The organism is Sulfitobacter sp. M85, assembly GCF_029285915.1.
Lineage (GTDB): Bacteria > Pseudomonadota > Alphaproteobacteria > Rhodobacterales > Rhodobacteraceae > Sulfitobacter > Sulfitobacter faviae.
In genome coordinates, this window is sequence record NZ_JABECQ010000005.1 from 337885 (window position 1) to 395555 (window position 57671).

The following is a 57671-nucleotide window of genomic DNA, read 5'->3' on the forward strand; positions in this document are numbered from 1 at the left end:
CCATCCTCCTCCCGGATGTGTCTGTTATTGGCGGCGACATCTACCTCCTCCCAGATGTCGTCGCCCCTTTCCCCCCCTCCCCATATATGACAGTTTTATGACCCTGCGCCCTTTTGCCGCGCGGGCAAAACCGTTTTTTATCAATTAGTTGCGCCACTCAGAACCTATGCGCTTTCTGCATAGCGGCATTGACTTTATGCCCGTTGTGCAAATGCAGAAAGGGCGTAAATAGCAGGCAACGAGATGATCCACAGATGAAAAAAGAGGCGCCGAAATGGCTTACATGAACACAACCACCGCAAACACAACTTCCGTCTTCGCCCGTATCGGCGGCGCATTCGAAGCACTGGCAACCCGCTACAAACAGCACCGTCTGTACCGTGAAACTTTCGACGGTCTGAGCGCGTTGAGCAACCGCGAACTGGCCGACCTTGGTCTGAGCCGTTCCGAACTGCGCCGCGTCGCATGGGAATCTTCCCGCGGCTAAGCAGAGATAGAGATCGGACGTCAGAACCCCTCCCTGTTCTGTCGTCTGAAAGCCGGGGTGCGCGTCACTTTCCTCCTCCCTGAAAGAGGCGGACCCCGCAAGGAGACCCGAAGCCGACCCTCCCTCGACGCTTCGGGCCGACATAGAAACGGCGGCACCTTCCTCCCAAGGTGTCGTCGTTTTTGTTTGTAAAGCCCTGTTTAGGCAGGCTTTTGACAGCCCACCGCAAGATTTGATTTAGAACGGTACGTCTTTCCCGCCGGTCAAGAACCGCGAGACGACCTTCTTCGTCCCGGCTTTTTCGAAAGCGACTTCCATCTTGTCGCCTTCGATGCCGATCACTTCGCCATAGCCGAATTTATCGTGAAAAACGCGCTCACCCATCTCAAAGGCGGCGACAGCTTGCATGTCGATCGTCACATTGCGGCTTTCGCGCGGCTGGCTGGTGCCCCGCGCCCCGCTGCGTGATTGCAGGCGTTTCCAGCCCGGTGAATTATAGACATTCGCGCTTGCGGCACGGTCATGTAGGTCCGATTGCGGCATAGCCGCGCCAAAACCACCGCCGTAAAGCCCCGGCGGGGTCAGCACATCCACATGTTCTTCGGGCAGCTCATCAATGAAACGCGACGGCATCGCATTCTGCCATTGGCCAAAGACCCGGCGATTGGCGGCGAAAGAGATGGTGCAAATCCGCTCCGCCCGGGTGATGCCGACATAGGCCAGCCGCCGCTCCTCTTCGAGCCCCTTCATCCCGCTTTCATCCATCGAACGCTGCGAGGGGAACAGCCCATCTTCCCAGCCTGGCAGGAAAACCATGGGGAATTCCAAACCCTTGGCCGCGTGCAACGTCATGATCGAGACCTTCTCGCCATCGCCCTCCTGCTCATTATCCATGATCAGGCTGACATGTTCGAGGAAGCCTTGCAGGTTCTCGAAGCCTTCCAAGGCTTTGACGAGTTCCTTAAGGTTTTCCAGCCGCCCCGGCGCTTCGGGCGTTTTGTCATTCTGCCACATGCCGGTATAGCCGCTTTCGTCGAGAATCATCTCGGCCAATTCGACATGAGACACTTCAGGCGGGCCATAATCCACCCGCAGCGGCGCGGCACCATCATCGAGCACCGAGTCGTCTTCGCTGATCTCGATCCGCGGGCCTTGCAGCATGGATGACCAACGGTCGATCCCGTCGATCAAAAGCCGTAGTTGCGCCGCCCCTTTGCCGCTGATCCCGCCATGGGCGAGAAGGATTCGTGCGCCTTCGACAAGGTTCACCCCATGATCCCGCGCCGTGCGCTGGATTTTCTGCTGCGCCTTTTCGCCCAAACCCCGCTTGGGCGTGTTCACAATCCGCTCGAAAGCCAGATCATCATCGGGGCTGGTGACCACGCGGAAATAGGCCATGGCGTCGCGGATTTCCAAACGCTCATAGAATCGCGGGCCGCCAATCACCTTATAAGGCAGGCCAATGGTCAAAAACCGGTCCTCAAAAGCGCGCATCTGGTGGCTCGCCCGGACGAGAATCGCCATATCGTCAAGCGAGAAGGGGTCGAGCCCCCTCGTGCCGCGCTGCGCGGATTCGATCTCATCCCCGATCCAACGGGCCTCTTCCTCGCCATCCCAATGGCCGATCAGGCGGACCTTTTCGCCCTCGGTCTCTTCGGTCCAAAGAGTCTTGCCCAAGCGCCCCTCATTGCCCGCGATCACGCCCGAGGCGGCGGCGAGGATATGCGGGGTGGAGCGGTAATTCTGCTCAAGCTTGACCACATGGGCGCCGGGGAAATCCGTTTCAAACCGCAGGATGTTGCCCACTTCGGCCCCGCGCCAGCCATAGATCGACTGGTCGTCGTCGCCCACGCAGCAGATATTCTTGTGCCCCTGCGCCAAAAGCCGCAGCCACAGATATTGGGCCACGTTGGTATCCTGATATTCGTCGACGAGGATGTATTTGAACCAACGCTGATACTGCGCCAACACATCCGGGTGCGCCTGGAAAATCGTCACCATATGGAGCAGCAAATCGCCGAAATCGGTCGCGTTCAATTCGATCAGACGGCGTTGATATTTCGCGTAAATTTCCGGCCCGCGGTGATTGTATGCCCCGGCATCCGCGCTCGGGATTTTGTCCGGGGTCAGCGCGCGGTTTTTCCAGCCGTCAATGATCCCCGCCAGCATCCGCGCGGGCCAGCGCTTGTCGTCGATCCCTTCGGCGGCGACCAATTGTTTGAGCAGGCGCAACTGGTCATCCGTATCGAGAATCGTGAAATTACTTTTCAGCCCCACCAATTCCGCATGCCGCCGCAGCAGCTTGACGCAGATCGCGTGAAAGGTGCCGAGCCATGGCATCCCCTCGACCTGCTTGCCCAGCATCTGGCCCACGCGGGTCTTCATCTCGCGCGCGGCCTTATTGGTGAAGGTGACCGCCAGAACCTCATGCGGGCGCGCGCGCCCGGTGTTAAGCAGATGCACGATTCGCGCCGTCAACGCCCGCGTTTTGCCGGTGCCCGCCCCGGCGAGCATCAGCACGGGGCCATCCAACGTCTCGACCGCGGCCCGTTGGGCGGGGTTCAACCCCTCCAGATAAGGCTGCGGACGCGCGGCCATGGCGCGGGCGGACAGGGAGGCGCCCTCAAAGGCGTCCATTTCGTCAAAATCACTCATGCCCGCAATCTAGCGCGTCCGGGGTACGAGATAAAGAGACGTTCCTCAAATGTTCTTTCGAAAGATATTCAAGTCCCGATTTGGCGCCGCTGCGGGCAAAACCGGGTGAATTTAAAATGCGGGGGAAATCTTTACCCGTTGATAATGCTTTGGCGGCAATGTGCTGACACAACGATAAACGAGAGGAACCGCTCATGTTCAGAAACGATGATACTTCGGTACTGCGCCGAGAGATTGACCGGTTCAAACTGCCGATGTTCATTGCGGAATTGAACGCCGACAGCGGGCATTTCGAACTTTTGGCTCTCAACACCGCCCATGAGGCGCATAGCGGCATGGTGATGAGCGAGGTCATAAACCGCCCCCTGCACAGTTTCATGCCCCATGAAGAGGCCGAGGCGGTCAATGAACGCTATGCGCGCTGCGTCTCGAACGCGGGGCAAATCCGCTATCGCGAGATGCTGCATATGCCACGCGGGCCGCTCATTTGGGACACCACGTTGCATTATGTGCAATCCTACCGCGGTCTTGACCGGGTGGTGGGCAGCGCCATCGTTGTGGAGCGGGTCCAACGGGACAACCGCGATACCCTCGCTTTCGAGGATGTGCGCTATTTCGCGGCGACATCTTCGTTCAAACTCGAACAAATCTCGACGGTGCTGGATGCTGCCGAAAAGGGACTGATCGATCCGGCGAAGCTTACCGGATCGGCGGGGATGCTGGCCGGGCTCTGCCGCGCCATCGACAGCACCATGCAAGAGCTACGCTCGATCGCGCAGGAACGTCTGGATGCTGAGGCCAATCCGACCGTGCATCTGATCGACATGGAGGACGCCAGCGCCAGTGAAGGCGACGAAATCGAAGCAGCCATCGCAGCGCTTGTCGATATGGCCGACAACCTACCGACCCCTCCGGTGCGAAAGGTAAGCGAGGCCGCACCGCTGGCCCGGTCCGTTTTTCGGCAGTAGCGCCTCGGCGCCCCACCCGGACGGCAGCACCCTCACCCCGGCTCCGACGCAGCCGCACCATCTGGACAAACCGCAACCCTTTGGCGCAAATGCCGCCATGGACCTACATGCAACCTACCCCGCCCTTTCGGACCTTCGCAGCCGCGCGCAGTCGCGCCTGCCGAAATTCGTTTGGGAATACCTTGATTCCGCCACCGGGACGGAGGCCACCAAACACCGCAACCGCGCGGCGCTGGACCGTGTCGGACTGATGCCTTCGGTGTTGCACGGCGAATTCACCCCTGATCTCAGCGTTGATCTGATGGGGCAAAAGCTCCCCCTGCCCTTCGGCATGTCCCCCTTGGGCATGTCCGGCCTGATCTGGCCCGATGCCGAAGCCCATCTTGCCCGCGCGGCGGATCGCGCAGGCATCCCCTTCGGCCTGTCCACCGTAGCCGCGACCTGCCCGGAAGATGTCGCGCCCCATCTGGGCGCGCATGGTTGGTTCCAACTCTACCCGCCGCGCGACCCGGAAATTCGAACCGATATGCTGGCACGGGCCAAGGCTGCGGGTTTCACGACTTTGGTCCTGACCGTCGACGTGCCGGTCGCCTCGCGCCGTGAGCGGCAGACCCGTTCTGGCCTGACCAGCCCGCCCAAACTGACCCCACGGCTGCTGGCGCAGGTCGCGATGCGCCCCGCTTGGGCCATGGGCATGGCCCGTCGGGGTCTGCCGCATATGAAAATGCTCGACAAATACACCGAAGGCACGGCCACCGCGAACCTGCCGCCGACCGCGCATGTGGGCTATCTGCTGCGCACCGCGCCCGATTGGGACTATTTGCATTGGCTGCGCGATCACTGGGAAGGGCCGCTGGTGATCAAAGGCGTGCTGCGCCCCGAAGACGCCACGAAGATGGAAAAGGCCGGGGCCGATGCGATCTGGGTCTCGAACCACGCAGGCCGTCAGTTCGACGCGGCCCCCGCCAGCGCCGAGGCGCTGCCCGCCATTCGTGCCGCCACGAAACTGCCGGTGATCTTTGACAGCGGCGTGGAATCGGGCCTTGATATCCTGCGTGCCTTCGCGCTCGGCGCGGATTTTGTCATGCTGGGCCGGGCCTTCCACTTTGCCCTCGCCGCCCTTGGGCCGCGCGGGGTCGATCACCTGATCGATGTGCTTGCCCGCGACCTGACCGCCAATATGGGACAGCTGGGCGCACAAAACCTGCGCGACCTCCCCGCCCCCTTTGATCTATCGCCGCTCTGATCGGAAAGCTTGCAGAAATGTGACAAAGACGGCCACAGCCCTCTTGCGCTGCACCGCAGCATCCCTAAGCTGCCTTTAAAACCAGCAGGGGAGACCAGCCAGTGACCGATTTTAAAAAGATCCTGATCGCGAACCGTGGTGAGATCGCGATCCGCATCATGCGCGCCGCCAATGAGATGGGCAAGAAAACGGTCGCGGTCTACGCCGAGGAGGACAAGCTGGGCCTGCACCGTTTCAAAGCGGACGAGGCCTATCGCATCGGTGAGGGCCTCGGCCCCGTTGCGGCCTATCTCAGCATCGACGAGATGATCCGCGTGGCCAAAGCGGCGGGTGCCGATGCCATCCATCCGGGCTATGGCCTGCTGTCGGAAAACCCGGAATTCGTCGATGCCTGCGAGAAGAACGGCATCACCTTCATCGGCCCGCGGGCCGAGACGATGCGCGCCTTGGGGGACAAAGCCTCTGCCCGTCGCGTCGCGATGGCGGCGGGCGTACCGGTCATCCCCGCCACCGAAGTGCTGGGCGAAGACATGGACGCGATCCGCGCCGAGGCGGCCGAGGTCGGCTACCCGCTGATGCTCAAAGCCTCTTGGGGCGGCGGCGGGCGCGGGATGCGGCCGATCATGTCCGAAAAGGAATTGGAAGAAAAAGTCCGCGAAGGGCGCCGCGAGGCCGAAGCCGCTTTCGGCAATGGCGAGGGCTATCTGGAGAAGATGATCTTGCGCGCCCGCCATGTCGAAGTGCAGATCCTCGGTGACAAACAGAGCGACATTTACCACCTTTACGAACGCGACTGCTCGGTCCAGCGCCGCAACCAAAAGGTCGTCGAACGCGCTCCCGCCCCCTATCTGAGCGAGGAGCAACGCGCCGAAATCTGCGAATTGGGCCGCAAAATCTGCGCCCATGTGAACTATGAATGCGCGGGCACCGTCGAATTCCTGATGGATATGGAAACCGGCAATTTCTACTTCATCGAGGTGAACCCCCGCGTACAGGTCGAACATACCGTCACCGAAGAGGTCACCGGCATCGACATCGTTCGCGCCCAGATCCTCATCGCCGAGGGCAAACCGCTGGCCGAGGCGACGGGCAAGGCGCGGCAAGAGGACATCACCCTCACCGGTCACGCCCTGCAAACCCGCGTCACCACCGAAGACCCGCAGAACAATTTCATCCCCGACTATGGCCGCATCACCGCCTACCGCTCGGCCACCGGCATGGGCATCCGCCTTGACGGCGGCACGGCTTATGCGGGCGGGGTGATCACGCGCTACTACGACAGCCTGCTGACCAAGGTCACCGCCAAGGCGCCCACGCCCGAGATGGCGATTGCGCGGATGGACCGGGCCTTGCGTGAATTCCGCGTGCGCGGGGTCAGCACCAACATCGCCTTTGTCGAGAACCTGCTGAAACACCCGACGTTTCTTAGCAACGAATACACCACCAAATTCATCGACGAGACGCCCGAACTGTTCCAGTTCGAGCAACGCCGCGACCGTGCGACCAAGGTGCTGACCTATATCGCCGACATCACCGTGAACGGCCATCCAGAGACCAAGGGCCATGCCCTGCCCGCCGCCCATGTACGCGATCCCAAGCCGCCCGCGCTGCGTGGCGAGCCGCAGATGGGCACGCGTAACCTCTTGGAACAAAAGGGCCCCCAGGCCGTGGCCGAGTGGATGGGCCAACAGCGGCAACTGCTCATCACCGACACCACCATGCGCGATGCGCATCAGTCGCTCTTGGCCACGCGGATGCGCAGCCTTGATATGATCAAGGTGGCCCCCGCCTATGCCGCCAATCTGCCGCAGCTCTTCTCGGTCGAATGCTGGGGCGGGGCGACTTTCGATGTGGCCTATCGCTTCTTGCAGGAATGCCCGTGGCAACGCCTGCGCGACCTGCGCGCGGCCCTGCCCAATGTGATGACCCAGATGCTGCTGCGCGCCTCCAACGGGGTGGGCTATACCAATTACCCCGACAATGTGGTGCAGAAATTCGTGGCCACGGCGGCCAATACCGGCGTCGACGTGTTCCGCGTGTTCGACAGTCTCAACTGGGTTGAGAACATGCGCGTGGCGATGGATGCGGTCGTCGAATCCGGCAAGATTTGCGAGGGCACGATCTGCTACACGGGCGACATCTTTGACCCGGACCGCGCGAAATACGACCTTCAGTATTACGTCAACATGGGCAAGGATCTGAAGGCCGCCGGCGCTCATGTGCTGGGGCTGAAAGACATGGCAGGCCTGTTGAAACCCGCCCAAGCCCGCGCGCTGGTCAAGGCGTTGAAATCCGAGGTTGGTCTGCCGATCCATTTCCACACCCATGACACGGCGGGCAGTGCCACGGCCACCATCCTCGCGGCCTCTGAGGCGGGCGTCGATGCGGTCGACTGCGCGATGGATGCGCTTTCGGGCAACACCTCTCAGGCGACGCTCGGCACCGTGGTCTCGGCCCTGCAACATACCGACCGCGACACCGGGATCGACATGAAAGCCGTGCGCGAAATCTCTGATTATTGGGAAGAAGTCCGTGGCCACTATGCCGCCTTCGAGACCGGCATGCAGGCGCCCTCCTCCGAGGTTTACCTGCATGAAATGCCCGGCGGCCAGTTCACCAACCTCAAAGCGCAGGCCGCCTCTATGGGGCTGGAGGACCGCTGGCCCGAGGTGGCGCGCACCTATGCGGACGTGAACCAGATGTTCGGCGATATCGTGAAGGTCACGCCCTCGTCCAAAGTCGTGGGCGACATGGCGTTGATGATGGTCTCCCAAGGGCTGACCCGGGCGCAGGTCGAAGACCCGAATGTCGATGTCTCCTTCCCCGACAGCGTGATCGACATGATGCGCGGCAACCTCGGCCAGCCGCCGAATGGCTTCCCGGCGGGCATCGTCAAGAAGGTGCTGAAAGGCGAGACGCCGAACACCGAACGCCCCGGCAAACATCTGGCACCTGTCGATTTGGAGGCCGTGCGCAAGGAGCTTTCCGAGCAGTTGGACGGCATGCAGATCGACGACGAAGACCTCTGCGGCTATCTGATGTATCCCAAGGTGTTCCTCGACTACATGGGCCGCCACCGCGTCTACGGCCCGGTGCGCACCCTGCCCACGCATACCTTCTTCTACGGCATGGAACCGGGGGCGGAGATCTCGGCCGAGATCGATCCCGGCAAAACCTTGGAAATCCGTCTTCAGGCCGAATCCGAGGCCGGTGAGGATGGCGAGGTGAAGGTCTTCTTTGAACTCAACGGCCAGCCGCGGGTGATCCGTGTGGCGAACCGGCTGGTCAAGGATGCCACGGTGCAGCGCCCCAAGGCCGAGGCGGCCAATCCCGATCACATCGGCGCGCCGATGCCGGGGGTCGTGGCCTCCGTTGGGGTGAAGGCGGGCCAGCAGGTCAAAGCGGGCGACCTGATCTTGACCATCGAAGCGATGAAGATGGAGACGGGCCTTCACGCGGAACGCGATGCGGTGGTAAAGGCCGTGCATGTGCAGGCCGGTGGCCAGATCGATGCGAAGGACCTGCTCGTAGAGTTAGAGTGAATCACCCCCGGGCGCGGCCCCTTGCCGCGCCCCCACAAGGAGCGAGCCGATGCATCTCTCTGCGATAACCCTGATCGTCCCCGACTATGACGCCGGCATCGCCTTTTACTGCCGCGTCATGGGGTTCGAACTGACCGAGGACGTCGACCAAGGCCGCAAACGCTGGGTCCGCGTCACCCCGCCGGGCGCTGAGACGGGGTTTGTTCTGGCCCGCGCGGACGGAGAGGCGCAGCGCGCCGCCATCGGCAATCAGGGTGCGGGCCGTGTTTGGCTGTTCTTGAAGGTCGAGGATTTCGCGACAGAATTTGACCGCCTGACCGCTGCGGGCGTGACCTTCGAAGAAGAACCGCGTCATGAGCCCTATGGCAAAGTGGCCGTTTTTCGCGATCCTTTCGGAAACCGCTGGGATTTGCTGGGCGATTGACCCCTCCCGCGGCTCCGCGCCGCATTGCCATTGCCCAGCCGACCGCTATCTTGGCTCTTGACTGAGCCTGAGCGATCCCATGCCCTACGAATGGACAACCCCGCCCCGTGCCAACCCGCAGCAGATGCGCCTTTGGCCGCATCAATCCCTGCCCGCGCGCGGCTTTGCGGCCTTTATGTTGGCCAGCTTTACGCTGGCGATGATTCCGCTTTTCGCCATGCTCGGCACCGCCCTGCTCTGGGGGCTGCTGCCCTTCGTGCTTCTGGCCTTGGGGGCGGTCTATTGGGCTTTGCAACACAATCACCGCGCCCGCCAGATCGAAGAGGTGCTGACCCTCGACGACACCAGGGCGCGGCTGGTGCACACCACCGCCAAGGGCGAGGTCAAGGATTGGGACTGTAACCGCTATTGGACCCAAGTGAAGAAATACGACGATGACGGCCCCGTGCCGCATTACGTCACCCTACGCGGCGAAGGCCGCGAGGTTGAGATCGGTGCCTTTCTCAGCGAAGAAGAGCGGATCGCGCTTTACGACGATCTGGCACGGCATCTGCGGAACTGAAAAGGGCCAAACCCAGCGCCCCAGCATCCTACCGGATGTACTGAACTGACGTGGGCTCCGAAGCATCTTGTATTTTAGTTGAAAAACGCTCTCACAGAAATCTGCAAGGACGTTCGGTTCCTAAAATGCGGGCTAAGCAACCGTTCGTACGAAAACCTCACAATTACCGATCCGATGGACGGGAGAAGCCAGTAGCATTTACAAGCCTACTTGCCCTTTCCGCCCCCGGCAGGTCCATTTGAGCGGCCACCACCAGATGGATTGCCTGTTTGACTGGGCCATCCTCCACCGTTCCCTTGTCCTTTGCCCATCATTTTCTCCTATGGATTGACTTCGAAGATTGTCACATTTTATCTATCTCTTGCCAATGTTTATCTCCAGTTTCCTGCAACGATGAAGAGATTCTTGGCGAACGATTTGTCATTTGATAGTCAAATTTTTCTACCATTTGGAAATTACCAGCATGTCTAAAAAGGGCCAGACCTTGCGGCCCAGCCCTCTGTTTTTTTTCAACTTAAGCGCGGCTCAGCTCAGGCGGTCTTTGATAACCGGGCCCACTGCGCCGAAATCCATTTGGCCGGTATAACGCTCTTTCAGCAGCCCCATAACCTTGCCCATGTCGCGGATCGAGGTCGCACCGACATCGGCCACGGCCTTATCCACGGCGGCGGCGGTTTCGGTGACGCTGAGCTGCCTTGGCAGGAATTCTTCGATCACCTCGACCTCCTCGCGCTCGCGCTCCGCAAGGTCCAGCCGCCCGCCCTCTTCATAGGCGCGCGCCGATTCCTGACGCTGTTTGGCCATTTTGCTGAGGATGCCCAGCACCTCGGCATCCGACACGCCCTCATCCTTGCCATTGGCCCGGGCGGCGATGTCCTTGTCCTTGATCGCGGCGTTGATAAGCCGCAGCGTCGAAAGCCGGTCCGCCGCCTTGTCTTTCATGGCCTGTTTCAAAGCATCCGAGATGCGCATCCGCAATGACATGGTGGTTTCCTGTGTTTCGCTAAATCCAAGGGTCGCAGCTTAGCGGCTCTCTCGCTGCGGAGCAATGGGGGGCGACCATAGGTAAACCCCTGTTCTGAAACGATATCTCATTTCCCTCCGCCTATTGACCCCGCGCCCGCGCGGGATTAGGTTGCCACCCGTTTACCCGCCCCTTTCTGCCCGGAGACTGCCCCATGTCCGCGCCCGCTCGCCCACGCCCAACCGCCTGCCTTGCCCTTGCGGATGGATCGATTTTCTACGGCATGGGGTTTGGCGCGACCGGCCAGACCGTAGCGGAGTTGTGCTTCAACACCGCGATGACCGGCTACCAAGAGATCATGACCGACCCGTCCTATGCGGGCCAGATCGTGACCTTCACCTTCCCGCATATCGGCAATGTGGGCACCAATCCCGAAGATGATGAGACGGGCGATCCGGTCGCTGCGGGCATGGTCGTCAAATGGATGCCCACCACGCCCAGCAGCTGGCGCAACATTCAGCCGCTGTCGGATTGGCTGGCGTCGCGCGGGCGCATCGCCATCGGCGGTGTCGACACCCGCCGCCTGACCCGCGCAATCCGCCAGCAAGGTGCGCCGCACGCCGCCCTCGCCCACGACCCGGATGGTAACTTCGACATCGAAGCGCTGGTCGCCGCCGCGCGCGATTTTGCCGGGCTCGAAGGGATGGATCTGGCCAAGGACGTGACCTGCGCCCAGACCTATCGCTGGAACGAGATGCGGTGGGCATGGCCCGACGGCTACGCGCCGCAAACAGAAGCCAAGCACAAGGTCGTCGCCGTGGACTATGGCGCGAAACGCAACATCCTGCGCTGCCTCGCCTCTGCGGGCTGCGATGTCACCGTGCTGCCCGCCACCGCGACCTATGACGACATCATGGCCCATGAGCCCGATGGCGTCTTCCTCTCCAACGGTCCCGGCGATCCGGCGGCGACGGGCGCCTATGCCGTGCCGATGATCCGCGAGGTTTTGGACAAGACCGATCTGCCGGTCTTTGGCATTTGCCTTGGCCACCAGATGCTTGCGCTAGCGCTTGGGGCGACCACCGTTAAGATGAGCCACGGCCATCACGGCGCCAACCACCCGGTCAAGGATTACGACACCGGCAAGGTCGAGATCACCTCGATGAACCACGGTTTCGCTGTCGACGGGCAATCTCTGCCCGAGGGCGTGCGCGAGACGCATGTCTCGCTCTTTGACGGGTCGAACTGTGGCATCCGCGTCGATGGCCGCCCGATTTGGTCGGTCCAGCACCACCCCGAAGCCAGCCCCGGCCCGCAAGACAGCTACTACCTGTTCGAACGGTTTAGCGAAGCGATGGCCGAGCGCAGCGCGTAAAACTTTCTACATGCACTGATTGCACAGGCGACTTTTAACTCTCGATTAACGGTCGCCTGCCAGTCTCATTCCGGAACCTCGACGGGGCACGGAATGAGCAACCTTCGCCTGAAACTCTCAGCGCCGCGGATGGCCACCGCGCCCGCCCGCCGGATGCGGTTGGGCCAACATCTGATCGCCGCAGGGGTCATTGGCCCGCGCGATCTGCTGCACGGGCTTGACCTACAGCGCCGCATCGACGCCCCTCTGGGCGAAGTTCTGGCCACCGAAGGCTTGGTCGCCTCCGATGACATCGTCAAAGCGCTTGCCCGGCAGTATGGCGCCCAACCTGTCGACTTGACCCGCAGCCCCTGCGATCAACGTCTTGCGGCTCGGATACCCGCGCGTCTCTGTCTGCAATTCGGTGCCGTGCCATGGCTGGAACTGGGGGACCGGCTTTTCGTGGCCAGCGGTCGCCCCGCGGATTTTCCTCACCTTTGCAACGCCTTGGGGGAGCGGGGGAAAACTTTGGTGCTGGTCGTCGCCGACCCCCGGCAGGTGCAGACCCAGATCGGCAGGCTCTATGCCGCGGAACTGGCGGAACATGCCGTCACCCGCGTGGCGGATGCAGAAAGCTGTCGAAACTGGGGCGTGCGCAGCTGGAAACGGCGGTTTGCGCTGCGGGGTATTCTGCTGTCGCTCTTTGCGCTATTGGTGCTTTTCCCCTCCGCCCTCCTTACGATCGCTCTCCTCTGTGGCGCGCTCACTCTGCTGCTAACCAGCGGACTCAAAGCCGCGGCCCTTTGGGCCTCTCTCACCCGGCCCAAGCCCCCACGGTCGCCGCCGAATGCCGCAGAGATTAAGGGATTTCGCCTGCCCCGTGTCTCGGTCCTCGTGCCCTTGCTGCATGAGGAAGAGATCGCGCAGGCGCTGATCGCGCGGCTTTCGCGGCTCACCTACCCGAAATCGCTGCTGGAGGTGGTTCTGGTCCTCGAAGCGAGTGACAAGCTCACCCGAGCGACCATCGCACGCACACCCTTGCCGCCATGGATCAGCGTGATCGAAGTGCCCGATACCGGCGCGCTTAAAACCAAACCCCGCGCGCTGAATTACGCGCTCGATTTCTGCCGCGGCAGCATTATCGGCGTTTGGGATGCGGAGGATGCGCCGGAGCCGGACCAGATCGAACAGATTGTCACCCGCTTTCACAACGCGCCCGAAAATACCGCTTGTTTGCAGGGGGTTCTGGATTTCTACAACAGCCGCGGCAATTGGATGGCCCGCTGTTTTGCGATCGAGTATGCGACTTGGTGGCGGGTGATCCTACCGGGCGTGGCCCGGCTGGGGCTGGTCGTCCCGCTGGGCGGCACCACGCTGTTTTTCCGGCGCTACATCCTCGAACGGCTCGGCGCTTGGGACGCCCATAACGTGACCGAGGATGCCGATCTGGGCCTCCGGCTGGCACGGCGCGGCTATGTGACCGAACTGATGCGCACCATCACCTATGAAGAGGCCAATTGCCGGCCTTGGCCTTGGGTGCGGCAACGATCCCGTTGGCTGAAGGGATATCTCATCACTTGGGCGGTCCATATGCAAAGACCACGCGCCCTGCTGAAAGACCTCGGCCCCCTGCGGTTCATTGGCGTGCAGGCGATCTTCCTCTCCACGGTTTCGCAATTCGCCCTCGCGCCCCTTCTCTGGTCGCTGTGGCTGAGTTTTTTCGGGCTGTATCACCCGGTCACGGACTGGCTTGCGCCACCCGTCCTGACGGCGATCTTCGCGCTGTTCATCCTATCGGAATTGCTGAACTTCTGCGTCGCCACCATCGCGGTCTCAAACCGGGGTCAACGCCATCTGCTACCGTGGGTCATCACCTGCCCGCTCTACTTCGCATTAGGCGCCTTGGCCGCCGCCAAAGCGCTGTTTGAGCTCTATCGCAGCCCACATTTTTGGGACAAAACCGCCCATGGGCATACTCTGCCGCGCTATGTAAAACCCCGCAAAAGGCTCAAAAATCATCCTCGCGCCGGGCCGCTTCCTGCTTCAACCGGGTCATGAAGGCGACGGAGATATGCGTGCGCAGCGCCTCATCCGCGCCATCCTCATCGCGGGCTTCGATCATCTCCACGATGCGGTTATGTTCGGCCTGCGCAATCTCCCCCCGCCCTTCCACCGCGAGAGATGAAGTCGCCATCAAGGCCATAGAGCGGTGCACGAGGTCGAGCTGCTGCACCAAATAGCGGTTGTGCGACGCCAGATGGATCTGCTTGTGAAACCGTTTATTCGCCCGTGCCAGCGCATTGGGATTGCCCGCCAGCGCGTTGTCGGCATCCACCATCTCGCGCAGCACGCGCACCTCCTCGGCGGTGGCATGGCGAGCGGCCAGACGCGCGGCCAGCCCCTCCAGCTCGCCCCGGACGACGTAAAGCTCGGCCATCTGGTTGTGATCCAGCGAGGCCACGATCAGGCTACGCCCGTCCCGCATGAGCAGAGACTGCGTCTCAAGCCGTTGTAATGCCTCGCGGATCGGCGTGCGCGAGACGCCGAAACGCTCGGCCAATTCGCTCTCCACCAAGCGGTCACCGGGGCGATAGGTGCCAATGTCGATGGCCTCCAGAATCATCGAATAGGCGTCGGTCGGGCCGGTCTTGGGGTCGGGCATCAGCTATCAGTCCTTGAAAGTTGCGCCACCTTACTCACCGCGACCATTTGCGCAACCCGGCAGGGCTTGCGCGGCTGCGCGTCTCGGCCTACCTCTGCGCCATGCCGCGCGATGCTTTTTCTCATGTCACCACTTGGGTCTTCGACCTTGACCAGACACTCTATCCGCCCGAGGCGCGACTTTTCGACCTGATCGAAGCGCGTATGGTCGATTGGGTGATGCGCGCGATCAAGGTCGACCGCGCCGAGGCCAACCACCTGCGCCAGCATTATTGGCAGACATACGGCACCACGCTGGCCGGCTTGATGCGCGAACACGGCGTCGACCCCGGCCCCTACCTGACCGAGGTGCATGACATCCCGATGGACCGGCTCACCCCCGATCCCCTGCTCGCTCAGGCCATTCGCGTGTTGCCGGGGCGGCGGATCGTCTACACCAACGGCTGCGCGCCCTACGCCGAACGGGTGCTTGAGGCCCGCGGCCTTTCGGGGCTTTTCGACGCGGTCTATGGTGTCGAACACGCTGATTTCCTGCCCAAACCCGAAGCCGCCGCCTATGACAAGGTCTTTGGCATCGACGGGTTCCAGACCGCCTCCGCCGCCATGTTCGAGGATGATCCACGCAACCTCGCCGCGCCCCACGCTCTGGGGATGCGCACGGTGCATGTGGCCCCGGAACGTGGCGAAGGCGATCACATCCACTACCATACGCAAGATCTTTGCGAATTCTTAACACGGGTGGCGGGCTGATGACCTTCGATTGCGATATCCTGATTTCCGGCGGCGGCATCGCCGGGTTGACCGCGGCGGCGGCCTTTGGCGCGGCGGGCTTCAATGTGATCTGCGTCGACCCCACCCCGCCCGTCACCGATGGCGCCGCCAAGGGGGCCGACATGCGCTCCACCGCGCTGCTGCAACCGGCGCGGCGCCTGTTGGAGGACGCGGGTCTTTGGGACTGTCTTGCCCCCCATGCCGCCGCCCTGCAAATCATGCGGATCGTCGATGCGGGCGGCGAAGACCCGACGCCGCGGGTGACCCGCGAGTTCGACGCCGCCGATATCTCTGACGCACCCTTCGGCTGGAACTTTCCCAATTGGCTGCTGCGGCGCGAAATCCTGACCCGGCTTAACGAATTGCCGAACGTGGATTTCCGCCCCGGCACCGGCACCACCACGCTTTTCACCCGCCAAAGTGAAGCGCGCGTGGGGCTGAGCGATGGCAGCCGGATCAGAACCCGGCTCGTCATCGCCGCCGACGGGCGCAACAGCCCCATGCGCGAAGCCGCCGGGATCGAGGTCACCACCCGGCGCTACGGGCAAAAGGCACTGGCCTTCTGCGTGACCCATCCGATCCCCCATGAAAACGTCTCGACCGAGGTGCACCGCTCCGGCGGTCCTTTCACCCTCGTGCCCCTGCCCGACCGCGACGGCATGCCCTGTTCTGCCGTGGTCTGGATGGACGATGGCCCCGCAACCCAGGCCCGCGCCACGCGCGACCCCGCCGCTTTTGAGGCCGAGGCGACCGCCCGGTCGGCCAATCTCTTCGGCCCGCTCACCCTCGCCAGCCCCCGTGCCCTCTGGCCCATCATCAGCCGAGAGGCCAAACGTCTTTCTGCCGAACGGCTGGCCCTCGTGGCGGAAGCCGCCCATGTGCTGCCCCCCATCGGGGCACAGGGGTTGAACATGTCGCTGACCGATATGGCGACCCTGCTGGAACTCGCCCGCGCCGCACCAGAACGCCTCGGCGATGCCGAGATGCTGGAGGCCTATCACAAGGCCCGCCACGCCGATATCGCGCTCAGGGTCCGGGGCATCGACCTGTTGAACCGCGCCAGCCAAGCCAGCAGCCCGCTTGCGCGAGACGCGCGGGCGGCAGGGCTCAACGCGCTCTACGCCCTGCCCCCGGTGCGAAAAATGCTGATGCAAATGGGGCTGGGCCTGCGCCGCTGAACTGCGGCGCAGAGGGTCTTACAGAACCTCATCCAACACCGCCGTCAGCCGCGCCACGGTCGCGTCGACATCATAAAGCTTATCCAATCCGAACAGCCCCAGACGGAAGGTGCGGAAATCATCCGGCTCCCCCACCTGCAACGGCACCCCGGCGGCGATCTGCATGCCATGGGCGGCGAAAGCCTTGCCGTTTTGCACATCGGGATCAGCAGTATAGCACACGACCACCCCCGGCGCGGCGACCCCCTCTCCGGCGACTGAGGTTACACCGCGGTCGGCCAAGACCTGACGCACCGCTTCGCCCAACCGCCACTGCGCCTCTTTCAGTCGGTCAAACCCATAGTCCCGCGTCTCTTGCACCGTATCGCGGAACACGCGCAGTGCGTCCGTCGGCATGGTGGCGTGATAGGCATGGCCGCCCGCCTCATAAGCCTTCATGATGTCGCGCCATTTGCGCAGATCGATGGCAAAACTGTCCGACGTGGTCTCATTCAGCCGCGCCTCGGCCCGCGCCGACATCATCACCAAACCGGCCGAGGGAGAGGCACTCCACCCCTTCTGCGGGGCCGAGATCAGCACATCTACCCCAAGCGCCTTCATATCCACCCAGACACAGCCCGAGGCGATGCAATCCAGCACCATCAGCGCGCCCACCTCATGGGCCGCCGTGGCCATTTCCTTGATATAGTCATCCGGCAGGATCATGCCCGAGCTTGTCTCCACATGCGGGGCGAACACCACCTGCGGCTTCTGCGTGCGGATCGCGGCGGTGACCTCGTCGATCGGGGCGGGCGCAAAGGGCGCGGGGCTGGCATTGCCCTGCATCCGCGCCTTCATCACCTCGGCGCTATTGGTCAGATCGGCACTCTCGATGATCTGGCTCCAGCGGTAAGAGAACCAGCCGTTGCGCACCACCAGCACATCCTGCCCCCGCGCGAACTGCCGCGCCACGGCCTCCATCGCGTAGGTGCCGCCACCGGGCACCAGCAACACGGCATCGGCGTTATAGACCTCACCCAGCCAGGTCGAGAGGTCGCGCATGACCTGCTGAAACTCCGCCGACATGTGGTTGAGCGATCGGTCGGTAAAGACCACGCTGAATTCATCAAGCCCCGAAGGGTCTACCGTGTCGAGCAATGCCATCGTTCTTCCTCCATCATTCGAAGCAAAGGCATATGGCCCGCCACGGCAAAAGGCAAATGCGGCTAAAGCGGCCCCGGCAGGCGCTCTTCGCTCAACAGCACGTTGGCCTCCACCTCCCCCGCGCCGGGCAGGGTCATGATCCGACGCCTGAGCACACGCTCGAAATCCGGCAGGTCTCGCGCCACGACCCGCAGACGATAGTCGAACAACCCCAAAACATGTTCCACCGTCTGCACCTCGGGAATGGCCGAAACCGCCCGCTCGAAATCCTCCAAACTGACCCGCCCGCGCGTGGCCAGCTTGATGCCCAGAAACACCGTGACGCCAAAACCCAAAGCCTCGGCATTCAAGCGCAACCGCCGCCCGGCAATCGCGCCGCCCTCCTCCAGCCGTTTGATCCGCCGCCATGTCGCAGGCTGCGACAGGCCCAAACGGCGCCCCAAGGCACTGGCACTTTGATTGGCGTCCCGCGCCAGCGCCCGCAACAAAGCGCGGTCAATGTCATCAAGCTCGATCACAGCGGCAGCCCCTCCTGCGTCTTGATCCGCGCCACATGCATCAGCGCCTCAATCTCAGCGATATGCGGCAGGGTCAGGATGCGACTGCGGTAAATCTGCTGATAATGCCCCATGTCCCGCGCAATGATCGACAGCCGCAGATCGACACGCCCCAAAAAGGTCTGCAACTCGATCACCTCAGGCACCTGCCGCGCCTCTGCCGTGAAAACATCAAAAGCATTCGCCTGCGTCTTGTCCAAGGTCACCCGCAAGGACACCTCCAAAGCATAGCCAAGCGCCGCCCAATCAATCACCACCCCGCTGCCCTGCACGATCCCCTGATCTTGCAGCCGCGCAATCCGCCGCGCCGCCTTGCCGGAGGTGATATTGCACCGCTCCGCCAATTCCCCGGGGCTGAGACTCGGCTCTGCCTGCCAATAGCGCAGAATACGGCGATCCAGATCATCAAGCATGATTTTTCCGTTTTAGAGCGATACCACGAATAACTATCTTCATCCTTTCACAAATACCTCTGCGATGACAATGGCTACTGGGCGCAACTTCGCTATGGTGAGACCCAGAACGAGACAAACCAAAGGACAAGATCATGCGCGTTTACTACGACCGCGACTGCGACGTGAACCTCATCAAGGACAAGAAGGTGGCGATCCTCGGCTACGGCTCCCAAGGCCACGCCCACGCGCTGAACCTGCGCGACTCGGGTGCCAAGAACCTCGTCGTCGCCCTGCGCGAAGGCTCCGCCTCCGCTGCCAAAGCCGAGGGCGAAGGCCTCAAGGTCATGGGCATCGCCGAAGCCGCCGCTTGGGCCGACCTGATCATGTTCACCATGCCCGATGAACTTCAGGCCGAAACTTACAAGAAATACGTGCATGACAACATCCGCGAAGGTGCCGCCATCGCCTTCGCCCACGGTCTGAACGTGCACTTCGGCCTGATCGAGCCGAAAGAAGGCGTCGACGTGATCATGATGGCCCCCAAAGGCCCCGGCCACACTGTGCGCGGCGAATACACCAAAGGCGGCGGCGTGCCCTGCCTTGTGGCCGTGGACAAAGACGCCTCCGGCAAGGCGCTTGAAATCGGCCTTAGCTATTGCTCCGCCATCGGCGGCGGCCGCTCCGGCATCATCGAGACCAACTTCCGTGAAGAATGCGAAACCGACCTCTTCGGCGAACAGGCCGTGCTCTGCGGTGGTCTGGTCGAACTGATCCGCATGGGCTTCGAGACACTGGTCGAGGCGGGCTACGCCCCCGAGATGGCCTATTTCGAATGCCTGCACGAGGTGAAGCTGATCGTGGACCTGATCTACGAAGGCGGCATCGCCAACATGAACTACTCGATTTCGAACACCGCGGAATACGGCGAATATGTCTCCGGGCCTCGCATCCTGCCCTACGACGAGACCAAGAAGCGCATGAAAGACGTGCTGACCGACATCCAGAACGGCAAATTCGTGCGTGACTTCATGCAGGAAAACGCTGTGGGCCAGCCTTCGTTTAAAGCGACCCGTCGCATCAACGACGAGCACCGCATAGAACAGGTCGGCGAAAAGCTGCGCGAGATGATGCCGTGGATTTCCGCAGGCAAGATGGTGGACAAGGCCAAGAACTGAGCCAAATCTCCCCAAAGATAAGACGACATCGACCCCGGCCTCGCGCCGGGGTCTTTGCCTTTACGCCGGAGCCCCGATGAACACCACGCCTCAAATCACGCTGACAAGCTGGCTGCTGATCGCCCTTTTGGGGTTTGTCTGGGGGGGCACCTTCCTTTTTACCGAAGTGGCGCTCACCGGGATCACGCCCTTCTGGCTCGCCGCCTCGCGGATCGGGTTGGCGGCGGTGGTGATGCTGGCGCTCTGGGCCCTGCGGGGGTTCGCGCTCTTCACCGCGCGCCCCTCTGCCTCCGACATCCTCGTGCTGGTGACGATCGGCATCATCAGCTCGGCCCTGCCCTTTTCGCTGCTCGCATGGGGGCAGCAATATGTGACCTCGGGCTTTGCTGGGGTGACCATGGCTTCTGTCGCACTGATCGTCCTACCCATGGCCCATTTCCTGCTGCCGGGAGAGCGCATGACCCCGCGCAAGGTCGGCGGCTTTGTCATCGGTTTTGTCGGCGTCGTCGTGTTGATCGGCGGGCAGGCGTTTGAAAGCACCGGCGCTGCGATGGAGACGGCAGGGCGTATGGCCTGCGTCGCCGCGGCCTCTTGTTATGCGGTAAGCTCAATCCTCATGCGGCGGCTGCCTTCGGTTGATCCGATCGGGCTCGGGACGGTGCTGATGCTGATCGGTGCCGTGGTCATGCTGCCCGCCGCCTTCCTCAGCGAGGGCCCGCCGCCCCTGCCCGCGCCCAAGATACTGGCCGTGCTGGCCTTTCTCGGCCTCATCCCCACCGCAGGCGCGGCGTTTTTGCGGGTCTATGTGGTGCGCACCGCGGGGCCGGTCTTCATGTCACTGGTGAACTACCAAGTGCCGGTCTGGTCCGTCCTGCTGGGCGCGCTGGTCCTGTCAGAGCCGCTGCCAATGTCGTTGCTCTACGCGATGGCGCTGATCCTTGCGGGGGTCGGGCTCAGCCAATACGGCGCGCTGAAACGGTTGTTCCGGGGAAGCTGAGGTAGGCTCGCGGCCGACGAACGCGCCCGCGAACCCGTCGGATCAGTAGCGTCCCAAGGCCATTTTGGTCTTTGCAGTCACCTTTCCGGCACCGTTGACGGCCTTCACCACGGCCTCATAGCTGTTGCCCTTTCCCCCTGAACAGGGTGGCAGATAACCGGCAGATCGGTAGTCGCCCGTCCCCCTTGCCGCTTTGATGACCTGCACGCCACGCGGCATTTTCGCGGTCAGCCCCGGAACCGCGGGCAATTTGGCGCTACTGCCCTTTACGTTATAGCCGATTGTCCCATGCCCACCGCCGGAGGACAGAGGGCCATAACTACGGTCATTGAACTCGACCACGACCATCGCGGTCCCGGTGGGAAGACCGGTGACCTGAAAGGGCGGTGTCATCCCCTTACCGCCGAACAGGGTGCATTGCTGGCCGGCGGGGACAGTCTTGCCATTCCACGGCGCAAGAACCTGCGCCTTCATATCGGCAAATGCAGGGACGGCGAGAAACAGGGTGGCGCAGAAAGTCAGCGAAAAGCGCATTGGGGAAATCCTATAAAGTTAAACCATCAAACTATGCACGCCGACCAGATACCCATCAACCTTAAATTGTAGAGACCACCCTACCCACCGCTTCGACCACGCTATTGACCGCACGCTCCATCAGTGCCGCGTCCTCATGTTCGGCCATGACGCGCACCAAGGGTTCCGTGCCCGATTTGCGGATCAACAGCCGCCCACCCTGCGCCAAATCGCCTTCGGCCTGCGCGATGGCGGCTTTGACCTGCGCGTTTTCCAGCGGGGTCTGCCCGGCGGAGAAGCGCACGTTTTTCAGCAGCTGCGGGACCGGGTCGAATTGGTAGAGCAGTTCCGAGGCAGGTTTGCCCGAGCGGACCATCTCGGCCAGAAACTGCATCCCAGCCATCAGCCCGTCGCCCGTGGTCGCATAGTCGGTCATCACGATATGGCCCGACTGCTCCCCCCCGAGGTTGAAGCCCCCTTCGCGCATCCGCTCCACCACATAGCGGTCGCCGACGCCGGTCCGCTCCAGCCGCACACCACGGTCGTTCAGGAAACGCTCCAGCCCCAGATTGCTCATCACCGTAGCGACGAGCGCCTTGCCCGCAAGACGCTCCTCTTCGGCCCAACGCGCGGCCATCAGCGCCATGAACTGATCGCCGTCGCCGATGCGGCCATTCTGATCGATCAGGATCACCCGGTCAGCGTCGCCGTCAAGGCAGATGCCCACATCGGCACCATTGGCCACCACGGCCTCCGCCGCCGATTGCGGCTGGGTGGAACCGCAGCCGTCGTTGATGTTGAACCCGTTCGGGTCCACGCCGACGGGGATCACATTCGCCCCCAATTCCCACAGCGCCATCGGCGCCACATGGTAGGCCGCGCCATGGGCGCAGTCGATCACCACCTTCAACCCATCAAGACGCATCTGCCGCGGGAAAGAGGATTTGACCCGTTCGATATAGCGAAAGCGGCTGTCATCGATCCGCTTGGCCCGGCCAATCTGATCCGGCGCCGATGGCTCGACCCCCTCGGCGACCAGCGCTTCGATTTCCTGCTCAACCTGATCGGAGAGTTTGAACCCATCCGGGCCGAAGAACTTAATGCCGTTGTCGCTGGCCGGGTTGTGACTGGCCGAGATCATCACCCCCAGATCGGCCCGCATGGAACGCGTCAAAAGCCCCACCGCGGGTGTCGGCACCGGCCCCAGCAGCAACACGTTCATGCCGGTGCTGGTGAGGCCCGCAGTCAGCGCGTTTTCGAACATATAGCCTGACAGGCGCGTGTCTTTGCCGATGACCACACGGTGCACGCCGCTTTTCTCACGCCGGAAATAGCGCCCGACGGCGGCACCGATACGCAGCGCCATGTCGGCGGTCATGGGGTGAATATTGGCGGTGCCCCGCACGCCGTCTGTACCAAAAAGCTTTGTCATATCTATTTTCCTGCCAGTGCCGAACGATAAAGTAAAATGGATTGAATGGTTTGCGCCACATCGTGAACGCGTAAGACTTGGGCCCCGTGGTTCAGTGCCGCCAGGGCCACCGCGATGGAGCCGGGCGCGCGATCTTCCCCCGCCGCGCCGCCGCCGATCGTGCCGATGAAACGTTTACGCGACGCACCGAGCAAGATCGGCACCCCGAGGCTGTGGAACAGGCTCAGCCGCGCAAGCAGCGCGAGGTTGTGCTCCAGCGTCTTGCCAAAGCCGATGCCCGGATCGGCGATGATATTTGCGCGCGGGATGCCCTGCGCCTCAAGCGCCGCGATCCGCTCGGCCAGATAGTCATAGACGTCGAGCAGCACGTCATCATAGCGCGGGTCGCGCTGCATTGTGGCCGGGTCGCCTTGGGCGTGCATGACACAGACCGGCAGCCCCCGCGCCGCGCAGAAGGGCGCAAGCGCCGGGTCGAAGGTCAGCCCTGCCACGTCATTGACCAGATCCGCCCCCGCCGCCACGGCGGCTTCGGCCACAGCAGCCTTGCGGGTGTCGATGCTGATCGCCCCCTCCCCGGCGGCCCGCAGCCCTTCGATCACCGGTCGAACACGCGCAATTTCTTCGCCCTCCGGCACGGTCTCCGCTCCGGGGCGTGTGGATTCCCCGCCGATGTCGAGCATATCGACCCCCGCCGCCCGCATCGCCGCCCCCGCCGCAACCGCGACCTTCGGGTCGGCATGGCGGCCCCCATCTGAGAAACTGTCAGGCGTGGCATTGAGGATGCCCATCACGCGGGGGCGGTCGAAACTCAAACCCGCGATGGCTGGGCGCGGCGCGGTGAGGGCATCGCGCGCGGCGTAGGGGAGCGCATCTGCCGGAATCACGCGCGGCGCCTGCCCCCGCGACAGGACTTCAACATGGGTGAACCAGCCCCAACCGCCCGCGAGGGTCAGCGCAGCTTCGGGCCGCGCGGGGCCGATTTGAACCAAGGGGCGGTGGTAGTCGGTCATCAAACGATCTCCGCGCTGTCGACGTCAAGCAGGCGCATAGGCAGCGCCGTGCCCTCGGGCTGGTCTGCGCCGATCAGCACCAATTCGCAGCCCGATGAACTCTCGGCGAACCAAGCGGCCAAGGCGGGTGCTGCGCTTGGCGGGGCCGTGGGGCCGTCCACCGCGTCGAGCACGATCCGCGCAGGCGCCCAGATGCTGATCTGGCCGTTCTTCATCGCCCAGTCCAACTCCGTCCGGCTGCCGACCACCGCGCCCCGCGGATCGCGGGTTGAAAGCAACCAAGCGTTCTGTTCGATGGCTAAGAGGTCAATGTGGCGCTGCGCTTTCTCATCCTCGGCCTGTGGCAAAGGGGTGTCGGGGGGACCGACACAGAGGATTACCGGCTCCGCAGCGGCTTTCAATTGGTCCAGCCATCCCGGCAAACGCGCTGAAGCAATCGCCGCGTTGGAGAGATAAACCACGCGCGGCTGCGGAGCCTCTTGGCCCGCGTCCTGCGAAGCGGCCTCTTCCCGCGCGCGGACGATCTCGACCCCAAGGGCACCGGGGCCCCGGTCGAGTTTTTCAATCCGCACGAAAACCCGCATCGCTTGCGGCTCGATCAGGATACGGTCGGCCACCCGTTCGGCCAGCGTTTCCAAAAGGTTGAGCCGTTCGGCGGCAAGCTCGGCGGCGATGGCTTCGGTCACGCGGTCGTAGGATAGGATACGGTCGACATCGTCGTCCACCACACCCGTCAGGGGGGCCACCTCGACCACCACGTTAAAGCAGACCCGCTGGGTCACGTCCCGCTCGGCCTGAAAGGCACCGATCTCAACCTCGACGATATGATCGCGCAGGGAGATACGATCACGCGGCTCAGGGCCGGCCATCGTCTCTGCCCGCTCGGAAGGGTGGGCAAAGGCAAGTCGAATTTCGTCGTCGGACATCGGCAGCGCCTATCGGATCAGGGTAATGGCCCCACCGGGGGCGCTTCGATGCACATTTAGCAGGCCCACCGGCGGCAGGCCAGCACCCGAAGGCACATCCCGCCCCTCAGTTCGAGGCGGTCTTCCATGTGTGGCGATAGAAGAGGTGCTGCCCGATCCGCGCGGTCTTGGTATAGACCCGCGCCCAATTGGGGTTCACGGCAGTGGTGTGATAGTGGGTCGCGCCATTGGTCAGCTTCGGCGCGCTGCCGTCGATGATCGCACGCGCGACTTTCGAGACACGGGCAAAAGCGCGCGGCTCATTGATGACCTCTTTGTGGCCGTCGCAGGTGTAGGTGAACTGGCACTGATACTTGCGCCCGGTCCCTTGGTTGATCACGCCGCAAAGCGTGCCGGGGAAACGGGCGGATTTCACCCGGTTCATGATCACTTCGGCCACGGCGAACTGGCCCTTGACCGTCTCACCGCGCGCCTCGAAATACAGCGCTTCGGCAAGGCACTGCAATTCGGCGTTGCCTTCGGCCTTGGGCTGGCTGTCGATCCAAGCCGTGGAGAATTTCACATCTGTCGCGCTGGCCGACACGGGCTGTGCGACCATCTCCTGAAGCCGCGCCGCACCGGCGGACTTCAGACCTTGAATTTCAATCTGCGCAAGATCGCTCGCACTTTCAGAGCTGGCCTGAACCGCCAGCGGGCTGCTGCACAGCGCCATGGAAAGAACAAAAGAGATCGACCGGATAAAACGCATTATGCGCCTCGCATCATTGTTAGGGCTGCGGGGCGGATAGCCAAAAGGTTCCCGGCGGTAAACCCAACCAGACGTTATGTGCAGAAACTCGCCGAATTATGGTATAAATTGGGCTGGAGCCCGCCGCCCCTACCCGATCTTGTGGGCAATGGCGAGTTGGGCGGCGGCCAGACGTGCAACTGGCACGCGAAATGGCGAACAGGAAACATAATCGAACCCCGATTCGCGGCAAAAGGCGATGGATTCGGGGTTGCCGCCATGCTCCCCACAAATGGAAAGGGTGATTCCGGGCTGCGCCTTGCGCCCTCTTTCCGCCCCGAGTTGCAGCAATTCGCCGACCCCATCGGTATCGAGCACATGGAACGGATCCTCCGGGTAAACCCCCTGTTGCACGTAGTTCGACATGAAGCGCCCCGCGTCGTCGCGCGAGAGACCGTAGGTCATCTGCGTCAGGTCGTTGGTTCCGAAGCTGAGAAAGGCACAATGCGGCGCGATATCATCGGCGCGCAGACAGGCGCGCGGGGTCTCCACCATGACGCCAAGGCGGTAGGTAAAGCTCGCGTCACGCTCGCTGCGCACGGCGGCGGCCACGGCATCAACACTGGCTTTCACCAGTTCCACCTCGCGCCGGGCGCTGACCAGCGGGATCATGATCTCGGGCACCACCGGCTCGCCATCGCGGCTGGCCTCGATCGTGGCCTCGAAAATGGCGCGGGCCTGCATCTCGTAGATCTCGGGCACCGTGACCCCTAAGCGCACGCCGCGCAGGCCCAGCATCGGGTTATACTCCGTCATCGCCGCCACACGCCGCGTCACGTCGGACATCTGAAGGCCAAGCGCCTCGGCCAATTCGCGCTGCCCGGCTTTGTCGGAGGGCAGGAACTCATGCAGCGGCGGGTCGAACAGGCGGATGCAGACCGGCTGACCCTGCATGATGCGGAAAAGCTGGGTAAAATCCTCGCGCTGCATGGGCAGCAGACGTTCCAGCACGGCGCGGCGGTCTTCGCCGCTTTCGGCAAAGATCATCTCGCGCATCACGGTGAGGCGGCCCGGCTCGAAAAACATATGCTCGGTCCGGCACAACCCGATGCCATGGGCGTTGAAGTTGCGCGCGGTCTGGGCATCGGTCGGCGTGTCGGCATTGGCGCGAATGCCAATGTCGGCCACGTCCTCGGCCCAGCCCATCAGCCGGTTAAAGGTATCGTCGAGCGCGGCCTCCTGCATCTTGGCCGCCCCCGCCAGCACCTGCCCGGTGGAGCCATCGACGGTAACTTGATCGCCTTCGACAAAGACCCGCCCGTCGGGGGCGATGATCTGCCGTTGGGTCACCACAAAGCGCATGTTCGAGGCACCAACCACGCAAGGCAGCCCCATGCCGCGCCCGATCACCGCCGCATGGCTGGTGATGCCGCCGCGTTCAGTCAGCACGGCGGCGGCGGCATGCATGCCGCGAATATCCTCGGGCGAGGTCTCACGCCGGACGAGGATGCAAGGCTCCCCGCGCGCGGCACTGGCCTGCGCGTCGCTGGCGGAAAAGACGATCCGCCCGGTCGCCGCGCCGGGGCTGGCGGCGATGCCACGCCCGATCACGTCACGCTTGGCGCTTGGGTCGACTTGGCGGTGCAGCAGTTCCGACAGCGTGCGCGGCTGCACCCGCATGAGTGCTTCCTCGCGGCTGATGATCCCCTCATCGGCCAGCGCCACGGCGATGCGCACCGCCGCACGGGAGGAACGCGCGACCTTCACACCGTCCAAGATATGCAGCTTGCCCTGATCGATCACAAACTCGACCTGCATCTCGGCCCGCAGCCTCTTGCGCATCAGCGCCGCGTGATCCTTCAACTCGGCAAAGGCTTCGGGCACCAATTCTTCGAGCGATGGCCCGCGCGGATCGCGGGTGAGATACATCGCCGCCGCATCGCCTTCGAGCGCATCGCGGCCTTGGCTCTGGCTCAGATAGCGCCCGGTGATCTGCGGCAGGCCGGTGTCGCTGTCGACCAGTTGCAACACGCCCGAGCCGCATTGCCCCTGCCCCACGCCAAAGGCCATCTCTTGCACCACCAGACCCAGCCCCGCATCCGCAGGCGCGCCTTTCGCCTGTCGCAACAGCCGCGCCGAGGTGCCATTCCACGCCCGCGCCATTGACCGCAACACCGCCGCCAGTTGCGTTGCCGGGTCTTGGGGAAAACGCTCTTCGGTCTCGGCCTCATAGGCGCGCAGGGATTCCATCAGCGCCGCGCGGCCATCGCCATTCACATCGTCGAACATATCCGGATCAAGACGCGCGACATTGACCGCATAGGACTGCACGAAACGCGAATAAAGCGCCGCCGCTGGCCCTTCGCCGATGGTGCCAGCATAGCTTTCAAACAGCGCGTCGTTGATCCCGATGTTCAGTACCGCCCCCGGCCCGCCCCAATCGGGGTCTTGGCTGGAGGGCCGCACGCAAAGCAGCGCACCCTTCGGGAACTGATCGACCACCGCCTGCACGTCGGGCATCTGGCCCCGCGCGATCTGCTGCACCGCGTCAAAGGACAGCGCAATGGTGCGCGGCACCGGCAGGTCGAGCCGCACGAGACGTTGCAGGCATTTGGCCCGCCCGCCATGGGTGGTATTGGCAATCGGCGCGGTGGGGGTCACCAGCGTGGTATGGGGGTCGTTCTGCACTGCGGCACCTTAATCGTTCCGGTGCAGCATAGGGGTTGAGGCAGAAGGGGCAAGGGATCTCGCCCCCTCTGGGGTCAGCCGTCCAGTTTGGTCAAGTCCGCCACGGCGCTACAGATCGTGCGAATGCGGCTCAGCAGATTAAGCCGGTTGCGCCGCACGGTGGGGTTCTCGGCGTTGACCTGTACCGCCTCAAAGAAGGCATCGATCGGCCCGCGCAATTCGGCCATGGCCGCCATCGCAGTCGAGAAATCCTGCGCCGCCATTGCCGGGGTTATCTTGGCCTCTGCCTTGTCGAGTGCAGAGAAGAGGTCTTTCTCGGCCTCCGTCTCGGCAAACTTCGGATCGGCGCCAAAGGAGTATTCCACGCCATCGGCCTCTTCGGCTTGGCTGAGGATATTGTTGGCGCGTTTGAAGCCTTGGATCAGGTTTTCGCCATCGTCGGTTTTGAGCGTCTCTGACAGGGCGCGGGCGCGTTTGACCAGCAGGGTGAGATCGTCGCTGCCGTCCATGGCGATGCAGGCGTCGATGACGTCGTGACGGATGCCTTGGTCGCGGAGATAGACTTTGAGGCGGTCGTGGATGAAGCCCAGAATGTCGGCAGTGTCAGCCCGGCCCGCGTCACGGTCGCCGACGATCTCGGCGCTTTGGCCCAGTACGTCGTTCAGTGTCAGCGACACATCATTCTCAACCAAAATCCGGATCACACCCAAAGCCGCACGGCGCAGCGCGAAGGGGTCCTTGCTTCCGGTCGGTTTCTCATCAATCGCCCAGAAGCCGGTGAGCTTGTCGATCTTCTCGGCCAGCGCTACGGCAATCGACACCGGCGCGGTCGGCACGTCATCGGACGGCCCCAGCGGCGCATAGTGATCCTTCGCGGCGTCCGCGACGGCATCCGACATCCCCGCCTTGCGCGCGTAGTAGCTGCCCATCAGGCCCTGCAACTCGGGGAATTCATAGACCATCTCGGAACTGAGATCGGCCTTGGCGACGCGGGCGGCCTTCTCGGCCTCGTCAGCGTCAGCACCGACCAGCGGCGCCAACTCGCGCGAGAGCGTCGCTATGCGGTCGATCAACTCGGCCTGAGTGCCGAGCTTGTTATGGAAGGTCACGTTTTCCAGCGCCTTGACCCAAGTCTCCATGCCCGCGCCGGTGGTGACCGTGCGCAGGTCGTTGTCCCAGAAGAACTTGGCGTCCGAGAGCCGCGCGCCCAGCACTTTCTCGTTCCCGGCGAGGATCGTGGCGCCCTCGTCGGCGGTCGTGCGGTTGGCGACGGTGATGAACCGCTCGATCTGCCCCGACTTCGGGTTGCGGACCGAGAAGAACTTCTGATGCTCTTTCATGGAGGTTTGCAGCACTTCCGGCGGCAGGCCGAGGAAATCCTCGCCGATGCGGCCCATCAGCACGACGGGGTATTCCACGAGGCCCGCGACTTCGGCCAGAAGCCTTGCGTCCTCAACCACTTCCAGCCCGGCGGCGAAGGCCATGTTGGTGGCGTCATGCCAGATCGTATCAGCCCGCGCGGCGGGGTCGAGCACAACGAAGGCACGGCTGAGCTTGTCCTGATAATCCTCGAAGCCCGAGACTTCGATCTCATCGGGGGCGAGGAAGCGATGCCCCCGCGTGGTGTTCCCGGCGGTGATGCCGTCGATGGTGAGCGGCACCGTCTCGGCCCCGGCCTCATCGCTGATGACGCAGAGGATGGAATGCAGCGGGCGGACCCATTTGAGGCTACCCGTGCCCCACCGCATCGACTTGGGCCAAGGGAAGTTGCGGATGGTCTGCTCCAGCACCTCGGCCACGATCTCGGCGGCGGGGCGGCCCGGTTTCTCGATCTTGGCAAAGAGCACCTTGCCCTTGGGTGTGTCACGCTCCTCTAGCTGGTCGCGCGTCAGACCCGCGCCGCGCAGGAAACCTTCGATGGCTTTCTCGGGCGCGTCGGCCTTGGGGCCCTTGCGCTCTTCCACTTGTCGGGGGCTGGCGGCGAGCATGTCGCCAAGCGCCAGCGTCAGGCGGCGCGGCGTGGTGAAGACGGCGGCGGAGCCATAGGTCAGACCGGCCTCGACCAAACCGTTGGTCACCAGCTTTTGCAGGTCTTCGCCCGCGCGTTTCTGCATCCGCGCGGGAATTTCTTCGGAAAAAAGTTCAATCAGCAGATCTGGCACGGGCGGCCCCCAATTCTTGCCGCGACGGCGGCGTCTCATCGGGGGCTTGGATAACGAGTGCTAGGCGGAGGGTCTAGCCCCCCGCCCCGCGTTTAATCCAACAAGGTGCGGATATCCGGGTCGGAGAATTTCGGCACCACGCGGTAGCCCGCTTCGACGAAGTTATAGACCGCGAAACCGATCAGCCCCAGCCCGGCCCCGCCCAAAAGGAAGCGCCCAAAGGCCATGCCGCGCAGGTCTTGCAGCGCCTCGCCCAGACCGCCCGCCTGTTCGGGGTTGGCCGTGACCGCCGCATAGCCCAGCGAAAAGGCGACGAGCGCCAGAATGCCGCCATAGATGACAAGGCCAATCTTCACGATAGGGTCGATGCTTTCGGTGAAATGGGTGCGGGCCAGATGGCCCTTATACTTCCCGCTCAGCCCTTTGTAGGCGTAGTAAATCCCTGCGCCCAGTAGGATCAACGCCCCCGCGGCCACGATATAGCGCCCGGCGGGCATGGCCATCAGCTTTTGCGTCCAGTCCTGCGCGGAACTGCCGCCGGAGTTCTTGCCGCTCATCGCCAGAGCGAGAACCGAGACGCCGATACCGCCGTGGATCAGCCCGGTCGTGATCTGCCCCAGCCGCGCGACCAGCCCCTTGGCGTCGGTGCCGTGGTCTTCGACATCCTTCACACCTGCGGCGACCCGCCAGACCAGATAGGCAAGCAGCCCGATGCCGATGGCAAAGAGAGCGGGGATGCCATAGGGCTCATCCCGCAGTGCCGCGAGGGCGTCTTTCGTACCCGAGGCTTGGGTGCGTTTCAGAGCGGCCAAAAGCGCCAGCCCCCCGATGATCGTATAGATCACCCCGCGCGCGCCATAGCCCGCGCGCATCACCCATTTCAGCCCCTCATGTGTTTTCTCTGACATTTTCGCCCCCGTTCTATGTGGGGACAAGCGTTCGGCAGCGGCAAAAGGTTCCGCCGAAAGGGGCCGCGCGCGGGGATAAGATCAGTCGGCGGGGCGTTCCGGGCAGGCCTCGCCCACAACGGTGCCGTCATAGGACTTCTCACCGCAGTCGTTCAACTCATGCCAGATATAGCCGCGCCCGTCGTCGGTCAGTGCCACGATCCGATCGACGCCGTAATGCACGTTCTTACCGCCGAGGAAGGTCAGCGCGCTGCCCGCCTCGATCTCGGCCGCGATGGCGGGGGCGTCGAAACAATCGAACCAGCCCGGCGCGTTGCGCGGATCGGTATGGTCGGTCATCTCATAGGTCTCGGTCGCCATGGCGAGGCTGATGTCATGCTCGAAACAGGCGCGAAACCGGATCGGGGAACTGTCGGCGTCGATGGCCTGTAGGTTCTCCGCCGCGATCTCCTCCGGCTCCTCCGTCGTCAGAGAGACGAGTTCGACCTTGGCCTCGGGCACATCGTGGTAAAAGCCGTAGATCTGAAGGTAATAGAGCGCCGCACCAGCGATCGCTGCTGAAAGAAGGATCACGATGCCAACAATCTTCCCGCTCATGCCGCGCTGTCCGCCTCGGGCGTCCAGCCGCCCGCACGGGTCTGCACGAAGGCATCGGCACATTGTTTGGCCAGCGCCCGGACGCGCCCGATATAGGCTTGCCGTTCGGTGACCGAGATCACGCCGCGCGCGTCAAGCAGGTTAAAGATATGGCTCGCCTTGATGCATTGGTCATAGGCTGGATGCGCCATGACGATGCGCTTGCCGGTCTTGGGGTCTTCGGCGGGCTGTTCGAGGATGAATTTGCAATGCGCCTCGGCCTCGTTGAACTGATCGAGCAGCACCTCGGTGTTGGCCGTGTCGAAGTTCCAGCGCGCGAATTCCTCTTCGGTCTGTTTGAACACATCGCCATAGGTCAGCGGGATCGGCGCGTCGGGGCTGTTGAAGGGCATGTCCATGACGTGATCGACACCCAGCACATACATCGCCAGACGCTCCAGCCCGTAGGTCAGCTCGCCCGAGACGGGGTGGCAGTCATGGCCGCCGACCTGCTGGAAATAGGTGAACTGCGAGACTTCCATGCCGTCGCACCAGACTTCCCAACCCAGCCCCCAAGCGCCCAGCGTCGGGCTTTCCCAATCGTCCTCGACAAAGCGGATGTCATGCAGCGCCATGTCGATGCCGATGGCTTCGAGCGAGCCGAGGTATAGGTCTTGCAGATTGGGGGGGCTGGGTTTGATCAGCACCTGATACTGGTAATAGTGCTGCAGCCGGTTCGGGTTCTCACCATAGCGCCCATCCGTGGGGCGGCGCGAGGGCTGAACATAGGCCGCGGCCCAAGGCTGGGTACCCAAGCTGCGCAGCGTGGTGGCCGGGTGAAAGGTGCCCGCGCCCACTTCCATGTCGTAGGGTTGCAGCACCGCGCAGCCCTGCCGCGCCCAATAGCTCTGCAAAGCAAGGATGATCTCTTGGAAAGAGCGTGGTTTCTGCGCTGCGTCAGACATGGTGATTGCCCCTTAATGATGCGCGCCTTTCCTACGGCTGCAAACCATGGGGGTCAATCACAGCTTTATCAGAATTTCGCCCCCTTTGGCATGGCATTCGCGCCGCTTTCCGGCGTAATCTGGCTCGGATTTGGTTTTGCGAGAGTTGAGTGACGATGAAGCGAATTCTACCTGCCCCCGTGGCGATCTTCTTGGCCCTGAGCCTGACCTGGGCGGGCCTTGCGCGGGCGCAATCGGCAGAGGATGTCGTTTGGGTTCAGATCGAGGCGCAGCCGTCCTTGGCCGAAGCCACGGACCGGGCGCGCGCCTATGAGACCCTGTTGGATGACGTGAATGGCTTTGCCTTGGGCGGTGGCTGGTACGGCATCGCCGTGGGCCCCTACCGGCGCGAGGATGCGGAACTGGTGCTGCGCAGCTATGTGCGCGACGGTCTGGTGCCGCGCGACAGCTTCATCCAGCAATCCAGCCGGTTCCAGCAACAGTTCTGGCCCGTGGGTGACAACGTTCTGGAAACCGGCGTGATCGACGCGCCCGTGGGCGTGGATGGCGTTGCGCCAGAGGAAGCCGCCGCAGGCAGCAGCACCCCCGATGTCACGACAACCCCGCTTGATCCCGCAGGGACGGAGGGTGAAACCGAAGCCGCAGAGGCCGAGACCGCCCCGGCCCCCACCCCGCCCGAACCAGATGAGACCCCTGCAGAGGCGCGCCGCTCGGAACGCGCCCTTTCGGCGCAGGAGCGCAAGGATCTGCAAATCGCCCTGCAATGGGCGGGCTTTTACGATGCCGCGATTGACGGTGCCTTTGGCCGGGGCACCCGCGCCTCCATGCGCGCATGGCAGGGGGCCAACAGCTATGAGCAGACCGGCGTGCTGACCACCCGCCAGCGGGCGGCTCTGATGGCGCAGTATAACGCCGTGCTGGACGGGCTGGGCCTGCAAATGGTGCGCGACGAGAAGGCCGGGATCGAGATTATGATGCCCACCGCCGAGGTCGACTTCGCGCGCTACGAGCCGCCCTTTGCCCATTACGACAGCAGTGGCAACATCGGCGCGCGGGTGCTGCTGATCAGCCAGCCGGGCAATCAAGATACGCTCCACGGCCTCTACGACATCATGCAAACGCTTGAGATCGTCCCCTTGGATGGCCCGCGCGAGCGCAAGCGCAATTCCTTCGAGTTAATCGGCGAGAACGGCAGCATCATCAGCCAGACGCAGGTCTCGCTTGAGAACGGTCAGATCAAGGGCTTCACGCTGATCTGGCCCGCCGGGGACGAAGACCGCCGCCGCCGCGTGGTGGCCGAGATGTCCAAAAGCCTCACGCGTCTGCCCGGCGTGCTCGACGCCGGCGCAGGCAACAGCGACGCGCAGGCGATTGATTTGGTCGCCGGTCTGCAAATCCGCCAGCCCAAGATCGCCCGCAGCGGCTTTTTCATCGATGGCAATGGCGCGGTCGTCACCACCAGCGAAGTCGTGGCCTCTTGCGGGCGGGTGACGCTGGACGCCGATACCGACGCCACAGTGGTCGCCACCGATGAGGCGCGCGGCCTTGCACTGCTCAAACCCGAAAGCCGCCTCGCCCCGCTGGCCGTGGCCCAGTTCAGCAACGCGGCCCCGCGCCTGCAATCGGAAATATCCGTCGCGGGCTACTCCTACGAGGGCGTGCTGAGTGCCGCGACCCTGACCTTTGGCGCGCTGTCCGACCTCAAGGGGCTGAACGGCGATGAAAACCTCAAGCGCCTCTCGGTCAACGCCCAGCCCGGCGATGCCGGGGGTCCGGTCTTTGACGAGAATGGCCATGTCGTGGGCATGTTGCTGCCCCAACCGGATGCCGACCGCAAACTGCCCGAAGACGTGAGCTTTGCGCTCGATGGCGATGTGATCCTAAATGCAGCGCAGGAGGCCGGGCTAGGCAGCAAACAGGCGCAGGGGGCCACAGGCCCGATCGCGCCGCGCGACCTGACCCTGCGCGCGCAGGGGATGACCGTCTTGGTCAGCTGCTGGGAATAACGCGGCGGGCTCAGCCCCAAACGACAAAGACAAAGGGCGGTGCCATCGGCGCCGCCCTTTCGCGTTTCAAGCGCGCCAGAACTTGGCGGTGAACATGACGTAGACCGCCATCAGCTCCAGCCGTCCGATCCACATGGCGATGATCAATATCCACTTCGCCGTGTCATTAAGGCTGCTGAAATTCCCCGCCGGGCCGATGATCTCTCCCAAGCCCGGGCCGATGTTCGCCAGCGCCGCCGCCGCCCCCGAAACCGAGGTGACGAAATCCAACCCCGTGAGGCTCAGCGCGACCGAGATCAGGCCGAGCGAAACGACGAAGAACATGAAGAAGGACATCACCGAGCTTAGCACGTCCGCCCCAACCGGGCGGCCATCGTAGCGCGGGGTAAAGACGCCATGGGGCGAGCGGATCCGCCGCAACTGCGCGCGGATCGAGGCAAAGAGCAATTGATAGCGGAAGATCTTGATCGAACAGGTAGTCGACCCCGCGCAGCCGCCGATCAAGCCGATGAAAAAGAACAACGCCACGGCAAAGCTGCCCCATTGCATATAGTCAGCCGAGGCATAACCGGTGCCCGAGATGATGGAAGTGATGTTAAAGATCGCCTCCCGCAAGACCCGCTCGGATTCGTAGGTCGTGCCGCTGCGCAGAACGAAAAAGACGATCACCACCAGAAAGGTCATCGTCATGAAAAAGCCGCGCACCTGCGGATCGCGGTGCAGCGCCACGGGGTTGCCGTTGATAAGCTGCACATAGCGCACGAAGGGCAGCGCCGCGAGGATCATGAAAATCGCGGCGACATATTCGGCGGGGCCGGAAAAGGTGCTGAAGGAGGCGTCGTAGTTGGAAAAACCACCCGTTGAGACCGTGGTCAGCGCATGTACGGTCGCGTCAAAGGTGGTCATCCCAAGGGCCAGATAGCTCAGCATGCAGGCCAGCGTGAGCCAGAGGTAGATCACCGAAATCTGCGTTGCGATCTGCCCCGCGCGGGGCAGGATTTTCCCGAAAGTGTCGAAGGATTCGGATTTGAAGATCTGCATACCACCGACCCGCAACTCAGGCAGGAAGACCATGGCGACAACAACGATACCGATGCCGCCCAGCCATTGCAGAATGCCGCGCCAGATCAGCAGACCTTTGGGCAGGTCTTCCAACCCGGTCAGCACCGTGGCCCCGGTGGTCGTCAGCCCCGACATCGCCTCGAACATCGCGTCGGTCACGCTGGCCTCGGTCGCGCCCAGCACGAAAGGCAAGGCCCCGAAGAGCGGCAGCATCAGCCAGACGCCGGTGGTCAGCATGAATGTCTGTTGAATGGTGAGCCCTTCACGGACTCCATTGGCGCTGGCGAGGGCGATCATACCGCCACCCAGCGTCGTGATCAGCGCGCTTTCGACAAAGACCCACCACTGGCCCCGGCCTTCGGCCAGATCGACCAAGATCGGGATGATCATGGCAAGGCCGAGCACGGCCACCAAAAGGCCCACGACATATCCGACAGGTCGTATATCCAACATGCGCGCAGCGTTGGCTTGGCCGCTCGTCGCTGTCAAGCCGAGACGGGACCGGGGCGCGATTTGGCCCCGGTCCGTGGCGTCTTAGATGTAGTAGAGGTCTTTGAAAACGTGGTGAACGATGTCGTCACGCTTGATGCCCATGGCGGCCAGTTCTTCGTCGCTTTTCGCTTGCAGGCCTTGGACCTGCTCAAAACGGCGTTGGGCGGTGGAGCCCATCATGATGCCATGGCCGATCCCCGCGAAAAAGCGGCGCAGACCGGCGCCGGCGCGCCGCAGCCCTTCGAGGGGAGAGACGGAGTGGGCGGGGTGAGCAGTGCTCTGGTAGGTCATCTGATTGCCTTTGCAATTTCCAGTATTTCGATGACCGTTAGATAGGCAATGCTGCGCCGCAGCAGAACCGACGTTTTCGCATAGCCGCTGGTCGGGACTTGCAGGGCTGACAGGGCGACATTCACCATTTCCGCGCTAAGACAGGCGGAATGCCCCGCAAAGGGGCGCGGCGCGGGCTGCGAACAACCAATGCGCGATTGCCGCGCCGTCCGGGGTCAGCCGACGTGGAAGAGCGTGTTGAAAAGCTTGGGGTCGATGCTCTGCGCGGCAAAGGTCTCACCTTGGGTCAGCACGCTGATCGCATCGTGGCTGTGCAGGCTTTCTTGATGGCTGGCGACGATGCGGAAATCGCCCACCCGACCATCGGCCAAAAGCTGTTCGCAAAACAGCCGCGCGGCATCCTCGACAAAGATCGGATTGGCGGCGTTAAGCTCTGCAAACGCCTGTTCGTCTTCGCGTTTGACCATAACCTGCGTCTCGGTCGGCACGGCGCGGCGGCAAATCTCGATCAGGTCTTCGAACCACAGGCAATCGCCCTCGTCCCGCGTCTCGACCGATATCCGCGCGACGGAGCGCTGCGAATGCGGCGTCGCCAGTTGCCCGCGGGTCTGGCGCGCGTGTTCGCTCAGTTCCAGCGAACAGGGGCAGGTGCTGGAATAGACATAGTCGAGATGCACGATCTTCTTGCGCTCGCCGTTCTGTTCGACCAACTCCAGCGCGATGTCGTAATACTGATAGCCCGTGAGGCCCGAGCGCAGGCTGCCGATTTTCATTGGGAAGGAAAAGCGCATCTGAATTCGCGCATCCAAGCTTTCCAGATCGGCTTTGTAATCGTCCAGCGCCGCTTCGATCACCTCAAAGCTAAAGGTCGCCTCTGCATGGCGGTAGAAACTGCGCATGATGCGGGACATGTTGATGCCCTTCTTCTCCGCATCGAGCGAGACGGTGCCGGTCACGGAAGTCTCAAGCCGCAGATCCCCGCCCTCGCGGCTGCGATAGCGGATCGGCAGCCGAAAGTTCGAGATGCCGACATGCTGGATCAACTGTTGCGCGCCGCGGATCAGGCTGGAGGGGCCGTTTTGCAGATCCGGCAGGCTGGCGCGGTAGTTGTCGCCCGCCGTGAAATCTTCGGGATAGGCGCGGCTAAGGGCGGGATATTCGGCGGGCGCGAGCATCCGGGCCATGGCCGGGTCCAGCGCCGCAATCTCAGCCGGGGTGGCCGTTTCGGCCCAAGCGCGCAGCGTGGCGAGCGCGGATTGCGCCGCCTCGCGGTCCGGTGTCTCGGACATCTCAGTCACGATGTTCATTGCGCGGCCCTCCGGTCTGTCGCTCTCAATGTATGATGCGCGAGGCCAAAATGCCACCGCGCCCGCGACACATCAGGTCAGGCTTGCGCCGCCGCGTCCAAGGCTTGCAGCAGATCGGCCTTGAGATCACCGCTATATTCCAGCCCCACGCTGATCCGCACCAGCCCCGGCGTGATGCCCAAAAGGTCTTTGGTGTCCTGCGGCAGACGCTGGTGGGTGGTGGTGGCCGGATGGGTGACGATGGTCTTGGCGTCGCCAAGGTTGTTTGAGATCACCCCCACCTGCAACGCATTCAGGAAAGCGAAAGCCGCCGCCTTGCCGCCCTTGAGGTCGATTGACAGCACCGTGCCCCCTGCCCCCATCTGGCGCATCGCCAGTGCGTTCTGCGCATGGCCCGCAAGGCCCGGGTAAAGCACCCGCGCCAATGCCGCGTGACCTTCCAGCGCCTCGGCCAATTCCTGTGCGCTGGCCGCCTGCGCCCGCACCCGCAGGTCAATGGTCTCCAACCCCTTAAGCATGATCCAAGCCGTGAAGGGGCTCATCGAGCCGCCGGTATGTTTCATGTAAGGCTCAAGCGTGCCACGGATGAACTCGCGGCTGCCCAGCACCACACCGCCAAGCGCACGACCCTGCCCGTCGATATGTTTGGTCGCGGAATAGACCACCACATCGGCGCCCTGCGAAATCGCGCGCGAAAAGACCGGCGTGGCAAAGACATTGTCGACCACCACAAGCGCGCCTTTGGCATGGGCCAGCTTGGCGACGGCTTCGATGTCGATCACCTCAAGCGTGGGGTTGGCCACGGATTCGAAGAAGACCGCTCGGGTGTCCTCACGGATCGCGGCCTCCCAAGCAGAGAGGTCGCTGCCGTCGACGAAAGTGACCTCTACCCCGTAGCGGCCAAGGATCTCTTCCAGCACATAGATACAAGACCCGAATAGCGCCCGGGCCGAGACGACATGATCGCCCGCCTTTAGCATCGAGATCAGCGCGCCCGAGACCGCCGCCATGCCGCTGGCGGTGGCAAAGGCATCTTCGGCCCCTTCCAAAGTGGCGATGCGGTCCTCGAACATGGCGACCGTGGGGTTGCCATAGCGGGCATAGATGAACTCATCCGGGCCGATCTCTTCGAAACGCGCCTCGGCCTGTTCGGCGCTGTCATAGACGAAACCTTGGGTCAGGTAGATCGCTTCGCTCACCTCGCCATATTGGCTGCGGCGGGTGCCTGCGTGGATCGCTTGGGTGCGCGCGTGACGGTCGTTGCTCATCAATCTCATCCTTCCGGCCCGGACTCGCGGGCATAAAAAAACCCCAGACGCGGCCAAGCGAAAGGGGTCTTTCATCCTGACCTTTTAGCGGCATGTTTAACGTGGCCCACAATCCGGTAACAAATCGCCACGCGGGGTGGATTACGCCGCGCGACGCTACAGGTCAACAGTTTCGCGTAGGGCCTTCGTTAAATTTGAGCGGATCAGCCTTGGTCTTTCTTCTCGCCGTAGGCTTCGAACAGCTTGCCCTGCGCCATGAAGAACACGAAAATCGCCGCCGTGAGACCGAAGGTTTTGAAGTAGACCCAAGTATCGGTCGAGAAGAACCGCCAGATCACCTCATTCGCCAGCGCCAGCCCAAAGAAGAAATACATCAGCCGTTTGGTCAGCAGCATCCAGCCCTCATCGCGCAGGGGCATCATCTCTTCCATGACGTATTTCAGATAGGACTGCCCGCGCAGCAGGCCGACGGCCAAAAGGCCGCCGAAGAGCACATAGATCAGCGTCGGCTTCATCTTGAAGAAGCGGTCGTCGTTCAGCCAGACCGACAGCCCGCCAAAGATCACCACCAGCACCACGGTGGCGACCTGCATCCGGCTGAGCTTGCCCGTCAGCGCCCAAAGCGCGCCGGTCGAGAGTACCAGCAGCGGCACGAACATCGCGGTGACGACGATAAAGCCGTCATACTCCGTCCCGCCGAAAGTGTAGGTGTTATCCTTGAGCCACAGATAGGCCACTAGGAAGGCCAAGACCGGCCCGTATTCCAAGCCTGCCCGCAGCATTGGGTTGATCTCTCTTGGTTCTGACATGCCTGTTCCTTTAGCCGCCCATTTCAACAATCACCGCCCCGGCTGCGATCAGCGCCATCAGCGCGATGCGGCGCGGGCCGACGGTTTCTTTCAGCACCAGCACCCCGATCAGCGCGGCAAAGACGGTCGAGGTCTCGCGCAGCACCGCCGCCTCGCCCACCTTGTCGAGCCGCGTGGCCAGCATGACCGACCCGAAACTTGCAAAAGCGATGATCCCGCCGATAAAGCCGCGCAGCATCAGCGGCGCCACCTCGGGCGGGTTCTCCATCGCGTGCCAGCGCCGCCATGCGATCACCGGCATCACCAACCCGTCGATCATGAAAAACCATGCGAGGAAGGTGAAAGGATCCGCCGTGGCGCGGATGCCGTATGCGTCATATGTGGTGTAAAGCGCCACGAACAAGCCCGTCAGCACCGCCAGCCCGAGCGCTGCGTGCAGCGTGTCGCGCGCGGCGACCAGATTGCGCAGGTTATAAAGAGCAAGGCCGAAGATGCCGCTTAGCAGCACCGCCACGCCAAGCCATTGCACCGCGTTGAACCGCTCACCAAAAATCAAATATGCGCCGACCACGGCAAAGAGCGGCCCCGTGCCGCGCACCACCGGGTAGACCACCGTATAGGCGCCCTTGGTATAGGCCCATGCCTGCAACAGCTTGTAGATCACATGGATCACGAAAGCGCCGAGGAAGATCACCCACATATGCGGTTCGGGCCATGGCACGACGAAAAGCGCAAAGGGGGCCGCCATCACGCCATAAGAGACATCGATCGCCCCGCGCGTGAGCCAAGGATCATGCCGCCCCTTTTGCAGCGCGCCGAAAACCGCGTGCAGGAAGGCTGCGGAAAGCGCCAGCCACAGGGCCGCGGTATGGCCCGCGGGGGTGCCTTCGATCGACAGGATCCAATCGGTCATCGCGGAACCACCACCGCAGCGAGAGGTTTATACCTCAAAGCCTTTATCACCAACGGAATTTCCATGTTTGAAAGCCTGATCGCGGATCTCACCAACAGTTTTTCGAAAGTGCCGGTTACCGTGGCCGCGGCGCGGCTGCTCATGGCGGCCTTTCTGGCGGGTATCGTCGGGTATGAACGCGAGCGGCGCGACAAACCTGCGGGTCTGCGGACGCACATCATGGTGGCCATCGCCGCCTGTCTCTTCATCATCATCGGGCAAGAGCTTGGCAGTCTGGAGTTTGGCGATGGCGACCAAATGCGCTTCGATCCCTTGCGCCTCATTGAGGCGGTGACCGCAGGTGTCGCCTTCCTCGCGGCGGGGATCATTTTCACCTCGAACGGCGAGGTGCGCAACATCACCACCGGCGCGTCGATGTGGCTGGCCGGGGCCATCGGCCTGTCCTGCGGCGCGGGGCAAATCCTGCTGGCCTGTTTGACCGCAGGGGTCGTGGTGCTGGTTCTCACCGTTCTGCGCTGGATCGAACGAAAGCTTGGCACCCATGACTGAACGGGGCCGCCGCCTCCGGCGACCGGGGTTTCGTCAGCCATCCGTGCCCACCAAGGCGGCGGCGAATTCTTCCGGATCGAAGGGAGACAGATCGTCAATCTGCTCACCCACACCCACGGCATGAATGGGCAGGCCAAATCGATCCGCCAGCGCCACCAGCACCCCGCCTTTGGCGGTGCCGTCGAGCTTGGTCATCACCAGACCGCTGACATCGGAAATCTCTTGAAAGACTTTCACCTGATTGACCGCGTTCTGCCCTGTCGTCGCATCCAGCACCAATAGGGTGTTATGCGGCGCACTCTCATCCTTCTTGCGGATGACGCGCACGATCTTGGCCAATTCCTCCATCAGGTCGCCCCGGTTTTGTAAACGGCCCGCGGTGTCGATCAACAGCAGGTCGGCCCCCTCTTCCTGCGCGCGGCCCATGGCGTCAAAGGCAAGGCTCGCCGGGTCGCTGCCCTCGGGCGCGGTCAGCACGGGCACGTCGGCGCGTTCGCCCCAGACCTGCAACTGCTCGACCGCCGCGGCGCGGAAGGTATCCCCCGCGGCGATCACGACCTTCTTGCCCGCCGCACGGAATTGCGAGGCCAATTTGCCGATGGTCGTCGTCTTGCCCGAGCCGTTCACGCCGACCACCAGCACCACCTGCGGGGTCTTGGCATAGAGCGGCAGGGGCCGAGCCACAGGCTCCATGATGCGGCTGACTTCGCTGGCGAGCAGCTGTTTGATCTCTGCCACCGAGAGTTTTTTTCCAAAGCGCCCTTCGGCCATGTTGGCGGTGACCCGCAGCGCCGTGTCGACGCCCATGTCGGCGCTGATCAGCAGCTCTTCGAGCTGTTCGAGCATCTCGTCATCCAGCGTCCGGCGCACCACGGGCTGTGCGGCACCGCGCCCCATGAGACGGCCCAAAAGGCCCGGTTTGGCGGCGGCGGCCTCGGCTGGGGTTTCGTCCAGCGCCGGGGCGACGGGGGTCATCGCTTGGCGCAGGTCGGTCGCCGCGGGAACTTCCTCCGGGGTCGGGGTGGGCTCAGGATCAGCGGCGGGGGGGGCCTGCGCGGGCGTGGGGTCCGGCTGGGCCTCAGACGGTTCGGGCTGCGGTTCAGGCGCAGGCTGCGGTTCGGGCTCTGGGAGGGTCTCAGGCTCGGGTTCCGGGGCGGGTTCAGGCGCGGGGGTCGGCTCTTCCGCCTCCCGCTCTGCCGCCAACATTGGGCCGCTGTCCTCCTGCCCGTCGGGCATCACGTCAGAGGCCGCGCCGGGCTGGTCCATCACCGCATCCACGGGGGCCGCTTCGGCCTCCGCCTCTCCGCCATCGCTGACGATTGCCTCCAACCCCTCGTCAAGTTTGGACGAGGATTTGAACAAGCGGTCCTTGAGCTTCGTGAAGAAGGCCATCGGCGTCTCCCATGCAGTTTCGTCTTGATCTATAGGCTTGCCCGCGCAGATGGAAGGGCGCCCAGGCAGATCAAGCCCGCCGGGAGGGGGCGGGGTCAGATTTCATCGGGGAAATGCTGCATCACCAGCCGGATCGGGTTCGGCGCCGCCTGCCCCAGCCCGCAGATCGAGGCATCGACCATGGCGGTCGACAACTTTTCCAGTAGAGCTTGGTCCCAGCGGTCCACCTGCATCAGCTTCACCGCCTTTTCACAGCCGACCCGGCAGGGCGTGCATTGGCCACAGCTTTCATCCTCGAAAAACCGCAGCATGTTGAGGGCGGCGGCCCGTGCGCTGTCGTGTTCCGACAGGACAACCACCGCCGCCGAGCCGATGAAAGACCCATGTGGCTGCAACGTGTCAAAGTCCAACGGCAGCTCCGCCATCGACGCGGGCAACAGCCCCGAGGACGGGCCACCCGGTTGATAGGCTTTGAACAGATGGCCCTCTGCCATGCCCCCCGCCGCGGCGATGATATCGGTGATGGTCGAGCCTGCGGGCAGCAGATACATCCCCGGGCGCGCCACACGGCCCGAAACGGAATAGCTGCGCAGCCCTTTGCGGCCATTCTTTTCGACCCCGTTCAACACCTGCGGCCCCTCGCGGCAGATGCGGGCGATCCAATGCAGGGTCTCGACATTATGCACCAAGGTCGGGCGGCCAAAGACACCGACCTGCGCCACATAGGGCGGGCGGTGGCGCGGCAATCCGCGCTTGCCTTCGATGCTTTCGATCATGGCGCTTTCCTCGCCGCAGATATAGGCCCCCGCCCCGCGGCGCAGATCGACATAGCCGGGCGCGATGAGGCCCGCGCCTTCCAGAGCGGCAATCTCACGGCGCAGGATCTCCAGCACCGCCGGGTATTCGTCGCGCATGTAGAGAAAGACCTTCTCCGCCTCCACCGCCCAAGCGGCGATCAACATGCCTTCGAGGAAGAGATGCGGCCTGCGTTCGAAATACCAGCGGTCCTTGAAGGTGCCCGGCTCGCCCTCATCGCCATTCACCGCCAGATAGCGCGGGCCGGGATTGCCGCGCACGAAGCCCCATTTCTTGCCCGAGGGGAAACCCGCCCCGCCAAGACCGCGCAGCCCAGCCTGCAACAATTGCTCTTGCACCGCCTCCCAATCGCCCCCCTGACGCAGGTTCAACAGCGCGTCGTAACCCCCTGATGCCGCGTAGGTTTCGTAAATCTCATAGTCAGGCAGGCGGGCATGGGTATCTCCGGCGCCAATGGCCGCCAGCACTTTCTCGGGCGTCGCGTGGTCGATATGGTTATGCCCCAGTTCCAGCACCGGCGCAGTGTCGCAGCGCCCCATGCAGGGCGCGCGCAGGACGCGCACTTCGGTCGGGTCTAGCCCCTCCTCCAACGCGGTTTTCAAGGCCTGCGCCCCGGCCAGCTCGCAAGACAGAGAATCGCAAACACGAATGGTCAGTGCGGGCGGCGGTGTCTCGCCCTCTTTCACCACGTCGAAATGCGCGTAGAAACTGGCGACCTCATAGACCTCGGCCATCGACAGGCGCATCTCTTCGGCCAAGGCGCGCAGATGCGCGGCCGACAGGTGGCCAAAGCGGTCTTGGATCAGATGCAGAAACTCGATGAGCAGATCGCGGGCGCGCGGGCGGTCGCCCAACAGCGCGCGGACCTCATCCCACGCCGTATCCTGCAACTGCCGCCCCTTGGGGTGATGCCGCCCCTTGCCCTTGCCGGATTTCCAAACGCCCTTTCGCGGCTCCCCCGCCGCAGCCTTGCCGTGATCGTCCAGCGCCATGTCTCTCCCCCCGCCTTGCTTTCCGCCTTGGTAACAAATCCAAAGGCCGAGGCGCGATCAAAAAGCGACAATCGCGCGGGTGTTTGCGTTGTGCGCGGCCCCTGCGGCGGGCAAAATGACGCGGACCGTGCCGATTAGCGCGGCTTTGCAGGGGAAAACGCATGCTGTGGTATGTGATCGCAAGTTTGACACCGGCGGTACTGATCGCCGCCGCCGCCCTCTGGGGCGGCGTCTGGCCCGTGCTGGCGCTTTTGTCGATCACGGTGCATGTGGCCTTTATGGACCGGTTGGGCCGCGCGCTGCGCCTTTCCGATAGCTCAGGCCGCGCCCTGACGCTGACCTTGGCCGCCGCGCATTTCCTGCTGCTGCCGCTCGGGGTCTGGGCTATTGGCGCAGCCCCGCATCTTGAGGGGCTGGACCGCGCCCTGATCTTTGCCGCCCTTGGCCTGTTTCTGGGCCAGATCAGCAATTCCAACGCCCATGAGTTGATCCACGCCAGCCGCCGCCTGCCCCGGCGGATCGGCACGGCGATCTATATCTCGCTGCTGCACGGGCATCACGTCTCGGCCCATCTGCGGGTGCATCATCCCGCCGCCGCCACCCCGGCTGATCCCAACTCCGCGCCCAAGGGCATGGGGTTCTGGCGGTTTCTGCTGAGCGCAAGCTTGGGGGAGTTTCGCGCCGGGTGGCAGGCCGACAATGCGCAGCGGGCGCGCAAGACGGGGGCGCAGGGGCTGCACCCTTACGCACTCTACCTCATTGGCGCGGCGCTGGCGCTGCTCACGGCGCTGCTGCTGGGCGGGGTCGCCGGGCTGCTCGCCTATATCGGGCTGGCAGCCTATGCACAGATGCAACTGCTGCTGTCGGACTATGTGCAGCACTATGGGCTACGGCGGGAGCAGCGCCCCGATGGCCGGTTTGAGCCGATGGGCCCGCAGCACAGTTGGAACGCGCCGAAATGGTACTCCGCCGCGATGATGCTGAACGCCCCGCGCCATTCGGACCACCACATGCGCCCCGCCCGCGCCTTCCCGGCACTGGAAGTAACGCATGAGATGCCGAAACTGCCCTATTCCCTGCCCGTGATGGCGGTGATCGCCCTCGTTCCCCCGCTGTGGCGGCGGGTGATGGACCGACGCGTGGCGCGGTGGCATCAGCGCTGACCCCACTGGCGCGGGGCGCGGGCTTCTGGCAGGCTCGTGGAATGAGACATGCCCTCGCCCTGATCTGCGCCTTCCTTCCGCTGCCTGCCTTGGCCGAGATGTCGGCGGCGGAGTTCGAAGCCTATACGGAAGGAAAAACGCTCTATTTCGGCCAGTCCGGCGCGCCCTATGGGGCGGAAATCTATCACGAGAACCGGCGCGTCCAGTGGTCCTTTCTCGATGGCCATTGCAAAGAGGGGCGCTGGTATGAGGCCGATGGGCTGATCTGCTTTGTCTATGAAGACGACCCCGCCCCGCAATGCTGGAGCTTTACCGAAAGCCCGACCGGGCTGGTCGCGCGGTTCGAGAATGACCCGGCCGAGACCGCGCTTTATGAGGCGCGGGAGATGACTGAGCCGCTGCTGTGCCTTGGGCCGCAGGTCGGGGTCTAGGCCAGTTCAGCCCGCGCCTTTGACGGGCAGCCGACCGTCGGCGAATTCGATCTCCAGATGCGCCGCCTTCTTGGCAGCCTCCGCACTGGTCACCACATCACCATCGCCCCGCACCACGGCGAAACCACGGGCCAGCGTTTCGCGGTAGCCGAGCGTGCCGAGCGTGCGGCCCATCGCGTCGATCTGGCGGCGGCGGCGGTCCTGATCGGCGCGGCCTGCGCGCGCCAGCCGGGCCAGCACCTCTTTCAACCGTTGGTCTTGACGCGACAGGTCACGGCGCAAAACCTCAGGGCGGAAGGTTTGGGTGCGGTCCAAAAGCCGCTCCCGGCGGCGGAGGATCTGACGGTGCAGCACCTCGGGGTGGAACCGGTTAATCCGCGCGGCCAGCCGTTCGCGTTGCCCGGCCAGATTGCGTTGCCACGCCGGGTCTAGCCGCGCCGAGAGCTGCGCCAGACGTTGGCGATCCGCCTCCAACTGGCGACGCAGGGTGCCGGGGCGCAGAGCGCCAGACATATCAGCCAGCTTGACGCGGCGGCCTTGGACGCCCGCAATCAGCGCGGGGGCCAGTTTCTCCCCCCCGCGATCAAGACGCTGGCGCGGCCCCTCCAGCAGCGTGTCGGCCCGGGGCAGGGCCCGCGCCAGATCCCGCATCCGCTGGCCCCGGCGGGTCAACCCTTGGCTCAGCGCCTGCCGCATCCTCGCGCCCTGCCCCTCCAGCCATGCCGCCAGCTCATGCCGCACCGGCACCGCCAATTCCGCCGCCGCTGTCGGCGTGGGCGCGCGTTTATCCGAGACGAAGTCGATCAGCGTCGTGTCGGTCTCATGCCCCACGGCAGAGATCAGCGGAATGTCCGAAGCCGCCGCCGCGCGGGCGACGCTTTCCTCGTTAAAGCCCCAGAGGTCTTCGACCGAGCCACCGCCACGGGCCACGATGATCAACTCGGGCCGGGGCAATGCGCCACCGGGGGTGAGCCGGTTGAACCCTTGGATGGCGCGCACCACCTCGGGCGCGCATTTCGCGCCCTGAACGGCGACCGGCCAGACCAGCACCTTGCGCGGGAAACGATCCCGCAGCCGGTGCAAGATGTCACGGATCACCGCCCCCGAGGGCGAGGTCACAACGCCGATGATCTCGGGCAAATAGGGCAGCGGGCGTTTGCGTTCGGGGGCGAACAGCCCCTCCGCCGCCAGCGCCGCCTTTCGTTTCTCCAACAGCGCCATCAGCGCGCCCATGCCCGCCGGTTTAATGTCCTCAATGACGATCTGATATTTCGACTGACCGCCAAAGGTGGTGATGCGCCCGGTGGCAATGACCTCCATCCCCTCTTCAGGCTGGGTTTCAAGCCGTGCGGTCACGCCTTTCCAGATCACGCCCGAGATGACTGAGCGGTCATCCTTGAGGTCGAGATAGACATGGCCCGAACGCGGGCGGCTGACGCGGCCCACTTCACCGCGAATCCGCACATGGCCGAACTCCCCCTCGATCACCCGTTTGATCGCGCCCGAAAGCTCGGTCACCGTGAATTCGGGGCTGTTGCCACCGGGGGCGGGGTCGTCGAACAGATCCATCTGGGCACCTTGTGTCTGTGGGCCCCCCAGCTTAGAACGCGGAGCAACGAAGTCCAAGGGAGTGCGCGGCATGAATATCCTGATCCTCGGCAGCGGTGGCCGCGAACATTCACTTGCTTGGGCGGTTATGCAGAACCCCAAATGCGACAAGCTGATCGTGGCACCGGGCAATGCGGGGATCGCGGCCATCGCGCAATGCGCCAAGCTCGACATCATGGATGGCGCGGCGGTTGTGGCCTTTTGCGAGGGCAATAACATCGATTTCGTCATCATCGGCCCCGAAGCGCCCCTCGCCGCGGGTGTGGGCGACGATCTGCGCGCGGCGGGTTTCGATGTCTTTGGCCCCTCCAAAGCGGCAGCGGCTCTGGAGGCTTCCAAAGCCTTCACCAAGGAAATCTGCGACGCCTGCGATGCGCCCACGGCGGGCTATGGCCATTTCACCGATGCCGCCAGCGCCCGCGCCTATGTGGAAAAGCAAGGCGCGCCGATTGTGATCAAGGCCGACGGTCTGGCGGCGGGCAAGGGTGTCATCATCGCCATGAGTGACGCCGAAGCCCTCGCCGCCGTGGATGAGATGTTTGACGGCGCCTTTGGCGAGGCAGGCGCCGAGGTCGTGATCGAAGAGTTCATGGAAGGCGAAGAGGCGTCTTTCTTCGTGCTCTGCGACGGGGAGACGGTGCTGCCCATCGGCACGGCCCAAGACCACAAGCGCGTCGGCGAAGGCGACAGCGGCCCCAACACCGGCGGCATGGGCGCCTATTCCCCCGCCCCGGTGCTGAGCGACGAGATCGCCGAACGCGCGCTGGAAGAGATCATCCGCCCCTGTATGGCCGAGATGGCGAAACGCGGGATGCCCTATCAGGGCGTGCTCTATGCCGGTTTGATGATCAAAGACGGCCAGCCGCGTCTCGTGGAATACAATGTCCGTTTCGGTGATCCGGAATGCCAAGTGCTGATGATGCGCCTCGGCGCGCAAGCGTTCGACCTGATGCAGGCCACGGCCAAGGGGGCGCTTGCCGATATGCAGGTGAACTGGGCCGAAGATCACGCGCTGACCGTGGTGATGGCCGCCAAAGGCTACCCCGGTGACTATGAAAAGGGCAGTGAGATCAAGGGCCTCTCCTCCCTCCCAGAGGACAGCGCCAATATGGTGTTCCACGCGGGCACCAAAGCGCAGGACGGGGCGATCTTGGCCAATGGCGGCCGCGTGCTGAACGTCACCGCGCGTGGGGCCACTTTGGCCGAAGCGCAGGAGCGCGCCTATGCAATGGTCGATGGGATCGATTGGCCCGAAGGGTTCTGCCGCCGTGACATCGGCTGGCGTGCGCTGAGCTAACAGACGACTTAGGCCACCCCAGCACGCTCACTTACAGCCAAGCGCCGTGGCAAAGCTCTCGGCCCCATCAAAAGGGCCGATATCGCGCCGCGCAAGCTGTCCGTCCTTCAGGCTTACCCCCACCACACGTTCCCAATCGGCATCCGCCAGCACCATTTCCGGCCCCGCACCGCAATCGCGCAGACCGCCTGAGATATGCCGCTTTCCGATGCGATGATTGGTCAGCCCCGTCATCTGCGCGATTTCGCTGAGCCGCCCATCGGCAAAGCGCCAGACCCGCAGCACCCGCGCCAGATGGGGCCGGTCGATATAGGCGATCTCGACCGCGCCGTCGCCATCCAGATCGGCGGCACCTATGGGGGCGAGCCACCGGTTGCTTTGGCCGATATGCGGGGTCTCGGTGATCTTGCCCTCGGGGCCGTAGATCGCCAGCGCCGCGCCACGATTGACGTCCGTCTCGACCACCAGAACCTCGGGCGCGCCATCGCCGGTCACATCCACGAGCCGGGGGGCGATATCTTCGAAAACATGGTCGCGCGGCAGATGGAAGCGCCGCGCACCGCCATCTGTCAGAGAGACCTGCAAGCCGCCCCATTCCAGCGCGTCGCCAAGAATGCCATGGGCGTAGCGCCCCGTGGGCGCGATGTAATGCGCGGCGGTGATGGTCTCCGCCGCCGCATCTGTTGCGATCAGCGCCAGCAGTGCCGCGCCGATCGCCCGCATCAGATTTGCTTTTCCGGCATCTGCACGCGCAGACCGTCCAGCGCATCGGTGACCTTGATCTGGCAGGTCAGACGCGAGCGCGCGGGATCGGGCTCGAAGGCGAAGTCGAGCATGTCTTCTTCCATGTCGTCCATCGGCGGCAGTTTTTCGGCCCAAGCCGGATCGACATAGACATGGCAGGTGGAGCAAGCGCAGGCCCCGCCACAGTCGGCTTCGATGCCGGGAATGTTATTGTCCCGCGCGCCTTCCATGACGGTGAGACCATTGGCCACCTCGACCACATGTTCGGTGCCGGAGTGTTCGACATAGGTGATTTTGGCCATGATGATGCCCTTTCGTCCTAAAAGTTCGGCCTTGTTTAACGGGCTATGGCAGCCGGTTCCAGCCCCCTTTTCGCAAGGTCACGGCGCGCCCGACATTGCGGTGGGCAAGGCCCACGCATCCGGCTAGTCTGCCCCCGAACAACAGGCGAGCCCGAGAGACCGGCATGACACAGCCCCTCCCCCCCAGAACCGCGCGGCGCTGCGCCGCTTTGCTGCTGGCCGTCGCGGCCTTGGCGGGCTGCGAGACGACGGCACCGGCCACGCCCCGCCCTGAGCCGGGGGTGCTAGAGGCCACCCGCCACGGCCCCGCAGGCGCGCCGGAAGGGAGCTGCTGGGGCCGCACGGTCAGCCCTGCGGTGATCGAGACGGTGACCGAACAGGTCGAAGTAACCCCGGCCAAGATGAACCCCCATGGCAGCATCGCCAATCCGCCCGTCTACAAGACAGAGACACGGCAAGAAATCGTGCGCGCGCGGGTCGACAATTGGTTCGAAACGCCCTGCCCCGATGTGCTGACGCCCGAGTTCAACAGCAGCCTGCAACGGGCGCTAGAGGTGCGCGGGTTCTACGCGGGGCCGATCACCGGTGAGATGGACAGGGCAACTCGGGCAGCCGTCCGCCGCTATCAGGCCCAAGAAGGGCCGAATAGCGAGGTCTTGTCGCTGACCACCGCCCGGGCGCTCGGGCTGGTCGCGGTGCCCCGGCAAGGCGGCTGACTGCCAACGGAAAAGGGCGCCCGCAGGCGCCCTTTCCAAACCATTCCGGCAGATCACTCCGCCAATGACAGCGCCACGAAGCGTGGGTCGCCACCCCGGCGTACCAGCAGCAGCAGGGAGCGGCGGCCCGCCTCTTTCGCCGCGGCGATCCGGGCTTCGAGATCAGCAATGCTCGACACCTGCTCCTGCCCCGCTTCGGTGATGATGTCGCCCATGCGCAGGCCCTTCTCGAAGGCCTCCGATGTTTGATCCACATCCGTCACGGCAAGGCCGGTCATATCGTCATCGGCCCCGAGTTCCGCGCGCAGGTCGTCTGTCAGCGGCATCAGGGTCAGGCCCATCAGCATGGTCGACTGCGGCTCGGCCTCGGCCCCCTCATCGGCGTTCTCGTCCATACCGGCGGGAACCGCGCCATCGGCCTCTTCGCGGCGGCCAAGTACGACCTTGATGGTCTGGGTCTTGCCGTCACGCAGCACGGTCACGCGCACCGTCGCGCCCACGGGGCTGTTGCCCACCTGACGGACGAGACCACGGGTATCGACCACTTCGACACCGTCGAAGGATTTGATCACGTCGCCGGTTTTCAGCCCCGCTTCACGCGCAGGCCCCTCGGGCACATCGGTGATCAGGGCGCCGACGGCTTTCTTGAGGCCCATGGCATCGGCCACGTCATCGGTCACGTCTTGAATGCGCACGCCCAGCCAGCCGCGGCGGGTCTCGCCGTATTCCTGCAGTTGGTCGATCACGCGGGTGACCACATTCGACGCCATCGAAAAGCCGATGCCGATGGAGCCGCCGTTGGGCGACAGGATCGCGGTGTTCACCCCGATCACCTCGCCATCCATGTTGAACAGCGGCCCGCCGGAGTTGCCCCGGTTGATCGCGGCGTCGGTCTGAATGTAATCATCATAGGTGCCCGACAGCGCCCGGTTGCGCGCTGACACGATGCCAGCCGAGACCGAAAAGCCCTGCCCAAGCGGGTTGCCCATGGCAATCACCCAGTCCCCCACCCGCGCGGCGTTGCTGTCACCGAAAGAGACGAAGGGCAGCGGCGCGTCCGCTTCGACTTTCAAAAGCGCGATGTCGGTCTTGGGGTCGGTGCCGATGACCTCGGCAACCAATTCCTCGCCCGAGAAGAATTCGATGGTGATCTCATCCGCGCTTTCGATCACGTGGTTGTTGGTCACAACATAGCCGTCTTCGGAAATCACGAAACCCGAGCCAAGCGCAGAAGAACGGCGGGGCCGGTTGCCCTCACCATTGTTGCGATCCTGAAACTCGCGAAAGAAGTCTTCGAAGGGCGAGCCTTCGGGCACGATGCCCTGCGGCCCAGTGCGGCCCTCAACCGTGGTGGAGGTGGTGATATTGACCACCGAAGGGCTGATCTTCTCGGCCAGCGGGGCGAGGCTTTCGGGTTTGGCCAGCGCCATGCTGGCTTGCAGGATCAGGAGGGTCAGCGCCATCACCCCCATTGCCATCGCTCGCATCCATTGGGTGTGTTGTGCTGTTGTGGACAGGGAAACCGCCTTGGCCTGCATTCATCGTCTCCTGATTGTTCCTGTTGTTGCCAACGTGGGCAGAGTGCATTCCGAAAGGACGCGCTGCAACAGCAAAGATGGGGCCGATCACGGGCATTTCAACGGGTGGGAATGTGACGATTTGCGCCCCCGGCCTGCGAGGTCGTGGGCAAAACGGACGCCGTTTCACCCCGCCCGCGCGGCGTCAAAACCCCAACTGAAAGGCGAGCCAAACCAAGATCAACCCGGCCACCACCGCCAGCGCGCCAAGCTGGCGCAGCGCGGCCTCAGGGATGCGTCGGAGCATTTCGAGCATCTGTTCCAAAAACGAAGGGGCCAGTGCGTACACCAGCCCCTCGAAAATCAGAACCGACCCTAGAGCCAGTAGAACCAGCGTCATTCTTCCAGCGCCGCTGGCAGATCTGTCTCAGCCTCCGGTGCGGCGGGGGCTGGCGTGGCGGGGGCCGCGGGGGCGGCCTCCTCCTGCGTATCCTCTGCCGCGGCGGCGTTATCTGCCTCCGGTGCGGACTCAGCCGCGGGCGCATCGGCGGCAGGGGCCTGCGGCAGTGCAATCACATCGACCGAGGTCGTGGCGCTGCGATCCGACCGCAGGTAGTTGAAGAACTCACTATCCGGCGACATCACCATAGTGGAGTTCTGCCCCTGCAAAGCCTGCTCATAGGCGCTGAGCGAGCGGTAGAATTCAAAGAATTCCTGATCCTTGCCATAGGCCTGCGCGAAGATGTTGTTCCGCTGCGCGTCCGCCTCACCTTCGATGATCCGCGCGTCACGACGGGCCTCCGAGAGGATCTCTTCGTAGGTACGATCGGCAAGAGCGATGACACGCTGCGCGGCTTCGCGGCCACGGGCGCGTTCGTCGGTCGCTTCACGCTCACGCTCGGCGATCATCCGTTGCAGGGTCGCGTCGAAGTTCTGCTCGGGCAGGTTTGTCTGACGCAGACGCACGTCCACCACCTTGAGGCCAAGCGCCTGCGCGCGTGCATCGGCGCGAACACGAATCTGCTCCATCAGGTCGGCCCGTTCGGGCGACAGGATGGTGTTGGATGTCACGCCCTGCGAACCAAGCACGGCACGGATTTGGCTTTCCATGATGCCGCCCATCTCGCTTTCAGCCTGACGTTCGCCGCCCGCACCCAAAGCTTGCCGGTACTGCACCATATCGTCGATGCGGTAGAGCACGAAGGCGTCGATCTCAAGGCGCCGGTCATCGGCGGGGGTGACTTCGATCACCGGGGTTTCCAGCGACAGGATGCGGTCTTCGTAGCGCACGACCTCATCCAAAAGCGGGACTTTGAACCCAATGCCCGGCTCGTTGCGGACCTGTTTGATCTGGCCAAAACGCAGCACCAGCGCCTTCTCGCGCTCGTCCACCACGAAGACAGCCGACAGGATGCCCACGATGGCGATCACCAAGATGGGGATGATAAGACTTGTTTTCCGCATCAGTTCGACCCTCCGCCGCGCCGCAATTCATTGAGTGGCAGATAGGGAACAACGCCCTGCCCGCCTTGGCCGCTGCCGTTTTCGAGGATGATTTTATCCACGTCGCCCAGCACCTTTTCCATGGTCTCAAGATACAGACGTTTGCGCGTCACGTCGGGTGCGTTGCGGTATTCTTCCAAGACGGCTTCAAAGCGGCTGGCCTCACCCACAGCGTCGTTCACGACGCGGGCGCGGTAGCCTTCGGCGGCTTCCAGAAGCTGCGCGGATTCACCACGCGCCTCGGCTGTGCGGCGGTTGGCATAGGCGTCGGCCTGACGCTCCACCCGGTCACGCTCCTGCTCGGCGGCTTGCACGTCGCGGAAAGCATCGACGACCGACTGCGTGGTGGTGTTGCCATTGGCATCGGTGACCTGCACGGTCTGGCTGGGCGGGTCGACCTTGTTCACGTTGACACGCAGCACGTTGATGCCGGTATTGCGGTTGTCGAGGGTGTTCTGGATCAACTCCTTCACCCGATCCGCCACCGCGCCACGATCCCGGTTGAGGATCGGCGCCAGTTCGGATTGCGCAATGACTTCACGCATGGCGGATTCCGAGATCGCCCGGACCGAAGCTTCGGGATCGCGCAGCGAGAATTTGAAGTCGCGCGCGTTCTTGATGTTCCAGACCACTTGGAAGTCGATGTCGACGATGTTCTCGTCCGTGGTCAGCATTAAGCCTTCGTTGCCGCCGCCGCCGCGCCGCACGCCCAACTCCTCGGTGCGGTTGGTGGTGACGTCAAACACCTCTGCCGTGACCAGCGGCCATGGGGCAAAGTTCAAACCCTCGGTGCCGATGCCGGAAAATTCGCCCAAGAACAGTTCGATCGACTGCTGTTCAGGCCGCACGGTGTAGAAGCTGGCAAAGCCCCAAAGCGCCACACCGGCCAAAAGCGCGATGCCAATGGTCGAACGTGTCACGCCCGGCCCACCAGTGCCGCGGCCGCCGCCGCCGGTGCCATTGCCCCGGTCGCCGCCACGTCCGCCCATCAAGACGCGCAGCTGCTCTTGCCCCTTGCGCACCAGATCGTCGATCTCGGGCATCTGGGGGCGGTCACCGCCCTGCCCGCGTGGACCCTGCGGCCCGTCGTTGCGACCCCCGTTGCCCCGGTCTCCGCCGTTGCCCCGGTTGCCGCCTCCGCCGCCCCCCCAGGGGCCTTGCGAATTTCCTGCCATTGATATGTTCCCCTCTGGGCCGCCCATGCGGCCTATCGTTCCAAAAATTGTACGCTTTCGCGTGATATTCAAGCCGTGCGAGTCGGATTACGCATGGTCACCAGTTCTTCGGACATGGTCGGGTGCACCGCGCAGGTGGCGTCGAACTGCTCTTTCGTGGCGCCCATCTTGACCGCGATGCCGACCATCTGGATCAATTCGCCCGCGTTGGGTGCGACGATATGACAGCCCAGCACCACCCGCGTGTCGGCGCAGACAATGAGTTTCATCAGCACCCGGTCGGCCTTGCCCGCAAAAGCGCCCTGCATCGGTTTGAAAGAGGTCGCATAGACCTCAATCGGCCCCGCCTCCCGCGCGGCCTCCTCGCTCAGCCCCACGGTGCCCATCTCGGGTTGGGTGAAGATCGCCGAAGGCACCAGATCATGATCCACCGGCGTCGGATTGCCGCCAAAGACGGTTTCGACAAAGGCCATGCCTTCGCGGATCGCCACCGGGGTGAGGTTGATCCGGTTGGTCACATCGCCGATGGCATAGACCGAGGGCACGGCGGTCTGGCTGTACTCATCCACCTCGATCTCACCGCTGCGGCCCAGCTTCACTCCCAGTTCTTCCAGCCCCATGTCATCGCTGTTAGGGCGACGGCCCGTGGCAAAGAGCACTTGGTCGAACATCTTTTCGGTGCCGTTGGTCGGCTTGACCTTCATCGGGCCGCTGCCGTCTTCGTGGCTCGGCGTCATCTCCAGAATGTTGGTGCCCAGATGCAGGTCGATCCCCTTTTCCTGCATCATCTCGGCCACCATGCCGCGGGCTTCGTCGTCAAAGCCGCGCAGGATCTGCGCGCCGCGGTAGTATTGCGTCACCTCGACGCCCAAACCGTTGAGAATACAGGCGAATTCACAGGCGATATAGCCGCCGCCGATGATCAGGATCGACTTGGGCAGTTTTTCTAGATGGAACAGATCGTCAGAGACCAGTCCCAGTTCCGCATTCTCGATCTCGGGGCGCACGGGGCGGCCGCCGCTGGCGATGAGGATGTGTTTCGCGGTCTTCTCGGTGCCGTCGGACAGGGCCACGGTATGGGGGGCCTTGATCCGCGCGCGGGCGTCGAATGTGTCAACGCCGGAGTTCTTCAGAAGCTTGCGATAGACACCTTCGAGGCGGTCCAACTCAGTGTTCAGACGACCTTTGAAGTCATGCCAGTCGAAGGGCCCGGCCTTAAGATCCCAGCCAAAACATTTCGCCTCATCCACCACATCGGCATAGCCCGAGGCGAAGACCATCAGCTTTTTCGGCACGCAGCCCCGGATCACGCAAGTGCCGCCATAGCGGTCTTCCTCGGCCAGTCCGACCTTGGCGTCATGTTCGCCCGCCGCGACACGCGCCGCGCGCACACCGCCCGAGCCGCCACCGATGACAAACAGGTCGTAGTCGAATTCATTCTTGGCCATTTGGCGCCTCTCTTAGTCGTTTTGGGTCTTGCGCGGGATCGCGCATATTTCGGTGTTGCGCGGGGTCGCGCGTGTCTCGCTGTGTCGGCGTTAATCGCTCAGGTCGGAAAACAGGTTGTCGGTCTCGACGAATTCCAAACGGTCGGTCGCCACGGTGCCTTCATTTATGTCGCGCACCTCTACCCTGCCATCCCCGTAACCGATCACAACCGCGTCACAGATATCTATGAACAGGCCGTTTTCCACCACGCCGGGCATCTGGTTCAGCACCAGCGCCAATTGCCGTGCGTTGCCGATGCGCCCCAGCCGCAGGTCTAGGATATAGTTCCCCTCGTCGGTGATAAAAGGCACCTCGCCATTCATCCGCAGGGTCGAGCTTTGGCCCAGCACATCCATCGAGATCAGCGTCTCTTCGACCAGCGCCTGCGTAGTCTGCCAGCCAAAGGGAATCACCTCGATCGGCAGGGGGAATGCGCCCAGATGATGCACCTCTTTGCCGATATCGGCGATCACCACCATCTGGTCGCTGGCCGTCGCCACGATCTTTTCTTGCAGCAAGGCCCCGCCGCCGCCCTTGATGAGGTTCAGGTCACCGTCGAATTCATCCGCCCCGTCAATCGTCAGGTCGAGCCATTTCGCCTCATCGAGAGAGATCACCTCGATCCCCACATCCCGCGCCAGTTGCGCGGTGCGCGAGGAGGTCGGCACGCCTTTGATCCGCAGCCCATCGTCGCGCACCATCTCGCCCAGACAGCGGACCAGCCACGCCGCCGTCGATCCGGTGCCAAGCCCCACGCGCATCCCGTCTTCCACGAATTCGCACGCCCGTTTCGCGGCCACGAATTTGGCCTTGTCGATCGGTGATAGGTCTCCGGACATCGGGT

At 63.5% G+C, this 57671-nt stretch carries 51 protein-coding genes and 1 riboswitch; of the genes, 18 read left to right on the forward strand and 33 right to left on the reverse strand.

All coding sequences use genetic code 11. From position 1 onward, the window contains the following. The first annotated feature begins 274 nt into the window (after positions 1–274). Positions 275–487 (forward strand): DUF1127 domain-containing protein, encoded by a 213-nt coding sequence (locus tag HKX24_RS12390; protein ID WP_067262642.1) that lies wholly within the window; start codon positions 275–277, stop codon positions 485–487. A 237-nt stretch (positions 488–724) separates the two neighbouring features. Here the strand turns inward: HKX24_RS12390 and HKX24_RS12395 are convergent, their stop codons facing one another. Further along, entirely contained in the window at positions 725–3142 is a 2418-nt protein-coding gene (locus HKX24_RS12395) for a UvrD-helicase domain-containing protein (protein ID WP_271693366.1), read from the reverse strand. A gap of 194 nt (positions 3143–3336) precedes the next feature. Between HKX24_RS12395 and HKX24_RS12400 the strand changes: the two genes are divergently transcribed. From HKX24_RS12400 to HKX24_RS12420, 5 genes are all read left to right on the forward strand, one after another. Next, complete coding sequence (locus tag HKX24_RS12400) at positions 3337–4110, forward strand: hypothetical protein (protein WP_271693365.1); 774 nt, start codon at positions 3337–3339, stop codon at positions 4108–4110. Positions 4111–4207: 97 nt separating this feature from the next. Then, positions 4208–5356 carry an alpha-hydroxy acid oxidase gene (locus tag HKX24_RS12405; protein ID WP_271693364.1) on the forward strand — a complete coding sequence of 383 codons (1149 nt, stop codon included), beginning with the start codon at positions 4208–4210 and terminating at the stop codon, positions 5354–5356. A gap of 101 nt (positions 5357–5457) precedes the next feature. After that, a complete protein-coding gene (locus HKX24_RS12410) occupies positions 5458–8898 on the forward strand; it encodes a pyruvate carboxylase (RefSeq protein ID WP_276154035.1) in 3441 nt (1146 codons plus the stop codon). A 49-nt stretch (positions 8899–8947) separates the two neighbouring features. Continuing rightward, the gene (locus HKX24_RS12415; protein ID WP_271693362.1) at positions 8948–9322 is read left to right on the forward strand and encodes a VOC family protein; all 375 of its coding nucleotides are present in this window, start codon (positions 8948–8950) and stop codon (positions 9320–9322) included. Positions 9323–9401: 79 nt separating this feature from the next. Then, positions 9402–9884: a DUF2244 domain-containing protein gene (locus HKX24_RS12420; RefSeq protein ID WP_271693361.1), complete on the forward strand. Its 483-nt coding sequence runs from the start codon at positions 9402–9404 to the stop codon at positions 9882–9884. A 525-nt stretch (positions 9885–10409) separates the two neighbouring features. Here the strand turns inward: HKX24_RS12420 and HKX24_RS12425 are convergent. Next, positions 10410–10868: a GatB/YqeY domain-containing protein gene (locus tag HKX24_RS12425; RefSeq protein WP_067262660.1), complete on the reverse strand. Its 459-nt coding sequence runs from the start codon at positions 10866–10868 to the stop codon at positions 10410–10412. 194 nt (positions 10869–11062) lie between these two features. Between HKX24_RS12425 and carA the strand changes: the two genes are divergently transcribed. Then, a complete protein-coding gene (carA, locus tag HKX24_RS12430) occupies positions 11063–12223 on the forward strand; it encodes a glutamine-hydrolyzing carbamoyl-phosphate synthase small subunit (protein WP_271693360.1) in 1161 nt (386 codons plus the stop codon). 93 nt (positions 12224–12316) lie between these two features. Beyond that, positions 12317–14260: a glycosyltransferase gene (locus HKX24_RS12435; protein ID WP_271693359.1), complete on the forward strand. Its 1944-nt coding sequence runs from the start codon at positions 12317–12319 to the stop codon at positions 14258–14260. Here HKX24_RS12435 and HKX24_RS12440 read toward each other — a convergent pair. Next, a complete protein-coding gene (locus HKX24_RS12440) occupies positions 14211–14864 on the reverse strand; it encodes a GntR family transcriptional regulator (RefSeq protein ID WP_209217897.1) in 654 nt (217 codons plus the stop codon). The two genes, HKX24_RS12435 and HKX24_RS12440, sit on opposite strands and share 50 nt — an antisense overlap. Before the next feature lie 101 nt (positions 14865–14965). Between HKX24_RS12440 and HKX24_RS12445 the strand changes: the two genes are divergently transcribed. Continuing rightward, positions 14966–15613: a pyrimidine 5'-nucleotidase gene (locus HKX24_RS12445; RefSeq protein ID WP_209218181.1), complete on the forward strand. Its 648-nt coding sequence runs from the start codon at positions 14966–14968 to the stop codon at positions 15611–15613. Beyond that, positions 15613–16812, forward strand: coding sequence for a UbiH/UbiF family hydroxylase (locus HKX24_RS12450; RefSeq protein WP_271693358.1), 1200 nt, complete (start codon positions 15613–15615; stop codon positions 16810–16812). The genes HKX24_RS12445 and HKX24_RS12450 overlap by 1 nt, the downstream gene beginning before the upstream one ends. Before the next feature lie 18 nt (positions 16813–16830). Here HKX24_RS12450 and HKX24_RS12455 read toward each other — a convergent pair whose 3' ends face one another. The 3 genes from HKX24_RS12455 to HKX24_RS12465 all read right to left on the reverse strand — a co-directional run bounded on the left by HKX24_RS12455 (position 16831) and on the right by HKX24_RS12465 (position 18925). After that, a complete protein-coding gene (locus HKX24_RS12455) occupies positions 16831–17955 on the reverse strand; it encodes an aminotransferase class V-fold PLP-dependent enzyme (RefSeq protein WP_271693357.1) in 1125 nt (374 codons plus the stop codon). A gap of 62 nt (positions 17956–18017) precedes the next feature. Next, the gene (locus tag HKX24_RS12460; protein WP_067262685.1) at positions 18018–18473 is read right to left on the reverse strand and encodes an Lrp/AsnC family transcriptional regulator; all 456 of its coding nucleotides are present in this window, start codon (positions 18471–18473) and stop codon (positions 18018–18020) included. Further along, on the reverse strand, positions 18470–18925 hold the full coding sequence (locus HKX24_RS12465; RefSeq protein ID WP_271693356.1) for an Lrp/AsnC family transcriptional regulator: 456 nt from the start codon (positions 18923–18925) through the stop codon (positions 18470–18472). Before HKX24_RS12465 ends, HKX24_RS12460 begins: the two co-directional genes overlap by 4 nt. A 134-nt stretch (positions 18926–19059) precedes the next feature. Here HKX24_RS12465 and ilvC point away from each other — a divergent pair, with 134 nt between their 5' ends. Then, positions 19060–20082, forward strand: a complete 1023-nt coding sequence (ilvC, locus tag HKX24_RS12470; RefSeq protein WP_168611968.1) for a ketol-acid reductoisomerase — start codon at positions 19060–19062, stop codon at positions 20080–20082. 76 nt (positions 20083–20158) lie between these two features. Next, on the forward strand, positions 20159–21079 hold the full coding sequence (locus HKX24_RS12475; protein WP_271693355.1) for a DMT family transporter: 921 nt from the start codon (positions 20159–20161) through the stop codon (positions 21077–21079). Positions 21080–21121: 42 nt separating this feature from the next. Here the strand turns inward: HKX24_RS12475 and HKX24_RS12480 are convergent, their stop codons facing one another. From HKX24_RS12480 to HKX24_RS12525, 10 genes are all read right to left on the reverse strand, one after another. Beyond that, positions 21122–21613, reverse strand: a complete 492-nt coding sequence (locus HKX24_RS12480) for a hypothetical protein (RefSeq protein ID WP_271693354.1) — start codon at positions 21611–21613, stop codon at positions 21122–21124. Positions 21614–21674: 61 nt separating this feature from the next. Further along, positions 21675–23024 (reverse strand): phosphoglucosamine mutase, encoded by a 1350-nt coding sequence (gene glmM / locus HKX24_RS12485; RefSeq protein ID WP_271693353.1) that lies wholly within the window; start codon positions 23022–23024, stop codon positions 21675–21677. A gap of 2 nt (positions 23025–23026) precedes the next feature. Further along, entirely contained in the window at positions 23027–24034 is a 1008-nt protein-coding gene (gene folP / locus HKX24_RS12490; RefSeq protein ID WP_271693352.1) for a dihydropteroate synthase, read from the reverse strand. Then, a complete protein-coding gene (locus tag HKX24_RS12495) occupies positions 24034–24960 on the reverse strand; it encodes a dihydroneopterin aldolase (RefSeq protein WP_271693351.1) in 927 nt (308 codons plus the stop codon). Before HKX24_RS12495 ends, folP begins: the two co-directional genes overlap by 1 nt. A 106-nt stretch (positions 24961–25066) precedes the next feature. Further along, positions 25067–25708 carry a cell wall hydrolase gene (locus tag HKX24_RS12500; protein ID WP_271693350.1) on the reverse strand — a complete coding sequence of 214 codons (642 nt, stop codon included), beginning with the start codon at positions 25706–25708 and terminating at the stop codon, positions 25067–25069. 129 nt (positions 25709–25837) lie between these two features. After that, complete coding sequence (gene ppdK / locus HKX24_RS12505; protein WP_209217889.1) at positions 25838–28375, reverse strand: pyruvate, phosphate dikinase; 2538 nt, start codon at positions 28373–28375, stop codon at positions 25838–25840. 74 nt (positions 28376–28449) lie between these two features. Continuing rightward, a complete protein-coding gene (glyS, locus tag HKX24_RS12510) occupies positions 28450–30537 on the reverse strand; it encodes a glycine--tRNA ligase subunit beta (RefSeq protein WP_271693349.1) in 2088 nt (695 codons plus the stop codon). A gap of 92 nt (positions 30538–30629) precedes the next feature. Then, complete coding sequence (locus tag HKX24_RS12515) at positions 30630–31445, reverse strand: DUF1206 domain-containing protein (RefSeq protein ID WP_271693348.1); 816 nt, start codon at positions 31443–31445, stop codon at positions 30630–30632. An 81-nt stretch (positions 31446–31526) separates the two neighbouring features. After that, positions 31527–32042: a DUF6446 family protein gene (locus HKX24_RS12520; protein WP_271693347.1), complete on the reverse strand. Its 516-nt coding sequence runs from the start codon at positions 32040–32042 to the stop codon at positions 31527–31529. After that, positions 32039–32986, reverse strand: a complete 948-nt coding sequence (locus HKX24_RS12525) for a glycine--tRNA ligase subunit alpha (protein ID WP_271687775.1) — start codon at positions 32984–32986, stop codon at positions 32039–32041. The genes HKX24_RS12520 and HKX24_RS12525 overlap by 4 nt, the downstream gene beginning before the upstream one ends. 155 nt (positions 32987–33141) lie before the next feature. Between HKX24_RS12525 and HKX24_RS12530 the strand changes: the two genes are divergently transcribed. After that, the gene (locus HKX24_RS12530) at positions 33142–34992 is read left to right on the forward strand and encodes a serine protease (RefSeq protein WP_271693346.1); all 1851 of its coding nucleotides are present in this window, start codon (positions 33142–33144) and stop codon (positions 34990–34992) included. 66 nt (positions 34993–35058) lie between these two features. Here the strand turns inward: HKX24_RS12530 and HKX24_RS12535 are convergent, their stop codons facing one another. The 6 genes from HKX24_RS12535 to HKX24_RS12560 all read right to left on the reverse strand — a co-directional run bounded on the left by HKX24_RS12535 (position 35059) and on the right by HKX24_RS12560 (position 41134). Continuing rightward, entirely contained in the window at positions 35059–36507 is a 1449-nt protein-coding gene (locus HKX24_RS12535) for a TrkH family potassium uptake protein (RefSeq protein WP_271693345.1), read from the reverse strand. A gap of 81 nt (positions 36508–36588) precedes the next feature. Beyond that, positions 36589–36837, reverse strand: coding sequence for a hypothetical protein (locus HKX24_RS12540; protein WP_067262845.1), 249 nt, complete (start codon positions 36835–36837; stop codon positions 36589–36591). 215 nt (positions 36838–37052) lie between these two features. Further along, positions 37053–38144 (reverse strand): GTP cyclohydrolase FolE2, encoded by a 1092-nt coding sequence (folE2, locus tag HKX24_RS12545; protein ID WP_271693344.1) that lies wholly within the window; start codon positions 38142–38144, stop codon positions 37053–37055. Between the two features lie 77 nt (positions 38145–38221). After that, positions 38222–39412 (reverse strand): O-succinylhomoserine sulfhydrylase, encoded by a 1191-nt coding sequence (gene metZ / locus HKX24_RS12550; protein WP_067262840.1) that lies wholly within the window; start codon positions 39410–39412, stop codon positions 38222–38224. Between the two features lie 64 nt (positions 39413–39476). Continuing rightward, a riboswitch (SAM riboswitch) is annotated at positions 39477–39553 on the reverse strand. A 62-nt stretch (positions 39554–39615) separates the two neighbouring features. Continuing rightward, positions 39616–40221: an inner membrane-spanning protein YciB gene (locus HKX24_RS12555; RefSeq protein WP_209217881.1), complete on the reverse strand. Its 606-nt coding sequence runs from the start codon at positions 40219–40221 to the stop codon at positions 39616–39618. A 10-nt stretch (positions 40222–40231) separates the two neighbouring features. Further along, the gene (locus HKX24_RS12560) at positions 40232–41134 is read right to left on the reverse strand and encodes a DMT family transporter (RefSeq protein ID WP_271693343.1); all 903 of its coding nucleotides are present in this window, start codon (positions 41132–41134) and stop codon (positions 40232–40234) included. Between the two features lie 63 nt (positions 41135–41197). On the opposite strand from HKX24_RS12560, the gene HKX24_RS12565 reads away from it, so the two are divergent. Next, complete coding sequence (locus tag HKX24_RS12565) at positions 41198–41683, forward strand: MgtC/SapB family protein (RefSeq protein WP_271693342.1); 486 nt, start codon at positions 41198–41200, stop codon at positions 41681–41683. A 33-nt stretch (positions 41684–41716) separates the two neighbouring features. Here the strand turns inward: HKX24_RS12565 and ftsY are convergent, their stop codons facing one another. Beyond that, on the reverse strand, positions 41717–43075 hold the full coding sequence (gene ftsY, locus HKX24_RS12570) for a signal recognition particle-docking protein FtsY (protein WP_271693341.1): 1359 nt from the start codon (positions 43073–43075) through the stop codon (positions 41717–41719). A gap of 95 nt (positions 43076–43170) precedes the next feature. Then, positions 43171–44883 carry an NAD(P)H-dependent oxidoreductase subunit E gene (locus HKX24_RS12575; protein WP_271693340.1) on the reverse strand — a complete coding sequence of 571 codons (1713 nt, stop codon included), beginning with the start codon at positions 44881–44883 and terminating at the stop codon, positions 43171–43173. A 161-nt stretch (positions 44884–45044) separates the two neighbouring features. On the opposite strand from HKX24_RS12575, the gene HKX24_RS12580 reads away from it, so the two are divergent. Both HKX24_RS12580 and HKX24_RS12585 read left to right on the forward strand, forming a co-directional pair. Continuing rightward, positions 45045–46046, forward strand: coding sequence for an alkane 1-monooxygenase (locus HKX24_RS12580; RefSeq protein WP_271693339.1), 1002 nt, complete (start codon positions 45045–45047; stop codon positions 46044–46046). A gap of 41 nt (positions 46047–46087) precedes the next feature. Then, positions 46088–46477, forward strand: a complete 390-nt coding sequence (locus HKX24_RS12585; RefSeq protein WP_271693338.1) for a hypothetical protein — start codon at positions 46088–46090, stop codon at positions 46475–46477. Positions 46478–46483: 6 nt separating this feature from the next. Here HKX24_RS12585 and xseA read toward each other — a convergent pair whose 3' ends face one another. Further along, positions 46484–48046: an exodeoxyribonuclease VII large subunit gene (gene xseA, locus HKX24_RS12590; protein ID WP_271693337.1), complete on the reverse strand. Its 1563-nt coding sequence runs from the start codon at positions 48044–48046 to the stop codon at positions 46484–46486. Between the two features lie 70 nt (positions 48047–48116). Here xseA and purD point away from each other — a divergent pair, with 70 nt between their 5' ends. Continuing rightward, positions 48117–49382: a phosphoribosylamine--glycine ligase gene (gene purD, locus HKX24_RS12595; RefSeq protein ID WP_271693336.1), complete on the forward strand. Its 1266-nt coding sequence runs from the start codon at positions 48117–48119 to the stop codon at positions 49380–49382. A 27-nt stretch (positions 49383–49409) separates the two neighbouring features. Here purD and HKX24_RS12600 read toward each other — a convergent pair whose 3' ends face one another. Both HKX24_RS12600 and HKX24_RS12605 read right to left on the reverse strand, forming a co-directional pair. Further along, a complete protein-coding gene (locus tag HKX24_RS12600; RefSeq protein ID WP_271693335.1) occupies positions 49410–50105 on the reverse strand; it encodes a VCBS repeat-containing protein in 696 nt (231 codons plus the stop codon). Next, entirely contained in the window at positions 50105–50428 is a 324-nt protein-coding gene (locus HKX24_RS12605; protein ID WP_067266186.1) for a 2Fe-2S iron-sulfur cluster-binding protein, read from the reverse strand. Before HKX24_RS12605 ends, HKX24_RS12600 begins: the two co-directional genes overlap by 1 nt. Positions 50429–50592: 164 nt before the next feature. On the opposite strand from HKX24_RS12605, the gene HKX24_RS12610 reads away from it, so the two are divergent. Next, positions 50593–51144: a peptidoglycan-binding domain-containing protein gene (locus HKX24_RS12610; protein WP_271693334.1), complete on the forward strand. Its 552-nt coding sequence runs from the start codon at positions 50593–50595 to the stop codon at positions 51142–51144. A gap of 53 nt (positions 51145–51197) precedes the next feature. Here the strand turns inward: HKX24_RS12610 and HKX24_RS12615 are convergent, their stop codons facing one another. The 6 genes from HKX24_RS12615 to rpiA form a co-directional block, all read right to left on the reverse strand. Beyond that, complete coding sequence (locus HKX24_RS12615; protein ID WP_271693333.1) at positions 51198–52682, reverse strand: DegQ family serine endoprotease; 1485 nt, start codon at positions 52680–52682, stop codon at positions 51198–51200. Between the two features lie 184 nt (positions 52683–52866). Beyond that, a complete protein-coding gene (locus tag HKX24_RS12620; RefSeq protein ID WP_271693332.1) occupies positions 52867–53061 on the reverse strand; it encodes a DUF2065 domain-containing protein in 195 nt (64 codons plus the stop codon). Next, positions 53058–54125: a protease modulator HflC gene (locus HKX24_RS12625; protein ID WP_271693331.1), complete on the reverse strand. Its 1068-nt coding sequence runs from the start codon at positions 54123–54125 to the stop codon at positions 53058–53060. The genes HKX24_RS12620 and HKX24_RS12625 overlap by 4 nt, the downstream gene beginning before the upstream one ends. After that, entirely contained in the window at positions 54125–55339 is a 1215-nt protein-coding gene (gene hflK / locus HKX24_RS12630; RefSeq protein ID WP_271693330.1) for an FtsH protease activity modulator HflK, read from the reverse strand. The genes HKX24_RS12625 and hflK overlap by 1 nt, the downstream gene beginning before the upstream one ends. Before the next feature lie 68 nt (positions 55340–55407). Continuing rightward, the gene (gene gorA / locus HKX24_RS12635) at positions 55408–56787 is read right to left on the reverse strand and encodes a glutathione-disulfide reductase (RefSeq protein WP_271693329.1); all 1380 of its coding nucleotides are present in this window, start codon (positions 56785–56787) and stop codon (positions 55408–55410) included. 90 nt (positions 56788–56877) lie between these two features. Continuing rightward, positions 56878–57666: a ribose-5-phosphate isomerase RpiA gene (gene rpiA / locus HKX24_RS12640; RefSeq protein ID WP_067266197.1), complete on the reverse strand. Its 789-nt coding sequence runs from the start codon at positions 57664–57666 to the stop codon at positions 56878–56880. Positions 57667–57671: the final 5 nt, after the last annotated feature.

Coding starts and splice junctions, on each gene's coding strand:
- HKX24_RS12620 (WP_271693332.1), bottom strand. CDS start 53,061: ATGACGCTGGTTCTACTGGCTCTAGGGTCGGTTCTGATTTTCGAGGGG.
- HKX24_RS12415 (WP_271693362.1), top strand. CDS start 8,948: ATGCATCTCTCTGCGATAACCCTGATCGTCCCCGACTATGACGCCGGC.
- ftsY (WP_271693341.1), bottom strand. CDS start 43,075: ATGGCCTTCTTCACGAAGCTCAAGGACCGCTTGTTCAAATCCTCGTCC.
- HKX24_RS12615 (WP_271693333.1), bottom strand. CDS start 52,682: ATGCAGGCCAAGGCGGTTTCCCTGTCCACAACAGCACAACACACCCAA.
- HKX24_RS12540 (WP_067262845.1), bottom strand. CDS start 36,837: ATGACCTACCAGAGCACTGCTCACCCCGCCCACTCCGTCTCTCCCCTC.
- HKX24_RS12605 (WP_067266186.1), bottom strand. CDS start 50,428: ATGGCCAAAATCACCTATGTCGAACACTCCGGCACCGAACATGTGGTC.
- HKX24_RS12425 (WP_067262660.1), bottom strand. CDS start 10,868: ATGTCATTGCGGATGCGCATCTCGGATGCTTTGAAACAGGCCATGAAA.
- metZ (WP_067262840.1), bottom strand. CDS start 39,412: ATGAGCAACGACCGTCACGCGCGCACCCAAGCGATCCACGCAGGCACC.
- HKX24_RS12625 (WP_271693331.1), bottom strand. CDS start 54,125: ATGCGGAAAACAAGTCTTATCATCCCCATCTTGGTGATCGCCATCGTG.
- HKX24_RS12530 (WP_271693346.1), top strand. CDS start 33,142: ATGAAGCGAATTCTACCTGCCCCCGTGGCGATCTTCTTGGCCCTGAGC.
- rpiA (WP_067266197.1), bottom strand. CDS start 57,666: ATGTCCGGAGACCTATCACCGATCGACAAGGCCAAATTCGTGGCCGCG.
- folP (WP_271693352.1), bottom strand. CDS start 24,034: ATGACCGACTACCACCGCCCCTTGGTTCAAATCGGCCCCGCGCGGCCC.
- HKX24_RS12440 (WP_209217897.1), bottom strand. CDS start 14,864: ATGCCCGACCCCAAGACCGGCCCGACCGACGCCTATTCGATGATTCTG.
- HKX24_RS12575 (WP_271693340.1), bottom strand. CDS start 44,883: ATGGCGCTGGACGATCACGGCAAGGCTGCGGCGGGGGAGCCGCGAAAG.
- gorA (WP_271693329.1), bottom strand. CDS start 56,787: ATGGCCAAGAATGAATTCGACTACGACCTGTTTGTCATCGGTGGCGGC.
- xseA (WP_271693337.1), bottom strand. CDS start 48,046: ATGGATCTGTTCGACGACCCCGCCCCCGGTGGCAACAGCCCCGAATTC.
- HKX24_RS12515 (WP_271693348.1), bottom strand. CDS start 31,445: ATGTCAGAGAAAACACATGAGGGGCTGAAATGGGTGATGCGCGCGGGC.
- HKX24_RS12400 (WP_271693365.1), top strand. CDS start 3,337: ATGTTCAGAAACGATGATACTTCGGTACTGCGCCGAGAGATTGACCGG.
- HKX24_RS12465 (WP_271693356.1), bottom strand. CDS start 18,925: ATGCTTGATGATCTGGATCGCCGTATTCTGCGCTATTGGCAGGCAGAG.
- HKX24_RS12520 (WP_271693347.1), bottom strand. CDS start 32,042: ATGAGCGGGAAGATTGTTGGCATCGTGATCCTTCTTTCAGCAGCGATC.
- glmM (WP_271693353.1), bottom strand. CDS start 23,024: ATGACAAAGCTTTTTGGTACAGACGGCGTGCGGGGCACCGCCAATATT.
- HKX24_RS12610 (WP_271693334.1), top strand. CDS start 50,593: ATGACACAGCCCCTCCCCCCCAGAACCGCGCGGCGCTGCGCCGCTTTG.
- HKX24_RS12395 (WP_271693366.1), bottom strand. CDS start 3,142: ATGAGTGATTTTGACGAAATGGACGCCTTTGAGGGCGCCTCCCTGTCC.
- HKX24_RS12600 (WP_271693335.1), bottom strand. CDS start 50,105: ATGCGGGCGATCGGCGCGGCACTGCTGGCGCTGATCGCAACAGATGCG.
- hflK (WP_271693330.1), bottom strand. CDS start 55,339: ATGGCAGGAAATTCGCAAGGCCCCTGGGGGGGCGGCGGAGGCGGCAAC.
- HKX24_RS12495 (WP_271693351.1), bottom strand. CDS start 24,960: ATGTCCGACGACGAAATTCGACTTGCCTTTGCCCACCCTTCCGAGCGG.
- HKX24_RS12390 (WP_067262642.1), top strand. CDS start 275: ATGGCTTACATGAACACAACCACCGCAAACACAACTTCCGTCTTCGCC.
- folE2 (WP_271693344.1), bottom strand. CDS start 38,144: ATGAACATCGTGACTGAGATGTCCGAGACACCGGACCGCGAGGCGGCG.
- ilvC (WP_168611968.1), top strand. CDS start 19,060: ATGCGCGTTTACTACGACCGCGACTGCGACGTGAACCTCATCAAGGAC.
- HKX24_RS12580 (WP_271693339.1), top strand. CDS start 45,045: ATGCTGTGGTATGTGATCGCAAGTTTGACACCGGCGGTACTGATCGCC.
- HKX24_RS12405 (WP_271693364.1), top strand. CDS start 4,208: ATGGACCTACATGCAACCTACCCCGCCCTTTCGGACCTTCGCAGCCGC.
- HKX24_RS12500 (WP_271693350.1), bottom strand. CDS start 25,708: ATGCGTTTTATCCGGTCGATCTCTTTTGTTCTTTCCATGGCGCTGTGC.
- HKX24_RS12450 (WP_271693358.1), top strand. CDS start 15,613: ATGACCTTCGATTGCGATATCCTGATTTCCGGCGGCGGCATCGCCGGG.
- HKX24_RS12560 (WP_271693343.1), bottom strand. CDS start 41,134: ATGACCGATTGGATCCTGTCGATCGAAGGCACCCCCGCGGGCCATACC.
- HKX24_RS12585 (WP_271693338.1), top strand. CDS start 46,088: ATGAGACATGCCCTCGCCCTGATCTGCGCCTTCCTTCCGCTGCCTGCC.
- HKX24_RS12445 (WP_209218181.1), top strand. CDS start 14,966: ATGCCGCGCGATGCTTTTTCTCATGTCACCACTTGGGTCTTCGACCTT.
- carA (WP_271693360.1), top strand. CDS start 11,063: ATGTCCGCGCCCGCTCGCCCACGCCCAACCGCCTGCCTTGCCCTTGCG.
- HKX24_RS12535 (WP_271693345.1), bottom strand. CDS start 36,507: ATGTTGGATATACGACCTGTCGGATATGTCGTGGGCCTTTTGGTGGCC.
- HKX24_RS12435 (WP_271693359.1), top strand. CDS start 12,317: ATGAGCAACCTTCGCCTGAAACTCTCAGCGCCGCGGATGGCCACCGCG.
- HKX24_RS12420 (WP_271693361.1), top strand. CDS start 9,402: ATGCCCTACGAATGGACAACCCCGCCCCGTGCCAACCCGCAGCAGATG.
- HKX24_RS12555 (WP_209217881.1), bottom strand. CDS start 40,221: ATGTCAGAACCAAGAGAGATCAACCCAATGCTGCGGGCAGGCTTGGAA.
- HKX24_RS12475 (WP_271693355.1), top strand. CDS start 20,159: ATGAACACCACGCCTCAAATCACGCTGACAAGCTGGCTGCTGATCGCC.
- HKX24_RS12525 (WP_271687775.1), bottom strand. CDS start 32,986: ATGTCTGACGCAGCGCAGAAACCACGCTCTTTCCAAGAGATCATCCTT.
- purD (WP_271693336.1), top strand. CDS start 48,117: ATGAATATCCTGATCCTCGGCAGCGGTGGCCGCGAACATTCACTTGCT.
- HKX24_RS12455 (WP_271693357.1), bottom strand. CDS start 17,955: ATGGCATTGCTCGACACGGTAGACCCTTCGGGGCTTGATGAATTCAGC.
- HKX24_RS12565 (WP_271693342.1), top strand. CDS start 41,198: ATGTTTGAAAGCCTGATCGCGGATCTCACCAACAGTTTTTCGAAAGTG.
- HKX24_RS12480 (WP_271693354.1), bottom strand. CDS start 21,613: ATGCGCTTTTCGCTGACTTTCTGCGCCACCCTGTTTCTCGCCGTCCCT.